The organism is Dyella choica (assembly GCF_003977665.1).
GTDB lineage: Bacteria > Pseudomonadota > Gammaproteobacteria > Xanthomonadales > Rhodanobacteraceae > Dyella_B > Dyella_B choica.
In genome coordinates this window covers 1-57,671 of sequence record NZ_RYYV01000021.1, presented here as the reverse complement: position 1 = coordinate 57,671, position 57,671 = coordinate 1, and the positions used below count along the sequence as shown (strand labels likewise).

Here is a 57,671-nt window from a genome sequence, read left to right as displayed (position 1 = left end):
ATGGTGGAACGCACGCACGCTCGTGCTGCCGCGGCAGGTGTAGAGGCGCAGGTTGCGGCGGTGCACGTCGGCGTGCACCAGCTTGACCGGCTGGAAGGTGGGTTTGACGGGATCTATTCCAATTTCGGTCCCTTGAATTGCGCGCCGGATCTGGGCGATGTTGCAACCCAATGCGCGCGCCTGCTACGGCCCGGCGGCAAGCTGGTCTTTTCGGTGATCGGGCGGATCTGCCCTTGGGAAGTGGGTTATTACCTGTTCAAGGGGCGCATCAAGCGCGCCGGCATACGCGCTACGCGCGGCGTGACCGCAGTGGGCATGAATCACCACACGATCTGGACGCAGTATTACCTGCCGCGCGAGTTCTATCGTGCATTCGTGCGCCATTTCACGCTGAACGGCTATCGCGCCCTGAGTCTGTTCATGCCGCCGCCCTACCTGGTGGAGTTCTATCGCCGCCATCAGCGAGCGTGCGAGCGACTCGGCCGGCTTGACGATCGCTTCGGTGCGCTGCCCTGGCTGCGGGACATGGGCGATCACTTCCTGATCGTGATGCAGCGGCGCTGAAAGCCATGGATGCGCTACCGGCCCGGGCCCATACCAACTTGCGCCACGCTGCCACGGTGACGCCGGTGGGTGCGACGCGAACTTCAGTGTCGATCGGGGCAGGGCGCATCGAATCCACGCCGACGCCCGGAGCGTATCGCGTGGACCTGCGCGATCACTTGATCTTCCCTGGCTTGATCAACGCGCACGACCATTTGCACGTCAACGCCGTTCCTGCGTTGCACGCCGAAGCGCCGTTTCCCAACAGCTATGCGTGGATCAGTGCGTTCCAGGCGCACTTCCAGGACGCGCAGGTGATGGCCGCGCTGCAGCTGCCGAAAGCCTTGCGCCTGCGGCACGGCGCGCTGAAAAACCTGCTAGCCGGTATCACCTGCGTGGCGCATCACGATCCCTGGCATCCGGTGCTGGACGCGGAAGATTTTCCCGTCGCACTGTTGCGCGACTACGGCTGGAGCTATGCGCTTGGCTGGCCCGGGTATGGTCCGCCGCCGCTGGAAAGCTTTGCCGCTACCCCGGCGGATCAACCGTGGCTGATCCATCTTGCCGAAGGCACCGATGCGGTGGCGTGCGCTGAATTGGCACAGCTGGACCAGCTCGGCTGCCTGGCGAGCAACAGCGTGCTGATCCACGGTGTGGGCCTGAGCAGCCGGGACATCGAGCGTGTAATTGCGCAAGCCGCCGCAGTGGTGTGGTGCCCAAGCAGCAATCTGAATTTGCTGGGACGTACGCTGGATCCGCGGCGCCTGTGCGCCGCAGGCCGGCTCGCGCTGGGCAGCGATTCGCGGCTCAGCGGAGCGCGGGACCTGCTGGAGGAATTGGCCGGCACCCTCGACCGCTACGAACTGGATCCATCGCAATTGCTCGCGCTGGTGACGACGCAGGCGGCGCACATCCTGCGCATGCCATCGCGCGGCCATCTGCAGCCTGGTGCGGCGGCGGACCTGGTGGTCGTCGAAGACCTGGGCGGCGATCCCGTACGCAGCCTGGTCGGTATCGAGCGCAGCCGGATTCGCGCCGTGGTGCGCGATGGCATGCCGCGTATCGCCGACCCGGATTTTGCCGAATGGTTTGCAGCGGCCGGAGTGGATACGGTGTTGGTACGGCTGGATGGCAGTCCGAAGCTGCTCGCCAGGGCGCTGGCAGAGCCGGCCCTGCTGGCGTTGGAGCCGGGGCTTGAATGCGCTGCAGCGGCAGGCAGCGTCGAGCACGAGCTTGCGGCAGCAAGCGGGAGTTACCGATGATGACCCGTTTGCCCGAACTGTCGCCGGTGGAAGCGTATACCTTGTGGGCACCGAACTATCCGGCGCATGCGCACAACCCGGTGATGCAGGCGGAAGAGCGCGCCATGCTCGCGCTGATGCCGGCAGACCTGCATGGCTTGAACGTGCTCGACGTCGGTTGCGGCAGCGGCCGTTACATGCTGCATGCGTTGCGGCGTGGCGCGTCGCGCTCGATTGGCGTGGATCTTTCTTCGGCGATGCTGCGGCGTGCGTATTCCGAACTAACCGCTCGCCGATTCGACGCTGGCATCGGTCTCGCGCTAGGCGGCATCACGTCGTTGCCGGTGCTGGATGCCTGGGCGGACTTCACCGTTTGCGGGTTGGTCGTCGGGCATTTGGAGCAATTGCACGACGCCTTGCGCGAATTGCATCGCGTCACCAAGCCCGGCGGCATCGTGCTTTGCAGTGACGTGCATCCAATTGGGCCGGCGTTGGGCTGGCAGCGTGATTTCAAGCATGGCGGGCAGCGTTATGCGGTGCGGCATACGCAGCATCTATACAGCCACTGGCATGCGGCGTGTGCGGCGCAGGGATTGGTGATCGAGGATGTGCTGGAACCGATGCTGGATCCGGCGGACATTCCGCCCAAAGCCCATTTCGATCGCACGGCGCTTGAGGTGCCGGTGGCGTTGGTGTTCAGGTTGCGGCGGGGCGATGCGCCTTGCCGATGAACTCCATTTTTCCCGGTCACGCCGTTTTCGCGGACGTGACCGTCATGCGGGATGACTTAGCGAGCGATTGACTTTCGGCATGTCCAAATCTCCCCATACACTACTGATCAACCCCACCATCACAACGCGCTCCGCCAGTGCGCGCTTTCCACTTTCCCTGCTGCACCTGTCCGCCGCGCTGGACAAGCAGGGCAGCAGCGAAATCCTCGACGGCAACGTCGATCGCGACCTGATTGCCGCGACGCTGCGCAAGATGGAGGACGGCCAATTCGATGCCGTGGGCGTCAGCGTCATGGGCGGCCCGCAAATCGCGCCGGCGATCGATGTGTCCAAAGCGATCCGCGAGCGCTTTCCGCGGGTGCCGATCATCTGGGGCGGCTACTTCCCCACCTTGCACACCAACACCGCGCTGGCGGCGCCTTACGTCGACTACGCGATTCGCGGTCAGGGCGAAGAGAGTCTGCCTGAGTTGCTGAACGCTTTGCGCCAGCCTGTACCTGCACTGGCCCATATCGGCGGCCTGTCATGGCGGAATGGCGACAGCATCGTGCACAACCCGAGCCGCCGTTTTTCGATGCACGAGCATGGCGCGGTGTTGCCGTACCACAAGCTGGGCGACCCTCGCCGCTATCTGGCCCGCACGTTTCTTGGCCGGCGTACCGCTGCGCATCAGGCGGCGATCGGCTGCCGGTTCCACTGCACGTTCTGCGGCGTGGCGGCGATGTTCGGCGGCATCACCATGCTGCCGGCCGCGGAGCGGCTGGAACGCGACCTGCGCTATCTCAAATACGAACTGGGCGCCGATTCGGTCCTGTACTTCGACAACAACTTTTTTGATCGCGAAGAGGACATGATCCCGCTGCTTGAAGTGATGGCCAGGCTGGAAATGCCGTGGTGGTGTTTCGCCCGGTCGGATTCGCTGCTGCGGCTCTCGGAAAGCACCTGGAAGCTGGTACGAAAAAGCCGCTTGAAGATGGCTTACATCGGCGCGGAATCGCCCAACAGCCAGATGCTGAAGGAGATCCGCAAGGGCACGCGGCCGGACCAGACCTTGCAGGTGACCGAACTATGCCGGCGCCATGGCGTCATTCCCGAGCTGTCCTTCATGGTCGCTCCGCCTGAGGACACCGAAGCGGAAACCGAACACAGCTTCGAGTTCATTCGCGAATTGAAGCGAGTCAATCCGGAAACGGAAATCGTCATCTATATCTACACACCCTTGCCTGAGAGCGCCCGACACGAGAAGGATCGCGCCAAGCGGCCAGGCAGACCGTTGCTCGACCTGCATGGCGAACCGATCCAGTTTCCGCAAACGCCGGAGGAATGGACCCAGAAGCATTGGGTGGACTACTACTGCCATGCCGATGCGCCCTGGCTCACGGACAAGTTGCGTCAGCGTATCCATGACTTCGTCACCGTGCTGCGTTGTCGCTTTCCTACCGTGCAGGACTTGCGCTCGCCGCCATGGGCCAAGCTCAGCTTGAGCGCGATGGCGACCTGGCGCTATCGCTTCCGTCGCTATGACCGGCCGTGGGAGTTGAACCTGGCCAATCGGCTGGTGCAGCTGCGCATGCCGCAGGTGACGGGGCTGTAGACCCGTGCACGTGGCCCAGATCAATTTCTTTCCGGCACCCAAGGGGCTCACCCCAACGCAGGTCTTCGAGCTCTGGCCTTCGGTGGTCGACATTCCCGAAGCGGCCGCCAGCTCCGGCATCAAGGTCTCGGTGATCCAGGCCGCAGCGCACAAGGAGCGGCTGGCGCGCAACGGTATCGAGTATCACTTCATGCCGGTCGGCCGCGCCAGGACTTTGCTCGATCGGGGTTATCACTTCGCGGATTTGCTCGACCAAATCAAGGCAAACGTCCTGCACGTGCATGGCCTGGGCTTCGGCGAACAGGCCATTGCCATTTCGCATTACCTGCCGCGCTTGCCGGTGCTGTTCCAGGACCATGCCGACCGGCCGCCACGCTGGTGGCGCCGATCACAGTGGCGAGCCTGGTACGCCGGCGCGGCGGGCGTAGCCTTTACGTCGCTCGAATTGGCGAAACCCTTCACGGCAGCCGGCGTGTTCGGATCCGAGACGCAGCTGTTCGCGATACCCGAGTCGAGCTGCCGCTTCGTGCCGGGCGATCGTGCGCAGGCGCGGTCAGAGAGCGGCCTTTACGGTGATCCGTGCGTCGTGTGGGTAGGGCATCTGAGTGCCGGCAAGGATCCCTTGACCGTACTGGGCGGCGTTGCCCAGGCCGCATCGCAACTGCCAGATCTGCAGTTGTGGTGCGCCTTCGGCAGCGCGCCGTTGCTCGCTCAGGTGCAACAGCGCATCGCGCGAGATGCAAGACTGGCCGGGCGCGTCCATCTGCTCGGCAAGGTTCCCCATGCGAACATCGAGCGGCTGATGCAATCGGCTGATCTGTTCGTTTCCGGCAGCCGTGCCGAAAGCTGTGGCTACGCCTTGCTGGAAGCCATGGCTTGCGGAGCGTGCCCGGTGGTTACCGATATCCCGTCGTTCCGTGCCTTGACGGATGGCGGGCGCATCGGCGAATTGTGGCCTTGCGGCGATGCCGCGAGCCTGGCCGACGCGCTGCTGCGTGCAGCCTGCAACAGACCCACGCCGGCGCAGGTGCGCGCGCATTTCGAGCAAAAGCTTTCGTTTACGGCGCTGGGCCGCCAATGGGCCGCAGCTTATGCGCAAGTGCTGGCCAGGAATACGCGATGAAGCTCGCCCTGGTCCTTCCCGGTGGTGTGGACCGAAGCGGCGAACGCCGCGTGATCCCCGCCTTTCTGGCCTTGATCGAGCGTATGGCGCGCCGGCACGAAGTGCACGTCTTCGTGTTGCATCAGGAGGTGACGGCGGCACACTGGGAGCTACTCGGTGCGCATGTCCACAATATCGGCGAAGGCTGGACACGCCTGCGTGCCATCGCGGCGATCAATGCCGAGCACCGGCGTGCCCCGTTCGATCTCATTCACGCGATTTTTTCCGGCTCTTGCAGCCTGGTCGCGGTCGCTGCGGCCAAAGGTTTGCGTCTTCCAAGTCTGGTGCATATCGCCGGCGGCGAACTCGTTGCCATGCATGAGATCGGCTATGGGGGGCGGCGCAAATGGCAAGGGCGCTTGCGCGAAGCGCTGGTATTGCGCAGCACCGACATGGTTACCGCTGCCAGCATGCCCATCATCGATTCACTTCGTGCCCTGGGCCTGGATCCGGTACGCGTACCGCTGGGTGTCGACCTGCAGAAGTGGCCTCCACTCACGCCTCGCAGGCGCAGCGCCGAGCGCGCGCACCTGGTTCATGTGGCCAGCCTCAACCGGGTGAAGGATCAGTCGACCTTGCTGCGTGCGCTGGCTGTGCTGGCCAAAGAGGGGTTGGAATTCCAACTGAACATCGTTGGTGTCGACACCCTGCGCGGCGAGCTGGAGGCACAGGCACGTGAGCTGGGCCTGCAGCGCCAGGTGCGTTTTCTCGGCTTCAAAACCCAGCGTGAACTGCGTCCGATCATGGAAGCGGCGGACCTGCTGGTGATGTCGTCCCTGCATGAAGCCGGGCCGCTGGTCCTGCTGGAAGCGGCCGTCGCAGGAGTGCCGACGGTAGGGACGGCAGTGGGGCATATCGCAGAGTGGTCGCCCTTGGCGGCCCTGGCGGTGCCGGTGGGCGATTGGGAAGAACTGGCCGAAACGATACGCCGTGTGCTGGATGACGAAGCACTGCGACTGCAACTGGCGGCAAGGGCGCAGCGCAAAGCCTTGCTGGAGGATGCCGATTGCACGGCGCGAATGTTTGAGGCCTTGTATCAGCGCTTGCATTGCGCCCGCGCATCTGTTCTGGCCGGTCCCTCATTGTAGGCTGAGATGAAATCCCAGCTTCGTGCCCATAGCAATGCCGGGATTTCATCCCAGCCTACGCAGGCGAACGCTCAAGCCGCCGAAATAAATTCATCCAACGCTGCCCGCACCACGTACAACATATCCATTCGCGGTACCGGCCGGGTCAGCCAGGTCAGTATCCGTCGCCCTAGTTTCAGGCGGCCCCACGGTTGTCCTTGCAGCCAAAGTTGCGTACGCAGCATGTCGACGCGTTCCTGGCGGGCTTCTTCGCTAGGCCTGATTCGATTCAATACAACGCGACCGGCTTCGCCCAGCGAACGCGACCATTCGATGCCGGGCAGCGGGCTAAGCCATAGGGCCGAGCAGGAAACCTGCGTCAGCGTCTGCTGCCGTGACATCTTGCGCAGCAAGGGTGGACACTCCGGTTCCAGGCGGTCAAGCACAACGCGCGGAACCGCGTCGGCGTAATAGCGCGCCACCATGCGCAGAGGCGGCAAGGCCCACCACGCCGGCACTGGTTCATTCCACAACGCATCCCAATCGCTGAGGCTCATGCGCCGGGCCAAAAGCGGGATGTCGTTCAGATGCATCATGCGCAGGCTGCGCCCGCAGATATTGCCGGCGGCATGCAGCAGCAAATGGCTCATCAAGGCGCCGATGGAAGGATAGGGATTCAAGCCCGGCTGCGGATGGCGCGGGTAGACGCGATGGGTGATGTCGATCGTGGAAATCGGCAGCCGCTCCTGAATGCGCGTATGCAGTTCGATATTGATCGGCGTATCGCGGTGCTCACCCAATCCCAGCACCGGTTCGCCGGTAGCAGGCTTGAACGCCCGATGTTTCCACTGTCTGAACGATTCCACGTAATCCAGCGATTGCAGCAGCTCGCCGGTTCGCTCCAGGTCTTCATCGCGCACCAGCAAATCGATGTCTGCCATGGGGCGTTCGCCCGGCGCGTACAGGCCGATGGCATGCAAGGCGGAGCCCTTCAGGGCGACCATGGCAATGCCGGCCGAGCGGGCCTCCGCATCAATACGCCCAAGCAAGGCCGTGATGCGCTGATGACGTTGCTCGACATGCCGGTACTGGTCTTCCAGAAAGCGCCGCCAGGCCAGGTTTTGCCAGGGCGACGAGCGCCACAGCATTGGCGAAATGCCGTGCGCGGCGGCAGCAGCGCAAGCCAGGCGCCATTCCAGTTCGTTCCACTCGGGCGCATCGCCACCGGGGCGCGCCAATTCCGCAGCGAGCGTTTCGGTGGTGCGGCACAGGCCGTCCTTAACAATTTTGAGCGGCGGCAGCATGGCGGATCGTGGCTAGGGGGGAGATTGCGTGCTCGGTGCGATGGGCCGATTCGCTGGCGATCAGCGCACTCCATCGAGCATCCAGCGCCGTGCAGGCCTGGCTGTAATGCTCAGCGGTTTCGTCGGGTTGCGCTTGCTGCAGCGTGACCTGCTCATGCAGCAGGTCGCGGAAGCGGCGATAGAAATCCGAGTCGTAGGCGCCGCGAAACATCATCGCCAGGTCGCCACTGTCATCCCAGTGGGTTTTCTTGCCGAGCTGCTCCTTCACCTGTTCGTAGAACTTGGTGCCGGGCAAAGGATAGGAAACGCTCACGCCGATATCGTCCGGCGCGGCTTGCGTCACCAGTTCGCGGGTAGCGAGCAGATCGTTCAATTGCTCGCCCTGGTAGCCCAGCTGGATGAAAAAGCCGACGCGAATGCCGCGGCTTCCCAATCGTTCGCGTGCTGCGATCAGTTCCGGCACCCGTGTGCCCTTGTTCATCGCGTCCAGCACGCGTTGGCTGCCGCTTTCGGCGCCGATCCAGGTTTCCGAGCAGCCGGCCTGCCTGAGCGCATCGGCCATGCGTTCGCTGATCAGGTCGGCGCGGGTCTGAATGGTGAACGGCACCGAGCCGCGGGAACGGCTCAAGTGCTCGGCGAACTCGGTGACCCAGTCGACGTGAAAGCCGAAGATGTCGTCGGCCATCCAGATATGGTCGGGCTGGAAGGTTTGCTTCAGGTACGTCATCTCCGCCGCCATGTCCTGCGCGCTGCGCTGGTTGTAGTGGTTGCCCCAGATCGGCTTGGCACACCAGTTGCAGCGGAACGGGCAGCCGCGCGAAGCGGCCATGTTCAGGCTGAAGTAGCCATGCCGTTCTTGCCACATGGCGCGATAGCGCTCGATGTCGAGCAGATCCCAGGCCGGGCGCAGCGTCAGTCGCGGATCCGGCGGCACCACGCCGATGCGCGTCACCTGCGTCTTTTCGCTGACCTGGGTGGCCAGGCCGGGGATTCCGGCTATCCAGCTTGCATGGTCGATACCGCGATCGCGCTCCAGGCGGTTGATCAATTCGGCCAGGGCGGCGATGCCTTCGCCGATCAGTACAGCATGCGCGCCGGCGGCCAGAAACGCTTCTGGCTGATCGGAGGCGTCAGAGCCGGCGACGATGATGCGCACGCCGCGCGCCCGCGCTTCACCGATCATGCTGCAGGCCGCTTCGCGCATTACGCCAAGGCACATCTTGGTGAGGTAATTGAAGTTGTCTTCGTAGAACACCACCACGTCGGGGGCCGCGGCTTGCAACGATGCGGCGTAATCTTCCACGCCTTCGGCCAGCATGGCGTCGAACAGGCTGATCGCATGCCCCATCTGCCGCAGCAAGGCGGCAACCTGGATCGTCGCAAGCGGAGGATAGGGCTTGCCACGTTCCCATTGTTTCCGGTCGTACCGCAGGAAATACGAGTGGCCGACCTGAATCTTTAGCATCGCTTTGGCGCCTTATCTGGCCATGGGGAACGCCGCAGCCTGCTTGTGCTGCGTGACCGTGAGTGCGCCATGCCAGGCATTCGGTTGCGCCGGCCCGAATGCAACCATTTGCCGTTCAAGCCGCACCCACTGCGGACCCCATTGGCTGCAATGGCTTCGTCCGATACCGCATGGCCTCCCATCCCCAGCCCGTCGCACGCGACCTTTGCGCAGATCCCTTCAGCGAGCGTTACCCGCGCCATCTGTCCGTACACCAGCAACTGCTGGGTGGGAGCTTCCTGTTCGAGAGCGATAGCCAGGCCTTGCTGGACCTGGTCGTCGCCGCGTTTGGCGAACTGCCCCCACACTGCTTTCCCGGCATCGCGCCGGAACTGCGGGTTGAACTGCGGCTGGTGCCGGAGCGGAACTTGCCGAACGCGGGCGAACCGCCGCCGGTGCAGCTGCAATCGGGGCTGGGATTGCTGCTAGGCGTGATCAACTCAGCCAACTACGTGGTGATATCGCCAGCACAGCGGCAGGCGCTGATCGTGGTTTCTGAAGACATGCTCGAGTTCTCCTACCACCTGCGCTACGAGCTGATCGAGTTTGCCGTATACGTGCTGGCAACACGCTGCCAGGGCCTGGTGCCCTTGCATGGTGCCTGTGTGGGCAGGGAAGGGCGCGGCATTCTATTGCTGGGCGACAGCGGCGCGGGTAAATCGACCCTGACCTTGCATGGCTTGTTGCAAGGACTGGACTTTCTTGCCGAGGACGCCGTGTTCGTGCAGCCGGAAAGCATGCTGGCGACCGGCATCGCCAATTACCTGCATGTGAAAGCCGATGGCTTGCCTCTGCTCGACAGCGAGGCGGCGCGAAGTTGGATCGGCGGCTCTGCTGTCATTCGACGACGCAGTGGGGTGGAGAAGTTCGAAGCGGATCTGCGCTTGGGCGATGGACGCCTCGCTGCGGAGCCGCTGAAGTTGGTGGGGGCGGTGTTTGCATCGGCCGAGGTGGCGGAGAACTCCGGCGCGTTGTTGCGGCCCATCCCGAAGGACGAGATCGCTGCGCGCTTGCGTGCAGATCAGCCGTATGCGTCAGGGCAAGCTGGCTGGTTGCACTTTCAGCAAAAGCTGGTGCGGATGGGAGTGCATGAATTGCGGCGCGGAGCGCATCCGCGGGCGGCCGTTGAGGCCCTGCATGCACTGCTCGATCGGCCGTCAGGATAATGATGATGCTCGAAGTCCTGTCGCGACCAGGTCCGTTTCCCTGCAGGCAGCAGGGATGGAAGCGGGTGAGGCCGTGACTCGGTCCGCACAGCGTGCGCGCATACCAGCGAGCGCTTTTTTCGCTACGCTCAAGGGTATCGACCTGGCCGAAATGATCGCCTATGTGCTGCTGTCCTTGGCCAGTGCGCTAGCCGGCAGCGCCGCCGCCGTCCTGCTCATACCCCTGGTCCAGCCCGACCACCCGCTGATACTGGGCGGTAAGGCGATCGACATGCAGGGTGGCGTAGAAACCCATGCCATCCTGTTCGCGGCCGTCACCGCAGTCTTCGCTCTGTTGCGCTGGCAAGCCGCGCGCCTGGCTGCCCACCTGGCCAGCCGCTACGGCACGAATTTACGCAAGGCCGTGCATGCGCGCCTGATCGACGCGTCGTTGTCGTCACTGGCCGACGCCAGCTCTGCGGAAATCGCGCAGGTGCTCACCTACAACGTCGAAATAGTCACCCAGGGGTTCAGCGCATGGCTGCAACTGCTGGTAGCCGGCATGACCGCGGCCGTCAGCCTTGGCCTGGCGCTGTGGATATCGCCGCCCCTGGCACTGGGCGCACCGTTGCTCGGTGTGCTGGCCTTGACGGCATCGCGTATCAATGGCCGCAAGCAGGCCAGGATCAGTCGCCAGTATGTGGCCGATCTGACGCGGTTGTTCTGGCACACGGAAGATTTTCCCCGACGATTGCGCCACGTCCGTTCGTTCGAGCGAGAGGATGCGGAAAAGGCGAGCTATGGCGAAATTTCGGCGAAATTGGGTGAAGGCTATCGCCATCAGCTGGACGTGATTGCCTCCGGAAGGTTGACGCTGGAACTGCTGGCGGCCGCCGGTATCGCCGCCATGTTCGTGCTTGCCTATCGTTTGCCGGGCGTCGACCAGGCATCGCTCATCGCGATAGGCCTGCTGCTGGGGCGTTTGCTGCCTTATCTGTTATCGACGCGGCAAAGCCTGCAGCAGTTGCATTCGGCGGCGCCGGCCTTCGAATTGTGGCAACGCTATATGCAGCTGCATCCGGCGTGGCCGGCAAAGCCACCGCTGCACGGCGCACAGCTCACCGGCACATTGCATATCGAACACATGCAGTTGGCAGCGCCGTTGGCCGCCGTCGGCATTCGGAACCTGTCCCTGGCAGCAGGCACGCTGACGCTGTTTTGCGGGAATTCCGGTATCGGCAAGACCAGCCTGGTCGATGTGCTGGCGGGCATGATGCAGCCAGGCGCATTCAGCGCGCGGCTAGGTCAACGCGCCATCGGTTTCGACGACTATTGCGAACTCGTGCGCAATGGCGCCTACATCAGTCAAAGCGTGCGGCCTTGGCAGCATTCGGTACGTGAATGCCTGCTATGGGCCGCGCCGGATGCTGACGACGAAAGACTGCAGCGCGCGCTGGCGGATGTCGGCCTCGACCAGCGTCTGGCCGATTCGCAACACGGGCTGGATACGGCCTTGAGCAGCTCATCCAGCCGGCTTTCCGGTGGTGAGCTGCAGCGGCTGTTGCTGGCGCAGGTCATTCTTCGGCAACCCCTGCTTGCTCTGTTGGACGAGGCTACCGGGGCGTTGGACGTGGCTGGCGAAATCGCCGTGCTGTCCGCGTTGAAGCGCCGCTTGCCGCGCACGATCTTGCTGGTGGTTTCGCATCGCAGCAGCGTGGCGGCGATCGCCGACCAGTGCGTGACCATCGGCGCGGATTCCACGGCCACCGTCCATGCGGGCGAACACGTTGAGGCGTGACGGTGGGCGTTTACATCCCAGCTGGCACGACGGGCAACTTCCCGGTGGAGTAGGATGCCTGCGCGCCATACAACCCATCCCCGGGTTTCCCTAAGAGAGGAAGGCAGAAATGAAAAAGCTCCTTGCCGCATCCATCGCAGCCAGCGCGATGGCCAGCTTGATGATTGCCATGCCCGTTTCTGCCGCGCTCGCCCCAGGCGCCGTCGCACCCGATTTCACCGCACAGGCCAGCCTGGCCGGCAAGGACTTCAGCTTCTCCCTGAAGGACGCGCTCAAGAAAGGACCGGTGGTGGTGTACTTCTACCCCTCGGCCTATACCGGCGGTTGCGATATCGAAGCGCACACCTTTGCCACCGACAAATCCAAGTTCGATGAAGCCGGCGCCACCATCATCGGCGTATCGGCCGATAGCATCGATCGCCTCAACAGCTTTTCCTCCGATCCGAAATACTGCGCCGGCAAGTTCCCGGTCGCCTCCGACGCCGGCGGCAAGATCGCGGCCTCCTACGAGCTCAAGACCGAAGCCGCACAGCCCGGCCTGACCGACGTACGCGGCGCCGCGATCAACCACGCCTTTATCGAGCGCACCACCTTCGTCATCGGCCGCGACGGCAAGATCATCGCCACGCTTTCCTCCGAAGCGGATCACCTGCATCCGCAGGACCACGTAAAGAAATCACTGGCGATCGTGCAGAAACTTGAGGCTGGCAAGGCACCGTAAGTGGGTGCCGGCCGCCGTGTGCGAAAGTGTGCAGAACCTGCCCCGGACTTGATCCGGGGCGGGTGGGCAGGTGGGGCGAAGCCAAGTTTCTCCGTGGCCCGGAAATCTTCGCTTAGCGATTGCCGTAGTTCTGGCTTGCCGTGGTGAGCTCGGAGATGGCCACGCGCCGGAGCTGGGCCAGGCGTTCCGTGGCCTGCTGTTCCTGCGCGGCCTGGCTGCGTAGCGAGGCAATATCACGCTGGTATTGAAGCAATGCGGGTTTGGGCAGGTAGATCACGTTGCCTTGCATATGCGAAACGCCGACATTTGCCTGGGCCAGGTCCAAGACGTCGTTGATGGTGGCTATCAGCTGGCGCTCAATGCTTATGAAGCCGGATACCGCTTCCCGGGCTTGAGCGAGACGTTGCTGGGCGCCCGCGATCATGCGTTCGCGTGATGCCGGCGGTGCCGTCGCAATGATCTGCAGCACTTTGTTTTCATAGTCATTGAAGCTGGATTCGTAATCGTCCAGCAGCCTGCCGTAGGTGGCGATCGTGTCCCGCCCGTTCTGTATGCCTGCCGTGCTCACAAGGTTGCCGGGCGCAAGTACGCTTCCCAGATCGAGCGCCTGTTTCTGGTTCCTGAGCGCGGTGATGTGCTGGTTATACTGGTTCAGGTTGGCGCTCAGCTGATTGACGGTGTTGGTGAGGGCGTCACCATTGGGATCGACGTTGGTCCGGCCGGCGGGTGCGGTTGACGGTGCGTTGGAAGTAGAGGCAGTGCCGCTGGCGACGTCCGCCAGATGCTGAAAAGCTTGCTTGCGCGATTCGGCCACTTCCACGTTTTGCATCAATGCGCCGCTCAAGTCGAGGACGGTCATCGCGGCCAAGCTGATCAGATACGCCTTGCCAAAGGCGTTGGGCGTGAAAATGCGCCGCACGCCGGCAATGATGAGCGCCAATATCGCTACGCCGAGGGCGTACCCGATACCCATGGAAATATCGAACTTGCCGAAGCTGAATTTGGACAGTGCCAGGTTGATCAGGAACATCGCACTGAACCAGGCGAGGAACCGTGCCGTTCCACCGTTGTCGACACCGGATTTGCGTTGGGAGTAACGATTCGGCGCGTAATGGAGCGGGCCCAAATCCTGGGGCGATGGCCCGGATGCCGTCGACTTGCCCGGTGCCGGTGCGGGGCTGGCCGACTCGGCCAACTGCTTCACTTCGCACCGAGGGCAATAAGCCGCATTGCCCTGGAAATCCTGCCCGCATCCCCTGCAATTCATGGTCATCCTCCCCTCAGGATGGTCATTGTTTACGCAGTCTATCGGTAGGAACGGCTTCGTGCCATGATCGATCAGGTGTCCAGGCAGGGATGAAAATCGTTGCCATGCTAAGTTGGCCAGGATGGACATTCCGGCCAGCGAGGCTGTTTTTCTGAACCCACGGATGGCTTTGCTTATGCTCCTTCTTACGCCGATCGCCGAACATCACTTGGCCGACGTCCAGGTCTACGCGTCAGACCCAGCTATCGGAGCGACGAGCACGGTGCCAACTCCCTATCCGGAGGATGGCGCAATCAGCTGGTACAGCAGGATGACAAACCGTATTTCAGCTGGGCATGCCGCGGTCTTCGCTATGGTCGAGGACAGTGCGTTTCGCGGTGTCATTGGCATCAATGACATCGACCATGAGACACGGCGGGCCCATCTCGATTATTGGGTGGCTGTTGCGCATCAAGGCCGAGGTATCGCATCCCGGGCCGTGGCGCTGGCGCTGGATTACGCCGCGACCGAGCTGAAGCTCAAGGCGATGCTGAGTGCCTGTCTTGCAACCAATGCCGCTTCCATTCGGGTTCTGCAGCGAAATGGCTTTATCGAACGCAGCCGGACGCTGATCCCGGAAGGTAAGTTTCAGGGACAGGAATTATTGCGGCAGCATCGTGCTCTTTCCACGCCGCCAAGTCATGCATGAGGTCATCCTTGCTTCGTCACGTCCTTTTTGTCTGCTCACAAAACCGCCTTCGCAGCCCGACGGCCGAGCAGGTCTTTGCGGATTGGCCGGGTATGGAGTCGCAATCGGCTGGCTTGGGCAACGACGCCAACACGCCGGTTTCCCCTGAACTGCTCGCCTGGTCGGACATGATCTTCGTGATGGAAAAGGCCCATCGCAACAAGCTCGCCAAGAAATTCAAGCGCTATTTGAATGGCAAGCGCGTCATTTGCCTGGATATTCCCGATGAATATGATTTCATGGATCCAATACTCGTCCAGTTGCTCCGGCAGAAAGTGACTGGATTTTTGCCGCGTACGCTGGAATCACAATCGTAGGCTGGGTTGTGAAACCCAGCATTGCCATGCTGCAGCACACGCCATGCTGGGATTGCCATCCCAGCCTACGCGATCTTCGGCGCCACTGTCCGCAGGCCAACGCGAATGCGCTCCATCACGCCTTTGTCGGCCTTGGCAGAGTGCACCGCATGGGCTGAATAGGAAAATTCAGGAGTGCCAGGCACGAGTGCCAGACGTCCGTCGTCGAGATACGGGCGTACGAAGCCTTTGCGGAAATAACCGCTGCCGCCCCGAGTGAGAATATATTCGAGCGCCAGCGGTCCATGACTGACCGACACGACCGGGTTCGGCTGCTCCGGGAAGGCGGCCTGGTAACTGGCGGCGAACGCATCGCCCCAGTCGATGTGCACGTGATCTTCCGCGCGCAACGGGTGCTTGCGATCCGCCGGCATGGCGCTGACCATGACCAGCTTTTCTTCGAACAGCAGTTCCGCGATCACGCCCGGTCGTTGTGGAGCGGCGTACACGATGGCGACATCCAGCAGGCCTTCCTGTACGCGCTCCACCAGGCGTTCGGCATCGTCGATCAGCGCGTTTACGGCAAACTCGGGACAGGCATTGCGTACCCATAGCAGCCAGTCACGCAGCAAGGGATCCCACAGGCTGAGTTCGGCTCCCACCGTCACCACCATCTCGCGTCCCGGCGGCAGGGCCACCGATTGACGCGCGTGTTCCCAGGCCTGGACCATGGTGGCGGCGAAGCGCTGAAATTGCTCACCGGCGGGGGTCAGGCGGGCGCCGGCCTTGTTGCGGACGAACAGGGGACGGTCGAGCTGTTCTTCCAGTACGCGGATGCGTGCGCTCACGGCGGTCTGGGTAAGATTGAGGTTGGACGCAGCGCTGACAAAACTGCCGGTCTTGACGATTTCCAGGAAGGTACGGGCGGCGCTGATGTCCATCTAGCAAATTTTTCTATTTCAACGACTGATCAATTCTAATATTTTTCTGGCATTTGCTGAATGCCCCGGATCGCGCACGGCTTGCCGGCCGGCGTTTTCATGCATTTTTATTGCTGGCAGCCAGCAATATTTTGAGCTGAGCGGCGCGGGACTTCTCAGGCACAATACCGCCGCCCGCCGGCCGGGCGGCTCCAGCCGCTGCGCTCGCCTTCGGCCTTACCCCGCGAACCAACCCCTGAATTGTGCATGTCCGCCATCACCCGGGCGGCGTCTTTGCCGCGCTCGCTGTTACTGCTCGATCCCAAGAAACTGCTGTTTTCGTTGAGCAGTTTCATCGCTGCGGCCATTACGCTCGGCATCGCGTTCGAGGCCAGCTTGCCGCGCCCCTGGTGGGCGCTGCTGACGGTTTACGTGACGGCCCAGCCGATGGCAGGGGCGTTCCGGCCGAAGATCCTCTACCGGCTGGGAGGCATCCTGACGGGGGCGACCGTCTCCATTCTGGTGGTGCCCAATCTGCAGCATGCGCCGGAGCTGCTGGTGATTTGCATGGCGGCCTGGACGGGGTTGTGCATCTATCTGGCCGTGCTTGACCGCACGCCGCGCGCCTTCCTGTTCCAGATGGCGGCATTCAGTTCCGCCGTCATCAGCTTTCCGTATCTCGACGATCCGGCTGACGTCTTCACCACCACGATCTCCCGCGTCGAGGAAATGACCGTAGCGATCGTCAGCGTCAGCCTGGTGCACGGCTTGCTGCAGCCTTGGAGCGTGACGCCGATGATCCATGGCCGTGCGTTGGGATTTCTGGCCGATGCCGCTCGTTGGACGCGCGATGCGCTAGGGCGACGTCACACCCCGTTGGAAAACGAGCATCGGCGCAAGCTAGCGGCGGACATTGCCGAGCTCGGCATGATGGCTATCCATCTGCCCTTCGACCAGCGTCCGCCGGGTGCCAGCCGCAAGCTGGTGCTGGACCTGCAGAAGCAATTGGCCACCATTCTGCCGTTGGCTTCGGCTGCGGCGAACAGGCTGGACACGCTCAGCGGACTGGCGCCGTTGGAGCCCTCGTTGGCGCGACTGGTCGACGACATTCGTGCGTGGTTGGCGAATCCTGCGCAGATGCAGCATGCAAACGGCCGCGAACTGGCTGCCCGTTGCCGCGAACTGGCTGGGCAGCGTTGCGAGCCGCCGGCGTGGCGCGACTTGCTGATTGCCAGTCTGTGCGTTCGCTCGGCCGAATTCATTGAAGCCCATGTCGAGAGTGGCCGGCTTGCGCAACAGATGGGCAGCGAACCCGTGCGAGCCGATTCGAAGCGTGATAAGCCCCAGCGCGAAAAATCCTTTCCGCTGGCGCGCGATCACGGCCTGGCCGTGCTGGCGGGTTTGGCGACGGCGACGGCGATCATATTGTACTGCGCGGTGTGGATCCTGCTTGCTTGGCCAAGCGGTTCGGCCACCGCAGCGTTCGCAGCCTTGATCACCTGCTCGTTCGCCACGCAGGACGATCCGGCTCCCGTGCTTGGCCGCTACCTTGGGGCAACGCTGCTGACCTTTCCGCTCGCGGCGTTCTATCTCTTTGCCGTGTTGCCACGCGTCGATGGCTACCTGATGCTGATCGTTACCCTGGCGCCGGCCCTGCTGGCGATTGGTTACATCCAGGCCAGCCCCTCGCTTTCGGCGCGCGCCTTGCCGATGTTTTCGTGCCTGATCGTCGCGCTGGGTTTTCTGGATCGCTTTGCGGCCGACTTTGCCACCTTCATCAATGTGGGCATGGCGCAAGTGGGCGGCATCATCGCCACCATCGCGGTAGCCAAGCTGTTCCGCTCGGTCAATGTACGCTGGACGGCGCGGCGCATGCTACGCGACAACTGGATCGAGATCAGCCAGATGGCTGCCCCGGCAAGCCGCTTCCGTGCCGCGCACTGGACGGGCAGGGCGGTCGACCGTCTTGGCCAGGTCGCCGCGCGCATGGCGGTGGCCGAAGGCGATGACGCGCTGCATGCGGCTGATGGCCTGGCGGATCTGCGCCTCGGCCGCAACGTGATTGCCATTCGCAGTGCGCTGCCGACACTTTCAGCGCCGGTGCAAGCCACGCTGCGCAAGGTACTGGAAGGCATTTCTTGCTTGTTCCAACTGCGTGGCCGCAAAGGCGTGATGCTGCCGGCGCCGGTTTCCCTGCTGATGCATATCGACGCGGCGATGGCAGCCATCTGCATGGAAGGGCAATCGCCGCCGACACATCCAGCTTTGCTCGCCCTGGTCGGCATGCGCTGCAACTTGTTTCCCGCCGCCTTGCCTGGGAGATTCGGCCACGATGCTTGAGGAATTGCATCTGTTCGGCGTGTACCTGCCCGCGGCCCTGGTATGGGCGGTGATTGCCGGCGTCAGCGCGCATGTTTTGCGCGGGCTGTTCCAGCGTTGGACGTGGTTCAAGCTGTTCGGACCTGCCGGTGTGCTGGAACTGGCGCTGTTTGCGTTGTTGTGGCTGGGCCTGACGGTGGTCGCCGATGCATTCTTCAATCAAGGAGCCTGACGTGATCAAGCAATGGACGATGGCGATGGTGCGTACCCTTGCCACGGCATTGGCGATCGCCGCATTGCTGTTCGCCGTCCACGCCTTGTGGTTGCGCTACCAGGTCGAGCCGGTGACGCGCGATGGCAAGGTGGTGGCGGACATCGTGCCGGTTGCCACGGATGTGGCCGGTTTGGTCACACAGGTCTGCGTGCACGACAACCAAACCGTACAGCAAGGCCAGGTACTGCTGGTGATCGACCCCTCGCGCTACTCGCTGGCGCTGCAACAGGCGCAAGCGAATGTCGGCAACTTGCGCGCCTCGCTCGCCCAGGCGGTGCGTGAAGACCGGCGCAATCGCTCGATGACGAACGTGGTGGCGAGCGAAGTGATCGAGCAGGGGCAAACCAAGGTGGAGCAGCTGCGCATGGCCCTGGCCCAGGCGGTCGCCGCGCGCGATCTGGCGCAGCTCAATCTCGACCGCACCGTCATCCGGGCGCCGGTGAGCGGGCAGGTCGCCAATATGACTTTGCAGCCAGGCATCTATATGACGGTGGGCAAGGCCGCGCTGGCGCTGGTCGACACGCCTTCGCTGCGTGTGGAGGGTTATTTCGAAGAAACCAAGCTGCAGCGCATTCACGTCGGTGATGCGGTCAGCGTGCATTTGATGGGGGTATCCGGCACCCTCCGCGGGCACGTACAGAGCATTGCATCGGCGATCGAGGATCGCGAGCGCACGGGAGACGTTGCCAGGCTCGCCAACGTCAATCCGGCCTTTACCTGGGTGCGCCTGGCACAACGCATTCCGGTGCGCGTCGTCATCGATTATGTGCCGGCGGGTATCCGCCTGGTGCCCGGCCAGACGGCCACTGTGGTGGTGCATTCGCCCGATGCCAAGCAGGATTTGTGGTCGTGGTAATGCATCGGATCGTGCTGGTGTTGTGCGCAAGTGCCGCCGTTGCCGCTTGCGCGGCGGTCGGCCCCGACTACCGCGTTCCCGCACAGGCCATGGCGAATGCGCCTGTAGCACAAGGCGGCTTCGTTTCCGCTGCAGCGAGAACGAGTGCCTCGATGTTGCCGGAAAGTTGGTGGAAGCTGTACAACGATCCGGTGCTTGATCGCTTGATCGCGCAAACGCTTGCCGCGAGCACCCAGCTACGTGTGGCCGAGGCCCGTCTGAAATACAGCGGCGCCCTGCGCGCCGAAGCCAGCTCGCAGCGTTTCTCGGGCGGCGTGGATGTGTCTACCGCATGGAATCATCCCTCCGAAGAAGCGGTATTGAAGCACGTAGGTGTGGAGCCTTATCAGAACTACAACAGCGGTATTGCGGTCAGCTATGACCTCGATTTATTTGGCGCGATACGCCGTGGCGAAGAAGCTGCCCGCGCGGACGACGAGGCTGTCGCCGCGGCGCGCGATCTGGTGAGCGTGCATGTGGTTGCCGAAACGGCGTATGCCTATGCCGATGTCTGCAACGCCGGCCACGAAATCGCGTTGATGCAGCAACGCATTGCTGTCGAGCAGGAAGACGTTCGGTTTACCCAGCTATTGGTTTCGCATGGGCGTGCATCGCCTGTCGAAAACGCGCGGCAACAGGACACCATGGCGACTGTGCGGGCACAGCTGCCGGTACTGGAAGCGGCGCAGCGCAATGCTGTCTTCCGCCTGGCAACCCTGGCAGGGCAGCCGCCGGCGAATTTCGATCGCTCGCTTCTGGCATGCAGCACGGCATTGCGCCTGGACCAGTTGCTTCCCGTCGGCGACGGCCGGGCCATGCTCAAGCGGCGGCCGGACGTACGCGCCGCGGAGCAGCACCTTGCGGCAGCTACCGCGCGCATCGGTGTGGCGACGGCCGCGCTGTATCCGGATATCAAATTCGGCGTTTCAATGGGTTCCACCGGCAAGGTCATCGATGCGTTGAGCGGATACACCAATCGCTTTGCGGTCGGCCCACTCGTCACCTGGAACCTCAACCGTAACGTTGTGCGTGCCCATATCGAGCAAGCCAATGCGCAAGCCCGTGCCAGCCTCGCGGCCTTCGACGGGACGGTGCTGGATTCGTTGCGCGAAGTCGAAACGGCGCTGAACAACTACGCTGCCGATCTCGACCGGCAGGGCCAGTTGCAGCTCGCGCGTGACAGTGCCGTGCAGCACGCCGCGCAGATGGAAGAGTTGCAGCAGCGCGGCCGTATCGACAGCCTGGCCGTGCTGGCGGCGGAGCGTGACCGCTGGGTCGCCGAGCAGGCTCTTGCGGCTGGCCAGGCAACGATCAATCGTGACCAGATCCAGGTTTTCCTTGCCCTGGGTGGCGGTTGGCGATAGCGCCGGCCTGGGCGCACCTGGTGGGCTGGAGCGTGTGCGGAAAAGACTCATGGGCCGGGAAAGCGATTTATAAAGGGACTGAAGTGAACCGTGGACACCGGCCGGATCAGCATGACATGCTCCGGCCAAGGCAGGACTGATGCCGCTCAGGCAGATCAGTCAGGCCTTCGGGAACCACTACAAGGCAAGGGAAGATGATGCGCACAGCAATGCGTTGGATGCTGGTAGTAACGCTGGCCCTGTTGGCGACAGCTTGTTCGAAGAAGCAGGAGGCCAAGCCTTTGCCGGTTGCCGGTGAATCGGCGAAGGCAGGAGCCAAGCTGGCTTATGAGCATCACCTGCGCATCGAATTGCAGGAAGGGCAGCTTGCGCCGCGCATGGCCGCCTTGCGCGAAGCTTGCGAGTCGGCACGCTTCGGTGCCTGCAATGTATTGAACATCGAGCAAAGCGAGCACAACGGTTCGCTGACGGTGCGTGTGGTGCCTGCGGGCGTCGAGCCACTCACAGGCATGGCCAGCCAGGATGGCAAGCTGGCGTCGCGGCAGACGCGGGCAGAAGATCTGGCCGACGCGGTCAACGACAACGAACGGAAACTGAAGCAGTTGGAAATCTACTCCGCGCAAGTGGAGCAGCTTGCACAGCGCAAGGATATTTCCACGAGCGATCTCATCGCGCTCAGTCATGAGCGCGCGCAGATACAAGTGGACCGTGAAAATTTTCAAAACGTCGCGGCGCAGCAGCAAAGACGTATCGACACGAATCTGCTGCAGATGGATTTCACCGACGAGACACGCGGCCATCATCTAGGTGTTTCTCTGAGCGATTCCATCGACCAGTTGTATGAGGGCATCCGTGACGCCTTGGAGATGTTGGCTTATGGCCTTCCTTTCCTGCTGCTGGCTTTCCCGTTGGCCTTGGTTTGGTGGTGGTTCTGGCGCCGGGTAACGCGAAAATCCCGCCAGCGCAACGCCGTGTAGGCTGGGATGCCATCCCAGCTGCTCTTTGCAAGCGACCTGGATGTCCCCTGATGAACTCGTTAGCCGTGATGCGTGCCGAAAATACTGGACGCAATATCTTTATCGACATCTTGCGCGGTGTCTCCATTGTGCTGGTGATGCTGCTGCATTACAGCCTCGCCTATCATCTTCAGACCAGCCCCCTGCAAGCCTGGGTTTCGATACCGACATTGCGGACCATCTTCTACAACGGCAACTACGGCGTGGACATGTTTTTCGTGATTTCCGGGTTCCTGATCACGTCAAACATCCTCACTCGGTACGGTTCGCTTGCCGATGTCGATGTCTCGCACTTTTACAAGCTGCGCTTTTTCAGGCTGTACCCGCTGGTCGTTCTCGCCTTGGTGGTGATTACCGCGTTGGGCCTGGCCGGGCTTTCCCATTTCTCCAACGTCCATCGTGATGCGAACCTGGGCAACGGCTTCTTCCTGGTCGCAAATCTGTCGGTGCTTACCTTCTGGCACAACATCCTTATGGAAGGGGTGGGCTACTTCAACTACGCGATGAACATCTACTGGTCGCTGTCCGTGGAAGAAGTGTTCTATTTGCTGTTCCCGTTGGTGCTGGTGGTTGCGCGCCGACGCTGGCAATTGCTTGCGCTGGCAGGTCTTTGCATGCTTGTCGCGCCGATCTATCGCCACCTGCACCAGGACGACGAGCTGTTTTTCATGTACGGCAACGTCGCCTGTGTCGATATGCTGGTCTACGGATGCCTGGCGGCGGTCATCGCAAGGAAACTGCAGTGGCTCAACCCGCTACGGCGGATTGTTGCCGTGCTGGCCTGCATTGCGATGGCTTGGATCTACATGCAAGGCATCCAGGGCCATGAGTCGCTTGGAGCCACCTTCCTGGGTATCGCAACGGCGCTGTTTCTCATGGCCGTATCCCGGCTGCCGACCGGCCACTCTTCCCGTTTGCTGGGAGGCCCCTTGGCATGGCTGGGTGCGCACAGCTACGAACTGTATCTGTTTCACATCGTGGTGCTGGGTATCATGGCGGAGCTGGTGCCGAGGGCGGCCATGACGGTAGAGCGCAAACTGCCGCTGCTTGCCGTATTTTTCGTGTTGTCGGCCATGCTGGCGTGGGTCACTGCCCGGTTCTGTGGTGATCCATTGAATCGATGGTTGCGTCGACGTTTCGCGCAAAGCCACTTCATGGCGGAGGGCGTCGCTCAAGACTTCGCCACGGATACGATGCAAGCCGCCGATTGAACTGGGGAGGCTTTGAACTATGCCGCATAACCGGCGTGACCTCCCGGAGGTTCGCAAGGTGTGTCGTGCGCAATAACGGAGGGATTATGCCGGCTTCCTGTTGTGGCGCAGTTGCGTGAACCAGGTCAGGGCTTGGGTCCATAAAGGTTCTGCGTTTGCCCGAAAATAGCCCATATGACCGAGCTTTCCTCCCAGTGGTACAGGATCAAGGTCCTGTGTATCGACAGGGGCGTTCGTGTAATGGCGAACAAAGGCATCGCGTGAAGCGGGGAGCGCCCATCCGTCATCGAGTGCATTGGCTGCCATGATCGGGGCATGGACGGTGGCGTAGGTTGTGGCCATGTCCGGCATGGCAGGGTCGTCAAAGAAATAGTGCGGATAACGACACCAGCGGCGCCATTGCCGGTAAACATCCAGGGGGATGTCCTCGCCCATACCCAGTATCTGCCAGGGACAGTAGCCTTTCCACCACACCAGCGGTGGAAACACCAGGTTCCACATCAGAAGTACCAGTAAACGCTCGCCTACAGGCATCCAGCCATGCCAGCCGGCGCTGATGCCAAACACGTAAAGACCTGCGACCTGGTGGTGATTGGGCAGCAGCCCGAACGCATGGCCACCGAAAGAATGGCCGACCAGGTAGAGCGGAACGTCATGCGCGGCCATGGCGTATACGGCGCCCGCCAGATCAAGCCTGGCCCAATCCAAAAACGACGCCTGAAAGCCTTTCAAGGTCGACGGCTTGGATTGGCCGATGCCGCGGTAGTCGAATGTCAGGGTTTCGAACCCGCATGCGCTGGCGAATTGAGCGAAGCGACGATAGAAGCCCTGTGGAACGGCGGTTGCCCCTGCAACAACCAGGCGGCCACGCAGAGGCTGCGCGGCCGGGAAACGAGTCGCACCCAAAACGTAGCCGTCGGCAGCGACGAGTCGAAAAGGGATGAGGTCACCGGTCATGCCCACATTCATCGAAAGCCTTTCCATAGCAGTCGTCATATCGAATTAAGCTTGAGGGGCGGCTAGAGCAGCTTGATGCCGAACGGTTTGATCGCCCAGGCAAACAGCACGAATGAAACCATGGTGATCAACGCACTCAGCCCTAGCGCGGGCCAGAAGCCGAAACGGGTGAACAGGTACGGAAACGCCAGGAACATCGGCAGCGTGGGGACCACATACCAGAACGTATACCAGGCATGGTTGGTGATCTTCGACGCGGGTTGCTTCTCGACATGCAGCCAGGTCAAGGCCAACAGTGTGACCAGCGGCAGCGACGCCAGCAGCGCGCCCAGGCGATCGCTGCGCTTGGCTACTTCCGACACGGCGACCACGATCGCGGCGGTGATCACGTACTTGGTAATGATCCAGGGCATGGATGGACCTAATCAGGGTGCAGTTTTGCTGGGTTCGGTGATTCGCAGCAGAGGTTTGCCAGCTACGGACTTGAGCGGAAAATAGCCCCGATGGGTGGCCTCGTCCACGGCGACGACGTGGGCATCGGGGCCTAGCATTGCGGTACCTAATGGACTGATCGAGTGGCCTTGGACATGGAACACGGAAACCTCGCCGGATTCACCCGCGACGTAGAGCCAGCCAAGGGTACGGTCGAAGGCCAGCACATCGGGGTCCTTGGCCACATCGAAGGTCGACAAGACGCGCCGCGTGGCAAGATCCAGCACGATCAGCTTGTTATTGTCCTCGCAGGCAATGAAGGCAAGCCGCGTGGACGGATCAATATAGAGTCCATGGTTGCCCTCCGCATCCGGCAGGTCGATCCGGCCGATCACCTTGTCGGTGGCCGGATCAATCTCCACCAGCTGCTTACGGGTCTGTACGTTCGCAAAAATGTGCCTGGACACCGGGTCATATTGAGTATTGCCTACTTCGCCACCCAGCGCGATCGTGGCCACGCGCGTATTCGTGCGCACATCGATCACTGTATCGGTACCACCGTGCTCATCGGACACATAGAGCTTGTGTACCTCGGGAGCGTAGGCCATGCCATCGGGATAATCGCCCGCCGGCACGCGTGCCGTGATCTTCAAGCTGGCTGGATCCATCGCCACCACTTCATCGGTGCCGGTGGCCGAAGCGTAGACGCGGCGTAGCTCCGGTACGAACAGCACGCCATGCACGTGGCTGGCGTTGGTCACGTCTGCGATGACTTTGCGCTCCTGCGTGTCGAAAACAGTAACCACGCTGTCCCCCAGATGCGCCAGGTACAAGCGGTGGGCGACCGGATCAAGGCTGGCGTAGTCCCAGCGTGTAGTTCGGCCGGTCAGGGGTGCATCGGCCACCGTAGTCAACGGCAAATGGCCCTTGGCGGTTTCGCTGCAGGCCACTTGTGACATGAATAGCAGAAGTGCGGCCATTGCCGGTAACGCCGGCTTGCAATGAACGTGGCGCTGAGTCATGGCTACTTTCCTAGGCAGTTTCATGGGGTGGACCAAGCAGAAAGTCTGTCACCTCATCGGAAAACCAGTAAGACCGGCCCGCGACCATCACTCCATCCCGGCCTGAGGGATCTGCGGCGGCTGCCGGCATGCCATGGGCGCGCAAGGCCGCAACGCAGCCCAGCCAGTCGCCGACGCCTTCGGGCAGGTTGGTCGAGGCCCAGGCCAGGGTTCCGCAAACATTGTCGCCGAACCCATGTTGCTCCTGCCAACTGGCGCCGTGTTCGAGCAGAAAGCGGGCGAGTTCGGCGTCGCCGCGGAACACGGCGTGATTCAACGCCGAGGCATTCCAGTCCCCGCCACGCACAGCAATAGGCCAGCCCAGTTTTACCATGAGTTCCACGGCTTCGTTACAGCCCTGTGCCGCCAGCTCTGGCAGCAAACGCAGTTGCATGTCGGACAGGGTCCGTAACAGGTGTGGCTGTTCGGATAGCAACCGACGTACCGTAGCGACATCGTTGGCGGAGCAGGCTGCGACGAAGCGTTCGCACGTCGAAAGCGACGCGCTGTTTTCGGTTTGACGCAGCAGTGCGGCGACCTCCGCGAGGCCAAAACGCAACGCCAATACGTAAGCGCTGATGCCTTCGGGTGTGCGAGCTGCCGGATCGGCGCCGGCGGCGAGCAATGCCTGGACATGGGCGGTGGACCGACGTCGGCGAATCGCCCATAACAACGGCGTGCCCCAGTCGGAGGTGGGCCTGCTGGCGGCCGGCTCGTTCGGATCGCCGCCAGCCACCAGCAGCAGTTGCAGCGTTTCGAGATTGTCCATGTCCAGCACGCGATAGATTGCGTTCGAGCCGGCAATGCGCGCACCCGCGGCAAGCAGCAGGCGTGTGCAGGCTGGATTTTCCAGCGAGTGATAGAGCGATTCGCCATCGTTGGGATCGGCGCCGGCATCGAGCAGCAGACGGGTCAGTGCCGGGTCGTGATTTTGACCGGCTGCGCCATACAAGGCCGAAAGCGGCTCCGCCGTGGACACCTGATCCAGCGCGTCATGTCCCCAGCGATTGGCGACGGTCTGGTTGGGATCGGCGCCGGCGGCTAGCAGAAAGCTGACGCATGCTCGCAGGCGTTCGGCGAACTCGGGCAGCCGCAGCAGGCTCGAATGGCTTACTGCCACCAGCGGCGGCAATTGCAGGGGGCCGCCCGGTCGATGAATCCAGGCCGGATCCTGGCTATGCATCTTTTGCAGTGTCGCCAGTTCACCGGCCGCACAAGCCAGATAAGGGTCGTGGGCGGTTAGCGTCGAGCTTTCCGCCAGCATGCGCGCCGCGGCCGCAGGGCTGGCCCGGTGCATGCCGCCGCTGATGTCACCGGCATAGACCAGGCGCAACCAGTTACGAATCGATTCGGTACGATCCATCGATCGCGCGTTTTGTGCCAGGACGAAATGCTTCAGTTCGGTCCACGACGGGAACGCGTATTCGCGTGCGAGGCACGACTGCGCATCGTGCAGGCGCAAGCCGAGCTCGGTCATGGCTTGATCGTCCTTGCCGGCGGCTGTCGGCACGCATGCGCGAAATCGTGCGAACGCAACCGGATCGCCTTGCTGGTACTGCGCAAGCAGATCCTTGGCCTGTTTCTTCAGATGGTCCAGCTGCGGGCGCTCGGGAAGCCGCTTCATACGAAAACCTCCGTGCAGAAAGCGCCGATGACCCGCAAACTCGGCTGCACAAAGGTTGTGCCGGATTGGCTAGCGAACAAGTGGGTTCAACCCTTTCCGCGGGTCCGGTAGCGGCTTGTACCGCGGGCGAACGATAGCGGCTGATTTTGAACCATGTCAAACCGCCGGGCGCATCCTTGCGCAGGCGAGATCAGGCGAAAGGCTGATCGATGGCGGGCGAGGGCGGGGTAAACCAGGCGGCGCCCTCTTCCGTGACGTAGAAATGATCTTCCAGGCGCACGCCGAAACGGTCCGGTACCACGATCATCGGCTCATTGCTGCAACACATGCCGGGCTGCAGGGCGGTGCCGTCGCCGCGCACCAGATAAGGCGATTCGTGGATGCTCATGCCGCAGCCGTGTCCGGTGCGATGAGGGATGCCGGGCAGGCGGTAGTCCGGCCCCAACCCTGCGCGTTCAACTACTGCACGGGCAGCGTGGTCGGCCTCTTCGCAGCGCACGCCGGGGCGTATCGCATCGAAAGCGGCCTGTTGCGCGGCTTGTTCCAGATCCCAGATTCGACGCTGTTCGTCGTTGGCCTGGCCAAACACGTAAGTGCGAGTGATATCCGAGTGATAGCCCTGCACCGTGCAGCCGGTATCGATCAGCACGATGTCGTTCTGCGCCAGCGCCTGATCGCCGGGGATGCCGTGCGGATAGGCCGTGGCCTGGCCAAACTGCACGATGCAGAAGGTGGAACCGTTGTCCGCGCCCATGGCGCGATGGGCCTCGTCGATAAATCGAATGATCTCGCTGCGGCGAATGCCCTCGTGCAGGATGCCGGCGGCCAGGCGATGCACTTGCAGGGTCATGGCGGTGACCTGTTTCATCAGCGCAAGTTCGGCCGGCGATTTGCCCATGCGGCAGCCGTCGACGAGAGCGCTGGCGTCGACCAGCGGCTTGCCATCAAGTACGGCGCGTAGGCGTTCGCTCACGACATAGGGTGCGGCCGGATCCAGCGCCAGATTGCCTGCGCCGCGCTCACGCAAGGCCATAAGCACGAGCTGTTGCGGGTTTTCGTGCTCGTCCCACAGGCGGACATCAGCCTGGATGCGCAATTCATGCGAAAGCGAGCCGACCTCGAAGGTCGGACAGATGATGATGGGGTCGCCGCGGCGCGTCAGCAGCATGGCCACCAGGCGTTCGGAGGCACCCCAGCCGATGCCGGTGAAATAACGCAGGGAGGTGCCAGCGGTGATCAGTACTGCATCCATTTCCAGCGCATGCAGCAAAGCGCGTGCGCGCTCAATACGTTGTACATATTCGGCTGTGCTGATCCTGGGCGCGGGCGTGGCCCAGGGCGCCAGCGAAGCCCGTGCCTGGGCGATGTTCAAACCACCGATCTGTTTCATCTGTTGGTCACTCCTGCAAATCGTAGCAGCTGCATGGCGGAATCGTGCATAGTGGCTATCTACGGGCCAGGGCGTCTAGAAAAATTTGACGCGGGCCAGTATGGAATTCGGCACAAACAGTTCCTTCCATTCCGCGTAGGCTGGGGTGCCAATCCCAGCATTGCCATGCACATCACACGCGGTACACGCGGTGCTGGGATTGCCATCCCAGCCTACGCCGTTCCGAAGGTGTCAAACCGGAGATGGTTCCCTTTAAAGGGCAATCCTTCGGGCCGTTTGTCTAAGTCTTCATGCCACAGAGCGCCGATCGATAGACTTGCAAAAAGCGGGTATCAAGCATCAGCATGCGTGCCGACCAGGACAGGGAGTAGGTGTGGATGTCGGAAGGGGACTTCTTCGAAATTGCGGCCTATATCGCCAGCGGGCAGGTGCAGACCATAGCGGCCGCCATGGGAGAGCTTTGCGAGCGGGAAGGCATGCGATTGATCGAGCGTCGGCCCGGCAGGGTTCGTTCCCCGGGGGAGCAGCATCTTGGCTATGGCGCTTTTGCGGTACTACCAGGACGGGAAGGGTGGAGCCTAGTCGTCGCCTGGCCTTGGAATTTCCTTTGCAGGCGTCCGGCACCCGATCAACCGATTCGATTCGTCAGCTTGTGCCAGTCGCTAGGGGCGCCGGGTTTTCTCTATCACACTTCCAACCATGGCGATTACGGTACCGTCCATCTCGAAACCGATGGCAAGGGCCATCACGCTCTTTCCGGCTTCATGTACGAACACGAACGTAGCCTGCATGGTGAATCCAGCGGCACGGACTCTGTACTGGAGTGGTTTGGAGAGGCGCTGCAACTGGAGCGTGTCGATAGCGGGCTTGCGTGGATGCGGCCGTTGCTGCCCCCTGGCATGCTGCCGGAGGCGCATGAAGCCGAGGTGGCGGTTCCTTCCGAACCCAGCTTCAGCATGCTCGACGAAGAAGGGACGCGAAGCTATGCCGATTATCTTGCTGGGGAGTGCGCCAAATACTGGCACGACAAATCTGGCTGGAGTGTCATCAGCAATGCGCTGGAAGCAGGTGGTCCGCTGCCCATTCCGGGCAGTGTGCTGCTTCCTTTCCATTGGTCTGCCAAGGATGAGCCGGCGGCGGATCCTGCTTCCCAGCGCTGCGAACCTGAGCGCACTACAGAAGAGAAAGCGTATTACGAGGAAGGTGAAGAGATCCTTGAGGGCGATTGCGTGCGCCTCGAAGACGGTCGCCTCGCTGTCGTCAACAATTTTATGCTGGTTTCTGATGGAAAGGGCCGCTGGACACCGGATGGAGTGTCCTATAAGGACGCCTCCTGTTCTTGGGTCACTCCATTGGCGGCAGCCAGCAAGTTCAAGTTAGTCTCGCGCTCCAAGGTGTTGCCGGTGCAGCAGCCGATCCGGAGTCTGGACGAGTTGGAACGTGCGGCGGATGCCGGGAATAGTGATGCGCAATATCTTCTTGGGCGTGTGTATATGCGCGCCGAAGGCGTTGTCCGAAACCGCAATCTATCGGTTTGGTGGATGCGCAAGGCGGCCGAGCAAGGACATGCGCATGCGCAATATGAACTGGGGGAATGCCTGTACGGCGGAAGAGGTGCATTGATGGATACACAAGAGGCGGCGCATTGGTATCGCCAGGCGGCCGAGCAGGGGCATACGTCCGCGCAATTGACCATGTCCAAGCTGTGCCGCCTGGGGTTTGGTGTGTCTAAGGATGCCGATCAAGCCAAGTATTGGGCCGATCGAGCCAGCGATGGGAAGTGAGGCGATAAGCCATAAACCGGATATATTCCTCGTTCAGGAGCAAGCCTCCTGTGCTCTTATCGAAGTCGCAAGGCCAAGCTAAGGAAACCGAAATGAGCAAGATCGAATCACAGCAAGGCCCATCTCCTTCGCAACTGATCGATGCACGGGTCAAGGAGCTGGGCGACTGGCGCGGCAAGCTGCTCGCTCAGCTGCGCGCCCTGGTCAAGGAAGCGGATCCGGAAGTGGTCGAGGAGTGGAAGTGGCGTGGAGTGCCAACGTGGTCGCACGACGGCATAATTTGCACTGGCGAGACTTACAAGAGCCACGTGAAGATGACCTTCGCCAAAGGTGCGTCGCTGGAGGATCCTGCGAGTCTTTTCAACTCCAGCCTTGACGGGAACATGCGACGTGCCATCGACTTCCACGAGGGCGGGAAGATCAATGAGAAGGCGTTGAAAACGCTCATTCGCGCTGCCGTGACGCTGAACAAGTCCAAAGCCAAAGCTAAAACTCGCTAACAAGAACCGGCAAAGCCTAGTGAGGCGGCCAACGAACCCGCCCGAACCCAGCGGATCGTAGCAGCCGCGATCAATATCCTCTGATTAGCTGACTATTGCAGGGCAGAACGGATAGGCTGTTCGCGTTCCGTAGAGTCGCTTTCGCGGCGGGCCGATTGACGAGTGGCCCGCCGCCATGGCGAAACCTTGCAGTTACTTGCATTTCGTCGACGGGCGTGGCCGGCCTTTCGTAGACAGGTCAATGCAGCTCGCTGGAGCGCTGACACTCGTGAACCGTGAGGGCTTCGTTTGCCATTGCTGGCTTACTGAACTGGCGGGAGAATCCCCATACACTGCTGACCTCCCACCCAGGATTCCCCTATGTCCATCGCCAGGCCGTCCGTGTCCGACAAGCGCAAGGCGTTTCGTGACCTCCACGCTTCCGGCTGCTTCGTGATCCCGAATCCCTGGAATGTGGGTACCGCGCGTTATCTGCAGGGGCTTGGATTCGGGGCGCTTGCCACCACCAGTGCCGGCCACGCACATTCGCTTGGTTATGCCGACGGCGCGCAAAGCCTGGACGAGGCGCTGGCGCATTTCCGTGAGCTGGCGGCGGCCACCGATATTCCGCTCAATGCCGATTTCGAGAACGGCTACGCCGACAATCCCAAGGCTGTGGCGGAAAACGTGAGCCGATGCATCGAGACCGGTGTCGCAGGGCTGTCGATTGAGGATTCGCCCAATGATGGCATCAGGCCGCTGTACGAATTTGATTTTTCCGTGGCACGTGTCCGTGCTGCTCGTGCGGCGATTGATCGTGCCGGCGGCGAAATGGTGCTTACCGCCCGCGCGGAAGGATTCCTTCGCGGCAAGCCTGACCTGGACGAAGTGATACGGCGCTTGCAGGCCTATGCCGAAGCCGGTGCGGATTGCTTGTACGCGCCGGGCCTCGCTACGCGAGAGCAGATCGAAGCAGTAGTCAAAGCGGTCGCACCGCTGCCGGTGAATGTCCTCAACACCGGTACCATTCATTTCACCGTCGATGATCTGGCGGCAATGGGAGTGCGTCGCATCAGCGTGGGCGGCGCCCTGGCGCGGGCAGCGATGGATGCCTTTATCCGCGTTGCCACCGAAATTGCCACGCAAGGCCAGTTCGACGGCTTGAAAGGGTCTATTTCCAACGCGGAGCTGGACCGGTTTTTCGGCGCGGATCATGAGCGGCGGATGGCGTGATGCCCGGTGTGGAAATCCAGGGGGAATCCGGTTCCTTTGCGGCGAAGACGTGTATGAGCAGGCGCAGCAGTACGCACGCGATGTAGTATCCTCCAAGCCAACCAGCATGCAGGGGAACTCTGTCGATGAGGCGCTGGGTTTCGCGACTGCCGTGCCTATTGCTATGCGGGGCTGCAATGGCTGTCCACGCGGGAACGCTGACGGTAACCGCGATCGATAGCCACGGCCTTCCCGTCGGCGATGCAGTCGTTACCATCGACCGTGCCAATCCGCTTGCTGCGGCAAACACGCATTACATCGACCAGAAGGGCGAAACCTTCATCCCCTATGTGGAAGTGATGCACCCCGGAGACAGCGTGGTGTTCCGCAATAGCGACCACACGCGCCATCACGTCTATTCGTTCTCGCCGATCGGGGCGTTTCAGTTCATCCTGAGCCCGGGTGAAAGCTCGGCGCCGGTGGTCTTGGACCGCTCCGGCATCATTGCGGTGGGCTGCAATATCCACGATCACATGATCGCGTACCTGGTGGTGACCGCCGACCAGGCACAGCTTACGACTGGGCAGGGCCAGGCTCGTTTCGATGGGCTGCCAGCCGGCCGCTACACCGTCAAGCTCTGGCATCCGCAGCTGGCACCGGGCCGTCCGCCGATGAGCGCGACCGTCGACGTGCCGGCTGAAGGAGCCGCACCCGCGCTGCCGATTGCGCTGCGGCTGCTGCCCGATCCACGCAGCGTCGTCGATCGCGAACACCTGGATTATTAGCGCCATGCGCACGGTTATCGGCTTCCGGCTTCGCCTTGCGCTGTTCTTCGTGGGCATGCTGGTAGTGGTGCAATTGATAACGGGTGCGCTCGTCTATGGTGTGACGCATCGCGCGTTGGTGATGGACGGCGAGCGGCAGCTTGCCGCCAATGCCAAGGCATTCGACGCGCAAATGGAGGATGTTTCCGCGCGCATTGCCGGTAATGTCCGTGTCATGGCGCTCGACTTCGCGCTGCGCCAGGCGATTGCCCAAGGGGACCGCGCTACCGTGCTCTCGGTACTGCACAACCATGGACGCCGGGTAGGGGCTTCGCGCATGCAGCTCGTCAACCTTGACGGCACGATCGCCGCCGATACGGCCGATGAGCATGCCAGCGGCCAGACCTTTTCGTTCGTTGAACTGATGCAGCGCGCCTTTTATCAGCAGGCTGCTGAAATGGCTGCCGTGCAAGGGCACGTGTACTGGATCATCGTGGTACCCATCTATGCGCCGCAACCCGTGGGACTGGTAGTGGTTTACGTGCAGGTGGATGATCAGTTGCTGGCCCATATGCAGGAACTGAGCACCCTGCGACGCGACGTCGTGCTGGAGGTGCAGAGAGCGCCATCGCAATGGGAGGCGGTGGCGCAAGGCGACCGCTCCACACCCTTTGCGCTTGGCCTCGAACGTGTCACAGGCGATTTTCCCGCGCAGCCAAGCCTGCGCCGTATTGGCCAGAGCGATTACATCGTGTTGGCGCAACCGTTGCAGCACCCGTTCAACAGCGCTCCAGTGGTCGTGTTGTTTGGTTATTCGCTCGATGATGCGTTGCGGCCATATCACAAGCTGGCGTTGGCATGGTCGGCGCTGCTTGCACTCGGACTTGCGGCCGGCCTGCTCGGTGTGTGGGTGATCGCACGCAATGTGTCGCGCCCGGTGGAATGGCTGGCCACCGTGGCAAAGCGTATCGAACAGGGTGATTACCGCATACCGCCCCGTTTGCCCCGCCGCGACGAGATAGGGGCGCTGGCCAATGCCATCGGCACCATGACCGCCGCCGTGCAGCAGCGCGAAGAACGCATTTTCCATCAGGCCACGCATGATGCCGTGACCGGCCTGCCGAATCGGCTGGCGATCGAAGCGGAGATCACGCTCAGCATCGACCGTGGCGTGGCACGCGGAAGCTTATTGATGATCGGCCTTACGCGGGTGCCGGACATCATCAAAACCGTGGGCCACGGCCTGTGCGATCGGCTGGTACGCGATGCGGGCGAGCGCATCCGGCGCGTGGCCGGCGCCGCAGAGGTTGCGCGTGCCACCGACAGCAATTTCGTCGTGTGGCTTGCAGACACCGGCAGCGATGACGCGGTGCAAGCGGCGACACGCATGCTTGATGCGCTTGCCGCGCCCTATACGGAACCTGATGTGAGCATCGACATGGTTCCCGCCATCGGCATTGCGATCTATCCGGAACACGCCACCATGGCTGTTGCGTTGCTGCGCTACGCCGAGACTGCGCAATTCGCCGCAGCCGGCTCATCCAAAGCCTGGGCGTTTTACCAGGCCGCCATCGATCCGCATCGTCCCGAACGCCTCTCGCTGATGGGCGAGCTGCGTGAAGCGCTCACGCGCGGCCAATTGGAGTTGCGTTACCAAGCCAGGCTGGCGCTGTCGAGCCGTCGCCTGGACAGCGCAGAAGCGCTGATGCGTTGGCAGCATCCGTTGCGGGGAACGATACTGCCGGATGTGTTCATTGGCATGGCCGAGGATACCGGCAATATCCAGCGCCTGACTCGCTGGGCGCTTGAGACGGCGGTCACGCAGGCCCGTCAATGGTGTTCACAAGGCTTGATGTTGCGCGTCGCGGTGAATCTTTCGGCCCACGACCTGGGCGACGCCGACTTGCCCCGGTACATCGCGGACCTGGCCGATTCGCACAGGCTGCCACACGGGCAGTTGACACTGGAAATCACCGAGCGCGCGATGATCGGCGAATTCGATTCGGCTTTGCGCGTGCTGCACCAGCTGCGGGAGCAGGGTTTTCACATCGCCATCGACGATTTCGGCGTGGGGCAGTCTTCGTTGTCCTACCTGCACAAGCTCCCGGTCGATGAGCTGAAGATCGACCAGAGTTTCGTCAAGCATCTGACCCATGATCCCAATGACCGCGTCATCGTACGTTCAATCGTGGAGCTCGGTCACGGTCTGGGATACGAGGTCACCGCCGAAGGGGTTGAAGACGAAGGAGCGCTCGATTACCTGGCTTCCATCCATTGTGACCATGCCCAAGGTTTTTTCGTTGCGCGGCCGTTGAGTCCCGGCGCATTGGCCGATCTGATCATCACCCAATCGAAGCCAGACCACGCATGAAATATCGACTGTGTTCGATCGTTGCGGTGTGGGGTGTCGCCATGTCGCTGCATGCGCAGGACACCGATCTGCATGCCTATGCCGACGAGCGGCTGGTGGCGGCGCCGGATGACGCGAGCTGGACGCGTGGCGGTTTTGGCAAAGCTCGCTACGGCGACGGCAAGACGCATTTTCACTTCGGAGGCGGCGCCGTGCTGGCCGCGGCGCAGATCACCCCCGAACTGCTCGCGCTGGGACAGGTGCAATATCAAACCAGCGGCCATAGCGGATTCAGCGTATTGGAGGCCTGGCTGCGCTATCGCCCGGTCTCCACTACCCCCTGGCGTTGGTCGCTGCGTGCCGGCGTGCTGTTTGCGCCGGTCTCGATGGAGAACGACGGTATTGGCTGGACCAGCCCATGGACGCTCAGCTCCTCGGCCATCAACAGTTGGACCGGCGAGGAGTTGCGCGCCCTCGGCAGCGAATTTCTGCTGGAACGTCGCGGCGAGGTCAATACCTGGGAGTTGCGCGCGTCGTTGTTCCGCCGCGATGACCTCGCCGGCACCCTGCTCGCGACACGAGGCTGGGCGATCGGAGACCTGATTGCAGGCATCGGCAGCCGTCTGCGCGAGCCCGATGCCGAGGTCAGCGCCGACGGCGACAGGCTGCCGGGCTATTACGACCTCTTTCGCAGTATCGGGAGGGCTCACTGGGGCGATTACGTGGCGATTGGCTGGCGTGCCCCCGGCGATACCCGCGTGAGTCTCATGCACTACGACAATCGTGCCGATCCGAGCGCATCCGCTTTCTATGCCGGCGGCGATCGAGAGTATGCCTGGCGCACGCGCTTCTGGAGCGCCGGGGCGCGCACCGATATCGCTGCAGTAACCTGGATTGCACAGGTCATGGATGGCGACACCCGCAGCGGGCTGACGGTGGACCAATTCCTGCGTACTCGTTACCGTGCGGCATTCGTGCTGGCAGGATGGAACCTGGGCGCATGGCGCCCCGCCTTGCGCATCGAGCATTTCAGCACGCGGACCTCGTCCGATGATCCCGATTGGCGCCAGGCCGAACACGGCAATGCGGTGACGGCGGCGCTCAACTGGCGGCCTCGAGACTATTTGCGCCTTACGGCAGAAGTGCTGCACATCGACAGCACGGCGACGCTACGTGCCGAGTACGGACTGCCTGCTCATCAGGTCGACACGCAGGTGCAGCTGAGCATGCGGGTTTTGTATTAACCCATGGAACGCCTGGCATGTAGGCTGGGATGACAATCCCAGCATGCAGGTTGGAGTGCAAACCCTGACATGTCCCCACGTTTTTTTGACTTGCATCCCGCAAAAATCAACGGTACGGGCAATGCCACTTCAGAGCGAATCGTCATTCCGGCGAAGGCCGAGCAAAAACGTGAGGCATCGTCGTGATAAGCTATTTTCCTGATGTAGCGAAGGTTCTTGATTGAAAAACGTGGGGATACCTCAGGGTGTTAACCCCCACAGCGCTTTGGTCACGCACAGTTGCTGCTTGTCGTATCTGGCGGCATTGCCTGCGGCGCTTTCGGTCCCTAAAGGGACCGAGTCACTTTTCTTTGCTGGCCCAAAGAAAAGTAACCCAAAGAAACGGCCTCAAGAGCGCGCGGCACTATGCAGGTTACAAGCCTGAACCATATCGCCATGCTTTGATCGATAGCGGGCCAAGCTTCTGCAGCGCCGCTATACCGCGAGGCGTCGAGGCACTGAGGGCTTAATGCCGACGGGTTGAGTCTTGCTGAGACTTACCTGCTCTTAAGTCCTCAACGCTTCGACGCCTCGCGGTATAGCGGGGGCGTAGAACCTCGGGCGGGCATCTTTCGATCTGGCCCTAGACGTTCAGGCTTTTACTTTACCCATGCCAAGAGCCTTTGAGGCCATTTCTTTGGGTTACCTTTCTTTGGGCCAGCAAAGAAAAGTGACTCGGGCGCCTACGGCGTCCGAAAGCGCCGCAGGCAATGCAACGGCCTACGACATACAGCGCCAGTGCGACAACGAAAACGCCGCTGTTGGGGGTATACACCCTGACATATCCCCACGTTTTTTTGGCTTACGCCCGGCAAAAATCAACGCTACAGCCAGCGCCATGTCAGCGCGAATCATCATTCCGGTGAAAGCCGAACAAAACCATGAGGCATCGCCGCGATGAGCTGTATTCTTGATGTAGCGAAGATTCTTGATTGAAAAACGTGGAGATACCTCAGGGGGCAAACCCCAACATCGCGATGTGTGTACATGGCAATGCTGGGGTTTGCACCCCGGCCTACGATTGTCATCCCAGCGGACGTTGCAAGCGATGTCGAACCAACAAGCGGTACGCGGCGGGCAGGACGAGCATGGACAGCAGTGGCGCGGTGAGCATGCCGCCCACCATCGGTGCGGCGATGCGTTGCATGACCTCGGAACCGGCGCCATGGCCCAACAGAATCGGCAACAGGCCCGCAAGAATCACCGCCACGGTCATCGCCTTGGGACGCACGCGTTGCACTGCCCCTTCGCGGATTGCTTCGTCCAGTGCATCCGCGTCGGCGTGGGGATCGCGGGCCAGACGGTGTTCCCAGGCATGGCGCAGGTAGAGCAGCATCACCACGCCGAACTCGGCAGCGACGCCCGCAAGGGCGATGAAACCGATCATCGTCGCCACCGAGACGGAGTGGCCGAGCAGCCAGATCAGCCACAGTCCGCCTACCAGCGCGAGCGGCACACTGGCCATGATCAGGGCTGCCTCGCTGGCTTTGCGAAACAGCGTGAAGATCAGGGCGAACACGATCGCCAAGGCCGCCGGCACCACGTATTCCAGCCGTTGCATGGCACTGACCAGGTACTCGAACTGCCCCGACCAGGCGAGGGTGACGCCGGGTGGTAGCTGCACCTGGCGAGCGACCGCTCCCTGCAAGTCGGAGACAATGCGGCCCAGGTCGCCGCTGGCCGTGTCGATGTAGACATAAGTCGCGAGCTGGCCGTTTTCGCTTTTCAGCATGGGCGGGCCCGGACTCAGGCTGAGGTCGGCAACCTGGCTCAACACCAGCTGTGCTCCGTTGGCTGCGACGATGGGCAAATCGCGCAGACTTGCCATCGAATCACGTTGCTCGCGCGGATAGCGCAGCACGATCGGATAGCGTTCGCGTCCCTGGATCACCTCGCCGATCGGATCACCACCGACCACCGTGGCAATCAGTTCCTGCAATTGCTGCTGGCTGAGGCCGTAACGTGCTGCATCGTCGCGGCGGATGCGCACATCCAGATAGCGGCCGCTGGCAACCCGCTCGGCAATCGCCGAACCCACGCCCGGAACCTTGCGCGCGACGGCCTCGATACGGTCGGCCACGCCTTGCAGCACCACCGGATCGGCGCCCAGCACCTTGATGCCGATCGGACTCTTGATGCCGGTCGCCAGCATGTCAATGCGGTTGCGGATCGGCGGTACGAACAGATTGGTCAGGCCCGGCACCCTCACCGCCCGGTCAAGTTCCTGCTTGAGCTTGTCCATGGTCATGCCCGGCCGCCACTGCGACTTGGGCTTGAACGTGACGGTGGTTTCGAACATTTCGGTGGGCGCCGGATCGGTGGCGGTTTCGGCGCGCCCGGCCTTGCCGAACACATGCTCGACTTCGGGCACGGTTTTGATCATGCGATCCGTGAGCTGCAGCAGTTGCGAGGCCTTGCCCACCGACAGGCCCGGCAGTGCGGTCGGCATGTAGAGCAGGGTGCCTTCGTCCATCGGCGGCATGAACTCGCTGCCCAATTGGTGCAACGGAACCAGTGCACTGAGCAGAGCCAGGCCGGCCAGCGCCAAGGTCAGCTTGGGAAAGCGCAGCACTGCATCGAGCAGGGGGCGATAGAGGGCGATCAGCATCCGGTTCAGCGGGTTCTCGTGCTCGGCGCGGATGCGGCCGCGGATCAGCCAGCCCATCAATACCGGCACGAGGGTCACCGCAAGCCCGGCGGCGGCGGCCATCGCATAGGTCTTGGTGAAGGCCAGCGGCTTGAACAGCTTGCCTTCCTGGCCTTGCAGCGCGAATACCGGCACAAAGGAAAGCGCGATGATCAGCAGGCTGACGAACAGAGCAGGTCCCACTTCGGCGGCGGCTGCCGCCATCAGCGTCCAGCGTTCGGCGCCCTGCGGTTCGCGCCCGTGTGCCGCGCGCCAGTGTTCAAGATGCTTGTGGGCGTTCTCGATCATCACCACCGCGGCATCGACCATCGCGCCGATGGCGATGGCGATGCCGCCCAGCGACATCAGGTTGGCCGACACACCCTGCAATCGCATCACGATGAAGGCGGCCAGCACGCCCAGTGGCAAAGTCACCACGGCGACCAGCGCCGAGCGCAGGTGACCGAGGAACAGTGCACACACCAGGGCGACGACGATGAACTCCTCCAGCAGCTTGCCGCGCAAGTTTTCCACGGCGGCATCGATCAGTTCGGAGCGGTCGTAAGTCGGCACGATCTCGACGCCGGCCGGCAGGCTGAGCTGGAGTTCCTGCAGGCGCGACTTCACCGCGGCGATGGCTGCCTTCGCGTTCTTGCCCGAACGCAGCACGATCACGCCACCGGCCACTTCGCCCTGGCCGTCGAGCTCGGCGACGCCGCGGCGGAAGCCGGGGCCACGGCGCACCGTGGCCACATCACGCAGCAGAACCGGCACACCATTGGCGTTCGCCATGATCGGCACCTGTTCAAAATCCTGCTGGCTGCGCAGATAGCCTTCGCTGCGCACCATCAGTTCGGCTTCGCCTTGCTCCAGCACGGAACCACCGTTGGCACCGTTGGCTGTGCGCACGGCATCGATCAATTGCTGCACGGTGAGGCCGCGTGCAGCCAGGGCCTGCGGATCAGGCACGACCTGCCAGGTGCGTTCCATGCCGCCCAGGCTGGCCACTTCGGCAACGTCGGGCACGGTCTTGAGCTGATAGCGCAGGAACCAGTCCTGCAGCGCACGTAGCTGGCCCAGGTCGTGGCGGCCGCTGCGGTCGACCAGCGCGTATTCGTAGATCCAGCCCAGGCCGGTGGCGTCCGGCCCCAACGCCGGGTTGACACCACGCGGCAGGCGGTCGCGCACCTGGCTCAGGTACTCCAGCACGCGCGAACGCGCCCAGTACAAGTCGGTGCTGTCGTCGAACAGGACGTAGACGTAGGAATCGCCAAAGAAGGAATAACCACGTACCACTTTGGCGCCGGGCACCGAGAGCATGGTGGTGGCGAGCGGATAGGTCACCTGGTCTTCGACGACCTGGGCCGCTTGCCCCGGCCAGGGCGTGCGGATGATCACCTGGGTGTCGGAAAGATCGGGCAACGCATCGATCGGTGTATGCAGGGTTGCGAAGACACCAGCCAGTGCCAGCACGATGGCAGCCAGCAGCACCAGCAGCCGGTGTGCAATCGCAGTTCGGATCAGGGCGGCGATCATCGTTGCGCTCCCTTTGACATCGCCGGGCTGCTGCCTGGATGGGCTGGCATGTCGTCCATCGGCATGCTCATACGATCGTTGTTGTCCGTGGACGAACCATCGGGATCGCTCAGCCGTTCCAGGGCGCCGGACAGGCTTGCTTCGGAATCGATCAGGAACTGGCCTGACAGCACGATGCGCTGGCCCGCCCTGAGTCCGGCGAGGATTTGCGTGTAGCCGCCGGCAGAGCGACCGGTACGTACCGCCACCGGATGAAAGCGGTTGCCGTCATCGGCCACGATCACGCGTGCCTGCTCGCCGGTGGCGATCAGGGCTTCATCCGGAATGATCGGTGTTGCCTCGCCCGGCGTTGGCTGGAGGCCAACCTGGACGAACATGCCAGGGCTCAGGGCGCCATCGGGATTGGCCAGCACGATGCGCGCGCGCTGAGTGCGCGTGCTGCCATCCAGATCGGGCAGCATGGCCTGCACGGTGCCGGCGAGGCGGCGGCCGGGCAGGGCGTCGGCGCTCACCGACACCGGTGTGCCGGGATGTACGGCACCTGCCAGCGCTTGCGGCAATGCCGCGTCGATCCATACCTTGGCCAGGCCGTTGAGCATCATCAAGGTTTGGCCCGCGTTGACGCGCTGGCCTTCACGCACTTCGATCCGGGTGACCACACCGCTCTGCGTAGCGTGCAAGGTCACTGCGCCGTTGCGGTCGATCGAGTGCAGATCACCGGCTTCCAGGCCCAGTACGGCGAGGCGCTCGCGCGCCGCACTGCGCAGAGCCTGCGCATCCGGTGAACGGGTCTGTCCCAGCGCCGTGTATTCGGCCACGGCGCTGCTCCAGGCCGGTGCAGTCAGCTCTGCCAAAGGCGCGCCTTTCGACACCGAGGAATAGGGCTCGCGCACCGCGAGTCGAGTGATGATGCCGTCGGCACGTGCGCTCACTATGCTGGCCTCATCGAGATCCCAGGTGATCGTGCCAGGCACCTTGATGGCTTCCTCAAGCACACGTTGCTCGACGAGAGCAGTGCGCAAGCCGAGGTTCTGCGCGGTTTCGGGGGCGATGGTCACGCCGCCTTCGCGGTCTTCCTGGCCGGCATATTTGGGAATCATCTGCATGCCCATCGACGACAGGCCCGGCTGGTCGTGATGCTCGGTGGGAATCATCGGGTCGTACCAGTAGAGCACCCGCTTGTCCGCAGGCGTGGCAGTGGAGGCTTGCGGTGACGAATGCCGCACGCCGGCGATATAGCCGGCCAGGATCAACGCCGGTGCAACGATCAGCGCGCACAGCAACAGGACAGGGTGCTTCATGGTTTGCTCCCGTCGGGCAGCAGATAGGCAAGGGTGGCCCAGGCGCGGCCGTAGTCGGCCAGCATGCGGGCGTAATCGAGGTGGTGGTTCAGCTCGTCGCGGCGTGCTTCCAATAGCCGCTGTAAATCACCACCGCGACGATAGGCTGCAAGCGCGAGCTTGGCGCGGTCGTCCGCCAGCGGCAGCAATTGCTGCAGATGGCGCTGTACTTGCCGGCCGGTGGCCTCCCATTGCGCCCAGGCCGAGCGCACCGCTTCGGTTTGTTGACGGCGAGCATCGTCGTGCTCGGCGCGCACCGCATCCAGATCCGCTGCGCGTGCGGAGATGCCTCGATCCTGCCGATTGGTGGTGAACAGCGGCAGGCTCACGCCAACCTGCAAGGTAAGCATGTCGGAGAGACCGCGCGTGCGTGAGCCATAGCTGGCGCTCACGTTCCACTCCGGATGCTTGGCAGCCTGCGCCTCGGCCAGCGCGGCTTCGGCGGCGCGTTCGCGCGCCGGCCAATCCAGCAGTTCGCCCTGCTCGTCGAGATGGGCGAGCAGGGTCTGTTCGTCCTTGCGTGGCTGCGAAAAATCGGGCGGCGCCGCGAGCGGCTGGCTCACCGGCGAGCCCAGCCAACGGGCCAGGCTCGCTCTGGCCGCGGCCTCGCGGGCACGCGCATCGTCGAGGCGGTTTTCCAGATCCAGGGCCTGCGTGCGCACCGCCAGCACGTCGGCTGCCGTGCCTGTGCCGCCGCGTAAATGAGCTTCGGCCGCGGCGAGGTCGATGGTCCATTCGTCGCGCAGCATGCCGAGCATGTGCTGTTCTTCGATGGCGGCCCAGGCGGCGATCCATGCTTGCGCCGTCTGCTGGCGGATCGCGAGGTCGGTCATCTGCACCGATGCCGCTGCGACGTCCGCATCGGCATTGGCCCGAGTGCGCTGTGCCTGGCGCAAACTGCGTGAAGGCAGCACCTGGCTGAAACCGACGCTGCGCATGGTCATGGTGTCGCCGCCAGCGGTGAAGGCGCCGGGGCCCTGCACGGCAAGATTGTCGATGCCGACGCTGAGTTGCGGATCCGGCAGCGCACCGGCGCGGCCGGCTTCTTCGCGCGCCGAGGTCCATCGCTCGCTGCGGGCCTGCAGCAGGGGGGCTTGGGCGACTGCCAGACCGGTCGCGGCATCGAGTGTCAGATCCGCGACTTTCGGTTCGGCGGCAAGCGCCGGTAGCGGGTGAAACAGGGCCAGGGCCGTGAGCAGGCCCAGCCAACACGCAGGCAATGCGCGCAATGCAAAATTAGGGGAAACCATGATGAGCTCCGAACGTAAAACTTAGGGCCGGCCGTGCGCAGCAGCGCGGCCACCGAGGGTTCGGCGTTCGAGGGCTAGATCAGCAGGGTACAGAAACGCAGCATGGGCGGTGGTTCCAGCCGGTGCTGCAAAGGATCGTCCAAGCATGCCTGTTTGGGCGCGATGGCCATCGCGCCCGATGAGGGCAGGGACAGCGCTGAAAGAATCAGCGGCGGCACCGTCGGTGCATGGTCAGCGGACTGCGCGGCTTGGCTGGGCGCACAGTGTTCGGTGCAGCGCGGATCCGCATGGGCGTGTGCGTAGCCATGCTGATTCGCCGCCATCTCCGCGCAAGTACCGGTCAGCGCAGCCGAGCGCTGCGTTTCCAGATTGCAAACGTATCCTGCCATCGCCACCTGCTGGAACAGCAGGCAAAACAGCGCCATCCCGATCCACAGGACACGACGATGACGGCGGCGGAGACGCATGCGCATGGCGTTGATCATTTTGATCCAGGACGTAAGCAAGTCAAGCGAGGCGACGCAGACACCTTCGGATGGCTTGCTTTCTCCTCCTTCGCTGGTACGTGATCGAAGGTTACCTGCCAGGTGCGAAAGGGCTTATGGCCCGGCATCCTGTTCGTCGTGATCACGGCATGTCATACGGAGCTTGGTGTAGGTGTTGTCTGGGCATCGGAGTAAGCGGAATGCTCAATTGGAATTAAGACAAATCCCAGCGATCACGCAGGCACGGCCCACTACGCTTGCACGGTAGCCTCGAGCCGTAGCTGTGCATCACTCGCAGGGCGTTCTCTACGATGCATCCGAGCGAGGCCAACCCTAGTTCACTTCGTTCGAGGAAATCATGCGCCGTATCCATTTGGTCTATATCGCCGCTGCCCTGGCTCTCTCTGCGGTGGTTGTCAGTGCTCAACAAGCCGCTCCCGCTGCGCGGGGACACACATTCGCGATGCACAACGCGGCAACCCAGGACGTGCCCGGCACCATCGCCATGCTTTTCGTAGGGGCGCTTGCTCACGCTCAACCAGCCGCTCCCGCTGTGCAGGGACAGGCATCGGCGACGCACATGGCGGCGATCGAGGATGCGCCCGGCAAGGGGCTGATCGCGGGAATCAGCGATCACATGGTCACCTTGCCCGAGTTCTATCAACTTGACAGCGTGCCCAGCGAGAAAATGTCCCCGCTCCTTGAGCGGCAATACCTGTATGGAAAGGAATCCACGTTCGTCAAATGGACCGCCAAGAAAGGCGCCGTCGTACCGCTTCATCACCATGCCAACGAACAGGTGACCTGGATCGTCAGCGGCAAGGCGACGGTGTACTCGCAAGGTAAGGCCTATACGATGAGTGCCGGCGATATCATGATCTTTCCGCCCAACGTGCCGCACGAGTTCGCGTTCAGCGAGGACACGGTCGACATCGATTTCTTCGCCCCCGGCCGACAAGACTGGATGGACGGCACGGCGAGCTATTACGCGAAGTAAATCAGGGCGGCCCCGATCGTGGACAGCGCATAGGCTGGGCTGATAATCCCGGCCTTGCACGCGCCCCGGTGTTGGGATTGCCATGCCAGCCTATGCCCTGACGTAGGGCAGCCCAAGAGGATGGCAGGGTAGGGTTTTTTGTCTTCATTTCGTCATTCAACCGGGGAGTGCGAATTTCGTTACTCGGTGGAGACAAATGAAAGAAAAGAACTACAGGCCGCGCTGCTGCGCTTCGGCCTTTGTGGTGGTGCAGCATGTCGGCGTTCACGGGGGCACGCCGCACGAATTTCCTTTCGACACCCGTTCCGATTCGTTCGATATCGACGTCGATGGCGGCAGTACGCGCGCATCACTTCGTCGTGTCAGCGGGTGATCTTGCAAACATCCTAAGGTTCTGCGCGGCCCGCCGGGGAGGGCAGGTCATGGCGCGTGTCTTATGCGCCACAAGGTGGTCCGCGTACGCATCAACAAGTCCATCAAGCGGTAAACCCAACAGGGGGGAATCATGAAAGCACGTAGTACCCGGCGTTCGGCCGGCCATTCGAATACGCCCAGGCTGCTGACGGCGATGATCGCCGTCGCGCTTGCCGCATCCTGGTCCGCGCACGCGCAGACATTCGTGCCCGCGGGGCCGGGAGTGGAGTCCGGGCCGTCCTTTCTCATGAATGGCGGCGACAATCCGCAGCCGGGCCAGCCCACCAACACGGTGCCGTACTACGCCACGCAGTCGGGTGCGATCCAGTCGATCGCCGTGAATCCGTTCAATGCACAGCTGATGCTGGTCAGCTCGCCCAGCGGCGGCATCTTCCGCAGCGCGGACGGCGGCAAGAGCTGGGCCGCGATGACCGACAGTCTGGGTTCGCTGGCCGTCTCCAATATCAGTTTCGATACCACCGATGCCAGCGGCAACACGCTCGTGGCCAGCATAGGCAGCACGACCAACGGCGCCACCGGCACGCACTTCGATCGTGGCGGCCTGACCAACCAGGGCCTGCTGTACTCCAGTGACGGCGGCAAGAGCTGGAACGCTATCGGCCAGGGTTCGCTGCCTGACGTGAGCATGCTCAATGTGGTCGCTCGCGGCCAGGTGATCATGGCGGCCGGCTTCGAGGAGGAAGGCGAAAAGCCCAACGGGCCGAACACCGGCCTGTACCGCAGCGCGGATGGCGGCAAGACTTTCACCCGCGTGGACCAGATCGCCGGCTCGGGACTGCCGCCGGGCCCCACCTCGGCGCTGGTGGGCGATCCCACCGATCCGAACCGCTTTTATGTAGGCGTCTCCGGCACCAGCAATACCGCGGTGTATACCAGCGGCGACGGTGGCAAAACATGGAGCCCGATTTTCAGCGCGGCCAACGCCAACGGCTCCATCAACGCCAATACGCCCACCATGCTGCGTGTGGCAGCCGGCCCGAACGGCTCGGTAGTGGTCGGTGTGGTCAACATGGCGCTGGGCCAGCTCAACAACGCTTTCCTGTCGTCGAATGGCGGCAAGAGCTGGGTGGATCTGAGCCCTTCGCTGGCCGCTGGCACAGTGTCCAACGAAAGTGGGGGTGTTTCGCGCGCTGGCGCCTACCAGCTCAAGCGCTACGGTGAAGTGCTTCCCGGCGTGGCGATCAACCAGGGCGGCCAGGCGATGACCAACTCGCTGGTGGCGATCGATCCCCAGCATCCGAATGTGGTCTACGTCGCCGGCGATGGCCGCTATGACAACGTCACCGGCAGTACTTTTGAAGGCGTTTCGGCCATTCGTGTTGTGGTGAACGCCGACGGCACGATCACTTACGCGCCGCTCACCGACAACTACACCAGCGACCATTCCACCGTGCATCCGGATGCGCGCGCGTTCGCCTTCGACGGCCACGGCAACCTGTTGATGAGCACGGACGGCGGCCTTTACTCGCGCACCAATCCTTCCAGTGACAACGGCGTCTGGCGCGGACTGAACAACGGCCGCCAGGCACTGGAGATCTACAGCCTTGCGCTGGATCCCAACACCGGGCAGATCGCGCTGGCTGCGCAGGACAATGGTGCCGCGCGGCAGTTGCCCGGCCATTCTTCGATCTACCAGCAGATCGGCGGCGGTGACGGTTCGCTGGCGGTGATCAACGGCCAGAGCACGCCCGGCTATAGCTACACCTATGTGGCCAGCCAATACCTCGGCGGCCTGACCCGCTACGAGACCGACGCCAAGGGTAACTACGTCAACACCGTGCCCTGGACCGACGCCAAGGGCAACGTGATCGCCAGCTTGCCCAACTTGCCGGTGAGTACGGACTTGTACTTCGCGCCGGACAGCACTGGCCAGTTCGCCACCGTGGCGAACCAGTACGTGGGCACCAACGTCGTCGAGCTGGACAAGAACACGATCAACTTCGTCAATCCGTTCGTGCTCAACCACATCGACCACAGCCTGATGGCTACGGGTGTAACGCCGGGCGTGATGGTGTCGCAGGACAACTTCAATGTGGCGCCGACGCCCTACGTTGCCGGCGACACCGCCTGCTCGCAGGGCTGCTATCAGATCTTGCCCTCGTACTTCGCGGGCAATAGCGGTTTCGTTTCGGCCCTGGACTTCGGTACCAACGACAACACCTACGCCTTGCTGGCAGGTACTTACCTGTACCAGGATCCGGTAAGCGGCAATTACGCACGCTTGTTCGCCAGCACCGGAACCTCGTTGAGCAGCATCAATCTGCAGCCGGTGTTTGCTTATCCGGTGGCGATGCACGCCCCCAACGCGGTGTTGTTCGATCCGCGCAGTCAGAGCCGATTCTTCGCTGCGGCGCCGGGCAAGGATGGCAATGGCTTTCTGTGGGGCACGGTCGATGGCGGCACCACCGGCAAGGATCTCACCGCGAACCTGCCGGCGAACTTCATTCGTCCGGATGCACTGGCCTTCATCAACAGCAACGGCGTCAATGCGCTGCTGGTCGGCGGCATGAATTCGGCGGCCAATGCCGGCAATCCGCTGGTTTCGGCCGACAGCGATGCGAATGGCAATCTCAGCAACTGGCGCAGGCTGGGCAATGGACTGCCGAATGTGCAGATCACCCAGATCGACTATCAACCCGGGCTCGACGCGATGGCCATCGGCACTTACGGCCGCGGTGCCTGGATGTTGTACGACGTCACCAGCAACTACGCCAGCGCCACGGTGTTGCAGTTTGGCCTGGCCAACAACGACTCCAACCCGGATTCGTCCTTGCTTACGGGTAACCGCCCGCTGATCAAGTACGGCACAGGTACGCTCACTATTACCGGCAACGCCAGCTACACCGGCGGCACCACCATCAATGCCGGTGCTGTAGTCCTGAACGGCTCGGTGCTCAACAATGTCGCACTGAACTCCGGCGCGACGCTGACCGGCGCGGGTTCGGCCTCCGGCCAGCTCAACGTGCTGGGTGGCCTGGTGGCGCCGGGAAGTGCCAACGGCACTACGCTGACGGTGGGCAGCCTGGCCAACCAAGGCGGCACACTGCTGTTCTCGTATGGGGCCAGCGGGCAGAACACGCATCTGACGGTAACTGGCCAGGCCAACATCGGCGGTCTGAAACTGCTGTTGGCCCCGACTTCCACGCCGGCGCCGTTCTACAGCAGCTACAACTTGCTGAGCGCCGGCAGCTTGATTGGCCAATTCGCCAATGCCAGCAGCGCATCAGGCCCCACTGCCTGGGTGAACCTTGCTTCGATGCAGCCGACTCCCAACCAATCCCAGCCGGTGCCGGCCTCGGTGCAACCCGCGCTGATGGCGCGAGTGGAGTACCTGGGCAACGTGTCGCTGGAAATCCTCAACCCGCAAAACTGGACGGCAGCAACCGGCAACCGCAACCAGTATGCGGTGGGCCAGGCGCTCAACGGCCTGCAGTACACAGCGTCCGCAAGCATGCTCTCAGCACTGGGCAGCGCCGCCAGCGGCAATGTGCCGGTAAACCTGGAGGCCATCTCCGGTGAAAGCAGCGTGGCTTCGGCGCGCGCGATCAACCTGGCCGGCGACCGCTTCCAGGCTGCGGTCGGCGAGCAGATGCTCGACGCACCTGGCTGCCTGGACGGGCAGGCCGACCCGGCCGGCTGCCGCCATCTCGGCAAGGACGTGGGCGATCATCGTGTATGGGTGCAGGCCACCGATATCGGCACGCGAGTTAATGGCGAGTTCCAGAGCAACCGCTTTGACGGCAACGGCATTGCCTTGGGCGGTGAAGTCGCGTTGGGCGAACAGTCCAAGCTGGGCTTCGCGTTGGGCCACAGCAACGTCGACACTCGCACCCCGGCGCTGTCCTCCAGCGTGCACTCGGACTACAACCTGTTAGCCGCCTACGGGGCCTACCAGCGCGGATCCTGGTTCATCGGCGGTGTGCTGAGCTACGTCAACGGCTGGAGCCGTGCCGACCGTACCATGGTCCTCGGCACCGGCGGCATGCAGACAGTGAGCGGCAAGCCCAATGCCAACGCCTTGGCCCTGCAGGTCGCCTCGGGCTTCGACATCCGGCTCGCCCATGGCTGGTTCGTGCAGCCGTATGCCGAATTCGCGGCGGCGAGGTCCTGGCAGCAGTCCTACGCCGAGTCCTCCAGCAACGCACTGGCGCTTAGTTACGGCCACATAGACCAGACTCGCTACGATGGCGACCTGGGTGTGAAGCTGGGCACGACGTTCCAGACCGGCACGACCACCATCAAGCCGTACCTGGGTTTGGCCGAAGCAGGTGCCTGGGGCGATCGCCGGCCGCAAACACAGGTGGCCTTCGTCGATGCGCCTGGCGCCAGTTTCCTGGTAAGTGGCAACAGCGTGCCAAGCGCCTGGTTGAAAGCGCAGGCCGGGGTGCAGATGAATTTCGGCAAATCGGTACTGTTCGACGTCAGCTACCAGGGCTCGCTGACCGGCCACGTGCACGACGATTTCCTCAACGCCGGCCTGTCGTGGCGGTTCTGAGCGGGCTTGTCCTGAGTGGTCAAAAGCAGGGAGGGGCCGGTGCTGAGCCGGCCCTTCGCTTTAGAGCAGGGATTGCGATCCATGCGATTACGAAGGTCATCCTGGCATGAATGCCGCGGCAGGGCGTCGCAGCGCAAGAGGGTACGTCTTATAAGATGTATTGTATATGCATCTTTAAGAACGACAGGTGCTCCATGCTTACCCAGATTCAACGCGACATCGTCAAAAGCTGCGTGCCGGCGCTGAAAGCGCACGGCCTGGCTTTGACCAAGAACTTCTATGCGCGCATGTTTCAGGCCCATCCCGAACTCAAGCACCTGTTCAACATGAGCCATCAGGCCAGCGGCGAACAGCAGCAGGCACTCGCGCTGGCGGTGCTGGGCTATGCGGAAAACATCGACGATACGTCAGTGCTGGCGCCCGTGATCAAGGTGATTACCGCCAAGCATGTCAGCATGGGCATTCGCGCCGAGCACTACCCCATCGTCGGCCGCCACCTGCTCGCGGCGATCGCCGAGGTGATGGGAGAGGCTGCAAACGCCGAAGTGCTGGAAGCCTGGGGCGCCGCGTATGGTCAGCTGGCCGATGCCCTGATCGAGGCCGAGCAAGCCTTGTACACGCATGCTGCCTTGGCGGAGGGTGGCTGGTCCGGCTGGCGTCCGTTCCGGGTGACCGGCACGGTACGTGAAAGCAGCGAAATCACCTCGTTTTACCTGAAGCCGACCGATGACGCTGGGTTGCCGCCGTTTCAGCCCGGACAATTCGTGTCGGTGCGCACGGTGGACGAAACTGGCATGACGCGGATACGCCAGTACAGTCTGTCGGATGCGCCGCACCAGGATTATCTGCGCCTCACCGTCAAGCGCCAGGATGCCAGCGGCGACGTACCAGCAGGCATTGTCTCCACTGCGCTTCATCTGAACGTCAGCGCAGGCGACGTCATCGAACTTTCTTTTCCCCAAGGCCATTTCGTCGTGGACCAGGCCAAGGACACGCCGCTGGTGCTGCTGAGTGGTGGCGTAGGTATCACGCCCATGCTGGGCATTCTGAGTCATATCGCCAGGCAGCAGCCGCAGCGCTCGATCCATTTTGCCCACGCGGCGCGCAATCGCGAAGTGCACGCCATGAACGACTGGCTCAGGGCCATGGCTGCCCGGCACGCAAAACTGGACGTGGAAATCTATTATGAGCATGTCGATGCAGCCGACGTGCCAGGCCGGCACTACGACAGGCAAGGTCGCATCGATGCCGGGCAGATCGCCATGCAGGATCACCTGAGCGATGCGGACTATTACATCTGCGGCCCGCGCGGATTCATGCGCGCGCAGATCGACTCGTTGAAGCAGGCGGGCATCCCCGAGGCGCGCATCCATGCCGAATTTTTCGGCGCGTCGTTGGGCTGAGCACCAAGGCTCAGCTCACGATGTTCAGCGCGATCCGCAATTTTCCGGGTCGCGCCACCAACTGCTTCAGCGTGCAGCTGTCCAGTACACCGAGAAAACTTTCGCGCGCTTCGTCCAGCACATGGCGCAGCGCACAGGCGGGCGTAATGCTGCAGGAGTTTTCGGCGCCGAAGCATTCCACGATCGCGAAATCCGGTTCCATCGCGCGGACGACCTCGCCAATGCGAATCTGCTCCGGCTTGCCGGCCAGCTTCAGTCCGCCGCTGCGTCCGCGTAGAGCGTCGACATAACCAAGTGCCGCCAGCCGCTGGGTGACCTTCATCAGGTGATTTTCGGAAATCCGGTATTGCGTGGCGATTTCATGGATGGAGGAGCGGCGATCGCCTTGCACGGCCAGGTACATCAACAGACGCAGGGCGTAGTCGGTCTGATAGGTCAATCGCATCGCAGGCTCCGGTAGTAGCCCCATGCTACACGTGCCTGGATGCGGCTGGAGCGGTGGCGGGGCGGACCGCCGGGTGGGTGGGCTTTAGGCCTTGCCCGGTCCGCCGATATCCGGGCATATGAACTCGCTTGCCCGCACTTTACCCTCCCATTTCGTCGGCGCCCTGGTCGCCGCGATGAGCCATGCGCACACGCTCGAGGCTTTGGTCCGGCCTCTGCTCGAACTGCTGCAGGCGGCCACCGGCCTGGAATCGACTTACCTGACCCGGCTGGACGAGCCGGAGGGCGTACTGCAGGTCCTGTACGCCCGTAATACTCAACGCCTGACCATTCCGGAAGGATTACGAGTGCCCTGGGAAGGCAGTCTCGGCAAGCGCGCGTTGGATGAAGGCCGCTTCCATGTGGATGACGTCGGGAGTTGTTGGGAAGAGGGCGAAATGGCCCGAACGCTCGGCGTGGTCACCTATTTGAGCACTCCCGTGCGCGGCAGGGGCGGTGAGTTTTTTGGCGGCTTGTGCGCCGCCAGCGGTGAGCGCAAGCCGCTGCCTGAGGCGGCCACCCATGTGCTGGCCCTGTTCGCCCAATTGATCGGCCAGCAGGTCGAGCGGGAGCGCTTGCTGGCCGCTTTGCATCAGGCCAATAGCGCCCTGGCGGCGATGGCCTTGACCGATGCCGTGACCCAGCTGCCCAATCGGCAAGCCGTGCTGGAGGAGATGCAGCGGCGCCTTGCCTCCCCGCAGGAAGGCAAAGCCTTGATCGTGGCGTTGATCGACCTGGATGGATTCAAACCGATCAACGAGCGATTTGGCTACGAGATCGGCGATCAGTTGCTGCAGACCGTGGCGAAACGGCTGCGACGCATGCTGCGCGATAGCGACATGGCGGCACGCATGGGTAGCGATGAATTCGTAGTGCTGGCGCTGGAGCAGCGCGCGAAGGCCAATGAAGCCGCTGTCGCGCTGTCCCGGCGGTTGGAGGGCGCCACCCAGGGGCGCTTCAAGCTGGATTCCGTGTTGCTGGACTATGCCGGAGCGAGCGTCGCCGCAGTCGTGGCCGAAGCCGATTGCTACAGCGCTCAAGCCCTGGTGAACCAGGCCGAGACGGCGATGGCTGCCATCAAGCGGGCGCGCAAGCAGAACTCTTCGTTGCCGGCACCGGCCAGCAAGACCGTTGCCCGCTACCAATGGCCCATCATCGAGTGATGCGGGGGCGCTAACGAGCATGGGGAAAACCCTAGCTAGGGAATGGCCTAGTTGGATGGATTGGGTCGGATTTTCATACTTCGCGCAGGTCTTGCAGCCAAAGCACCGCTGCATTGCCGATCTACGCCGGCGCTGGGCAGTTGGCGTAGCGAAGCAAACCCGATTGATTTGCGACCCCCCAATCCTTGAAGAGGGCAAAACCATGACCACGCATCACATCTCTTCCGCTTACGCCTCCTCGGCCGCCGCAATCTCCCATGGCGGCATCAGCCGTGCGGAAGCCAACGAGATCGTTCGCAACGCACTGAACGAATTCCAGAACCGGGCTACCGAACCGCTCGTCTCGATGCTGTGCAACGGCGGTGGTTCGGACGGCTGGCTCGTGGCGCTAGCCAAGGCGCTGGGCGACAAACTGAACGCAGCGGCCGACAAGCTCAAGCACGACGCCGCCGCCGTCAATTCGGACAACCCGGGCCAAACCACCCAGCTGAGCGCGGAAGCGCAGCAATTCAGCCAGATGATGGACGCGTTCAACAACGTCATCAAGACGCTGGGCGAAGCGCTCGACGGTATGGTGCGTAAGTAATCGTTGACCACGCGCAAACAGTAGCCGGGATACCTTCGGTGTCCCGGCTTTCTTTTATGCGCTTATGGGGCTATCCATCATGCTTACTCCTCGTCCGCATGGTCTTGCGCTCTTGCTGGCCGTTGCGCTCGTGTGGCCTTGCTTGCCGGTACAGGCCGCAGGTCTTGGCGCCGGCGACATGGAGAGCGTCTGCCTGGTGAAAACCTTCAAAACCGGTGTAGGCGGGATGCGCCTTCCGGTTTGGCGGCCTTATCTATTGTTGAAGGACGGCACCGCGTATGCGAATCCGAAGCTTGCGCCTGACGTCTTCGATGCGCAGTTGTCGCGTCAAAACGAAGTCGATAACTGGGGGACGTGGACGCAGCAGGGCAGTGACAGGGCTTTGAGCATGCCTGGCCATGCTCCGATGTCGAGCGCGCAATGTCTGCCCCCGGCGGCTGCGGGGATGCCGATACGCGGCAGCTACAAGCATGTGGGTGGCGGCGGCAACACCGTCAACGGCGGACATGCTTCTTTCATGCGCACGGACGGCTATCGCTTTTATGCCGATGGTCGCTTCGGCAACGCCAGCAACAGCGGGCTGATTTCACCAGGTGCGTCAACCATTGCTGCGGATGCCGTCCGGATGGGGCACTACCGGATTCACGATTACTCGATCGACCTGCGCTACGACGATGGCAGCGAGGCGCATCTGTTTTTCTATGCCGATGGCGACCAGCTCCTGCACATTGGCGACGAGGACTATGTGCCGGCGCAGTAGGCTGGAATGACAATCCCAGCATCGGGTTGCCGTGTGCAAAGCTGGGATTGTCATCCCAGCCTACGCTTTGCCAGACGTGCATGCAGTGCGGATTCCAAGCGTGCGGTGAGGAGGGCGTGGAATAGATCCGAGCATGCCTAGGGAAACTCCCAGCTTGGCAAATGTCCCCGGCTGGTGTGGTAATGAGTGACATGGGGCAGGGGAGCAGGCTTTTTCCGCGCTGAGATAGCGGCAGCCGTTGTCTGAACGCGCTTATCCGTCTTGGCTCATTCATCTGCCGTCCGCTACGCCGAGGGAGTACGGGCCATCATGTCGGATCCATCCCAAACCGAACCCCTTTTAGGTGTTCTTGAGTCTCCTCGATCAACCGCGGGTGGCGAATCACGCGGCCACGTTGCTACAGGCGCTTCAATGGCTAATGCCACGCGCCCCGTGTTGCCGCAGTCGCGAAGGATGCGGCTGTGCGAGGTCGGTTATGAAGACATTCCAAAGCTGAGCAGTCTGTTCGCTCAGACCAGGATGTATCCGCTGCTGCTGGACAGTCCTACGCGTTTCATCGACGTGGCTGCGATCGTGGCCTGCGTCCAACGGCTGTATGCCAGCTCGCATGGTCTCGGAGCGTGGCAGGCGGAGGCGCCGGATGGCGCATTCATCGGCCTTTTCTCATTGCTGCCGATCGAAGGGACGGCCGATGTGGAGATTCACGTGCGGCTGAAGCCGGAAGCATGGGGGCGCTGGTACGCGATCGAGGGAACGCGGCTGTTGTGCCAGCGGGCGTTCGAGGTCGTGGGCTTGCCGCGCTTGTTCGGCTATTGCCATCCGGATCATCAACGCGTGCGCCGGATCATGTCGTACTTCGGATTTCGCGACCTGGGATTGTGCGAGCATCGCCGACAAATGGCCCATTGCTATGAGCTGGATGCGGAAACGTGGCGTGAGCGCGGCGCCACCCTTGCGCATTGATGAACTCGCTCAGAGTTGATGCACGATCCAGCCCGGCGGCATCGGTACGACCGGTGCCGTGCTGCGAATGGCGGCCTGCACGACTTCCTCCGGCGTGCTGTCGGCCTGCTGCCAGCGTTGCGCAAGCCGGACGAGAATATCGCGCGTGTCCCTGGTATAGGTGCCTTCGAGTTCGGTTCCGGCATCTGCGCCAAGCTTGCTGGCGTAGAACATGCGCAATTGCGGATTGAGTTCGAACAGCGTCAGCAGTTTGCGCATCGCGTCGGTATATAGGGCCAGCTCCAGCATTTGGCGCTGGGTCTGTTGGCAATACCACACGGTGAGGTACTCAATCGGACCAAGCAGACGGCGGCGATTCATCGAACCCTGGGTGCAGCAGGGCGTATCCTCGGCAGTGCTGCGGCAGGAACTGCCCCATGCGCTCAGCTGCCCGGACGGGAGATCCATGCGCTGCGCGGCGGCAGCCAGCAGATCGGCCACGCACTGTTTCGCGGCTGCGTCTTCGCTCTCGGCAATGATCAGCAGCATCTTCAAGAAGATCGGATACGCCTCGTCGCCCAACTGGCGCACGAGGCGTTTGGCCAGCGCAAGGCGCAGCTCCATCGATGACTCTTGCTGCAGGGCGCCCACCAGGCGCCGGGTCGTTTCCAGCAGTGGCTCGGCCAACGTTTGCAGATCGGCGCTCATGCACGCAGTCTACGGCCAATCTCAGTCGAGTGGCGCCAGGATATGACTCACCAGCTGATCGAGACGCGTAGCGGAGGGAGGGTTCAGATCGGTGCGCGTGCCCAGCAAACGCTCGGCGGCGCTGGTGCCGGCCCATACATCGAGCTCCAGCAGCTGATTGCCGGTGGCTGCATGAAGCTGCGCGGAAACGCTCAGGCTGGCCGGCGCCTGGACCGCGTCCGCGCCGGCCAGCGGCGGCAGACGTGATGAGAGCTCGGAAACGTTCATGGTGCCTGGGTACGATTCTGTGTATGGGGCAAGTCTAGGTCGCTTGCTGCGCCGCGGCAGCTGGGGGATTCCCTAGGTGGTGGTGGGTCGCGGACCGGTGCACACTGCGCTCGGTTGGGCTGGAACAGCGCGCACCGCGTAATGGCATCGATCAGGTGAAGCATGGCGGGGCAGAACAAGGATAGCGGCGATCGCACCGAAAAGCCGACTGCCAAGCGGCTGCGCGACGCGCGCAAGGACGGCGACGTTCCCAAGAGCCGCGAGCTGACCAGCACGGTGCTGGTATTGGCTTGGTTGTTGCTGCTGATGATGGGCATGCCCTTGATCCGCGCGCGTTTGAACGGCTTGTTCGATACGGTCATGCAAGGAGTGCATCAGCCATTCGAGCAGGCCTTGCATGACGTCGGCCTGGCGGCATGCATCGCCTTCCTGTGGCTGACCGTGCCGCTATTGCTGAGCGCAGCGGCGCTCGGCGCAATGGTCGAATTCCTGCAGGTGGGTCCGGTCTTCGCGCCCAAAAAAATCAAGCCGGACGCCAGCCGGATGAATCCCGCCGAAGGCATCAAGCGGCTGTTCTCGCAGGAGAACCTGGTGGAAGTAATCAAGGCGCTCGTCAAGAGCAGCTTGCTGATCGGCCTGTTCATCTGGGTGTTGTTCGCCCTGATCGGCCAATTCGTGAATTTGCCCTACGTTGCGCCGCAGGCGACGGGCGAAGCGCTTTGGATCGCCGTGAAGCGCTTCGCGACCGGTGTGATCTTTGTGTTCTTTTTTGTCTCGGCGCTGGACGTGTTCTACCAGCGCTATGCCTTCATCAAGAAGATGAAGATGAGCCGGCGCGAGATCAAGCAGGAGCTGAAGGACAACGAAGGCGATCCGATGATCAAAACCCGCCGCCGTCAGCTGCACCAGGAATGGTCACAGCAAAACACCCTGGCAGCGGTACGCAAGGCCAGCGTGGTGGTCACCAATCCCACCCATCTGGCCATTGCGATCCGCTACGAACAGGGCGAGGACGATCTGCCGGTGATCGTCGCGAAGGGGGCGGACCACGAAGCGGCCCTGATCCGCCAGGCGGCGGAAGAGGCCGGCGTGCCGATCATGCGCAACGTGAACCTGGCGCGCGGTTTATACGAAAAGGTGGAAGTGGACGATTATCTGCCTGGCGATTTCTTCGAGGCGGTGGCGGAACTGCTGCGCTGGGCGGAGTCGATGCGTGAATCGCGTGACGGGAAGTAGGTTGGGGTGCAACCCCAACGGCCCCGTTTTTCGTCTTCGCACGATTGTTGTGATTCGTATTTGGCCACATTGCCTGCGGCGCTTTCGGTCGCAAGCGACCGAGTCACTTTTCTTTGCTGGCCCAAAGAAAAGTAACCCAAAGAAATGGCCTAAAAGGCTCTTGGCATGGGTAAGGTAAAAGCCTGAACGTCCATGGCCAGATCGAAAGTTGCTCGCCCATGGTTCCACGCCCCCGCTATACCGCGAGGCGTCGAAGCGCTGAGGATTTAAGATCTGGCAGATCTCAGCACAGCTCAACCTATAGGCAGGCGCGCTTTAAGCCCTCAGTGCTTCGACGCCTCGCGGTATAGCGGCGCAGTGGAAGCTTGGCCCGCCATCGATCAAAGCATGGCGATATGGTTCAGGCTTGTAACCTGGGCAGTGCCGCACGCTCTTGAGGCCATTTCTTTGGGTTGGCGGAGTCAATCTAGAAGTGCATCATCGATCTTTTGTGCCAGATCGTCTCGCCCAAGCGCTCGCATAAA

The 57,671-nt window shown here is 62.4% G+C and carries 48 protein-coding genes (1 of these 48 running past the window's edge); 32 read left to right on the top strand and 16 right to left on the bottom strand.

Going from position 1 to position 57,671, the window contains the following annotated elements:
- From EKH80_RS20005 to EKH80_RS19980, 6 genes are all read left to right on the top strand, one after another.
- Window positions 1–564, top strand: partial view of a class I SAM-dependent methyltransferase gene (locus EKH80_RS20005; protein WP_230473846.1) — the 3' portion only. 267 nt of this gene lie to the left of the window's left edge; only the last 564 of its 831 coding nucleotides appear in the window; its start codon lies off the left edge, out of view; the stop codon is at window positions 562–564.
- Window positions 565–569: 5 nt separating this feature from the next.
- Window positions 570–1,805 (top strand): amidohydrolase family protein, encoded by a 1,236-nt coding sequence (locus EKH80_RS20000; RefSeq protein WP_126686564.1) that lies wholly within the window; start codon window positions 570–572, stop codon window positions 1,803–1,805.
- Window positions 1,805–2,515 (top strand): class I SAM-dependent methyltransferase, encoded by a 711-nt coding sequence (locus EKH80_RS19995; RefSeq protein ID WP_126686584.1) that lies wholly within the window; start codon window positions 1,805–1,807, stop codon window positions 2,513–2,515. The genes EKH80_RS20000 and EKH80_RS19995 overlap by 1 nt, the downstream gene beginning before the upstream one ends.
- A 79-nt stretch (window positions 2,516–2,594) precedes the next feature.
- Window positions 2,595–4,109: a B12-binding domain-containing radical SAM protein gene (locus tag EKH80_RS19990; RefSeq protein WP_126686563.1), complete on the top strand. Its 1,515-nt coding sequence runs from the start codon at window positions 2,595–2,597 to the stop codon at window positions 4,107–4,109.
- Window positions 4,110–4,113: 4 nt separating this feature from the next.
- On the top strand, window positions 4,114–5,232 hold the full coding sequence (locus tag EKH80_RS19985; RefSeq protein ID WP_126686562.1) for a glycosyltransferase family 4 protein: 1,119 nt from the start codon (window positions 4,114–4,116) through the stop codon (window positions 5,230–5,232).
- On the top strand, window positions 5,229–6,359 hold the full coding sequence (locus EKH80_RS19980; protein WP_126686561.1) for a glycosyltransferase family 4 protein: 1,131 nt from the start codon (window positions 5,229–5,231) through the stop codon (window positions 6,357–6,359). The genes EKH80_RS19985 and EKH80_RS19980 overlap by 4 nt, the downstream gene beginning before the upstream one ends.
- Before the next feature lie 71 nt (window positions 6,360–6,430).
- Here EKH80_RS19980 and EKH80_RS19975 read toward each other — a convergent pair whose 3' ends face one another.
- Together EKH80_RS19975 and EKH80_RS19970 are read right to left on the bottom strand one after the other, a co-directional pair.
- The gene (locus tag EKH80_RS19975) at window positions 6,431–7,642 is read right to left on the bottom strand and encodes a nucleotidyltransferase family protein (protein ID WP_126686560.1); all 1,212 of its coding nucleotides are present in this window, start codon (window positions 7,640–7,642) and stop codon (window positions 6,431–6,433) included.
- Window positions 7,617–9,107, bottom strand: coding sequence for a B12-binding domain-containing radical SAM protein (locus EKH80_RS19970; protein ID WP_126686559.1), 1,491 nt, complete (start codon window positions 9,105–9,107; stop codon window positions 7,617–7,619). Before EKH80_RS19970 ends, EKH80_RS19975 begins: the two co-directional genes overlap by 26 nt.
- A 170-nt stretch (window positions 9,108–9,277) precedes the next feature.
- On the opposite strand from EKH80_RS19970, the gene EKH80_RS23885 reads away from it, so the two are divergent.
- The 3 genes from EKH80_RS23885 to EKH80_RS19955 all read left to right on the top strand — a co-directional run bounded on the left by EKH80_RS23885 (window position 9,278) and on the right by EKH80_RS19955 (window position 12,810).
- Window positions 9,278–10,312: a serine kinase gene (locus tag EKH80_RS23885; RefSeq protein WP_158628901.1), complete on the top strand. Its 1,035-nt coding sequence runs from the start codon at window positions 9,278–9,280 to the stop codon at window positions 10,310–10,312.
- Between the two features lie 55 nt (window positions 10,313–10,367).
- Complete coding sequence (locus tag EKH80_RS19960) at window positions 10,368–12,089, top strand: ATP-binding cassette domain-containing protein (RefSeq protein WP_126686558.1); 1,722 nt, start codon at window positions 10,368–10,370, stop codon at window positions 12,087–12,089.
- 109 nt (window positions 12,090–12,198) lie between these two features.
- A complete protein-coding gene (locus EKH80_RS19955; protein ID WP_126686557.1) occupies window positions 12,199–12,810 on the top strand; it encodes a peroxiredoxin in 612 nt (203 codons plus the stop codon).
- 112 nt (window positions 12,811–12,922) lie between these two features.
- On the opposite strand, the gene EKH80_RS19950 is transcribed toward EKH80_RS19955, so the two are convergent.
- Window positions 12,923–14,077 carry a hypothetical protein gene (locus EKH80_RS19950; RefSeq protein WP_126686556.1) on the bottom strand — a complete coding sequence of 385 codons (1,155 nt, stop codon included), beginning with the start codon at window positions 14,075–14,077 and terminating at the stop codon, window positions 12,923–12,925.
- A gap of 121 nt (window positions 14,078–14,198) precedes the next feature.
- Between EKH80_RS19950 and EKH80_RS19945 the strand changes: the two genes are divergently transcribed.
- Window positions 14,199–14,765 carry a GNAT family N-acetyltransferase gene (locus EKH80_RS19945; RefSeq protein WP_126686555.1) on the top strand — a complete coding sequence of 189 codons (567 nt, stop codon included), beginning with the start codon at window positions 14,199–14,201 and terminating at the stop codon, window positions 14,763–14,765.
- A gap of 8 nt (window positions 14,766–14,773) precedes the next feature.
- Window positions 14,774–15,121, top strand: a complete 348-nt coding sequence (locus EKH80_RS19940) for a low molecular weight protein tyrosine phosphatase family protein (RefSeq protein ID WP_126686554.1) — start codon at window positions 14,774–14,776, stop codon at window positions 15,119–15,121.
- A 65-nt stretch (window positions 15,122–15,186) separates the two neighbouring features.
- On the opposite strand, the gene EKH80_RS19935 is transcribed toward EKH80_RS19940, so the two are convergent.
- The gene (locus EKH80_RS19935) at window positions 15,187–16,041 is read right to left on the bottom strand and encodes a LysR family transcriptional regulator (RefSeq protein ID WP_126686553.1); all 855 of its coding nucleotides are present in this window, start codon (window positions 16,039–16,041) and stop codon (window positions 15,187–15,189) included.
- Window positions 16,042–16,287: 246 nt separating this feature from the next.
- On the opposite strand from EKH80_RS19935, the gene EKH80_RS19930 reads away from it, so the two are divergent.
- From EKH80_RS19930 to EKH80_RS19905, 6 genes are all read left to right on the top strand, one after another.
- A complete protein-coding gene (locus tag EKH80_RS19930; RefSeq protein ID WP_126686552.1) occupies window positions 16,288–18,360 on the top strand; it encodes an FUSC family protein in 2,073 nt (690 codons plus the stop codon).
- Window positions 18,353–18,571, top strand: coding sequence for a DUF1656 domain-containing protein (locus tag EKH80_RS19925; protein WP_126686551.1), 219 nt, complete (start codon window positions 18,353–18,355; stop codon window positions 18,569–18,571). Before EKH80_RS19930 ends, EKH80_RS19925 begins: the two co-directional genes overlap by 8 nt.
- A 1-nt stretch (window position 18,572) precedes the next feature.
- Window positions 18,573–19,469 carry an efflux RND transporter periplasmic adaptor subunit gene (locus tag EKH80_RS19920; RefSeq protein WP_230473842.1) on the top strand — a complete coding sequence of 299 codons (897 nt, stop codon included), beginning with the start codon at window positions 18,573–18,575 and terminating at the stop codon, window positions 19,467–19,469.
- Window positions 19,469–20,872: an efflux transporter outer membrane subunit gene (locus EKH80_RS19915; RefSeq protein ID WP_126686583.1), complete on the top strand. Its 1,404-nt coding sequence runs from the start codon at window positions 19,469–19,471 to the stop codon at window positions 20,870–20,872. Before EKH80_RS19920 ends, EKH80_RS19915 begins: the two co-directional genes overlap by 1 nt.
- 194 nt (window positions 20,873–21,066) lie before the next feature.
- Window positions 21,067–21,849 carry a DUF4349 domain-containing protein gene (locus EKH80_RS19910; RefSeq protein ID WP_230473841.1) on the top strand — a complete coding sequence of 261 codons (783 nt, stop codon included), beginning with the start codon at window positions 21,067–21,069 and terminating at the stop codon, window positions 21,847–21,849.
- Between the two features lie 50 nt (window positions 21,850–21,899).
- A complete protein-coding gene (locus tag EKH80_RS19905; protein ID WP_126686550.1) occupies window positions 21,900–23,099 on the top strand; it encodes an acyltransferase family protein in 1,200 nt (399 codons plus the stop codon).
- Window positions 23,100–23,183: 84 nt separating this feature from the next.
- On the opposite strand, the gene EKH80_RS19900 is transcribed toward EKH80_RS19905, so the two are convergent.
- From EKH80_RS19900 to EKH80_RS19880, 5 genes are all read right to left on the bottom strand, one after another.
- Window positions 23,184–24,068 carry an alpha/beta hydrolase family protein gene (locus tag EKH80_RS19900; protein WP_230473840.1) on the bottom strand — a complete coding sequence of 295 codons (885 nt, stop codon included), beginning with the start codon at window positions 24,066–24,068 and terminating at the stop codon, window positions 23,184–23,186.
- Between the two features lie 50 nt (window positions 24,069–24,118).
- Complete coding sequence (locus EKH80_RS19895) at window positions 24,119–24,469, bottom strand: DUF3147 family protein (RefSeq protein WP_126686549.1); 351 nt, start codon at window positions 24,467–24,469, stop codon at window positions 24,119–24,121.
- Window positions 24,470–24,481: 12 nt separating this feature from the next.
- Complete coding sequence (locus EKH80_RS19890) at window positions 24,482–25,510, bottom strand: YncE family protein (RefSeq protein WP_230473839.1); 1,029 nt, start codon at window positions 25,508–25,510, stop codon at window positions 24,482–24,484.
- Between the two features lie 10 nt (window positions 25,511–25,520).
- A complete protein-coding gene (locus EKH80_RS19885) occupies window positions 25,521–27,173 on the bottom strand; it encodes an ankyrin repeat domain-containing protein (protein ID WP_126686548.1) in 1,653 nt (550 codons plus the stop codon).
- A gap of 190 nt (window positions 27,174–27,363) precedes the next feature.
- Window positions 27,364–28,563 (bottom strand): M24 family metallopeptidase, encoded by a 1,200-nt coding sequence (locus EKH80_RS19880; RefSeq protein WP_126686547.1) that lies wholly within the window; start codon window positions 28,561–28,563, stop codon window positions 27,364–27,366.
- Window positions 28,564–28,940: 377 nt separating this feature from the next.
- Here EKH80_RS19880 and EKH80_RS19875 point away from each other — a divergent pair, with 377 nt between their 5' ends.
- The 6 genes from EKH80_RS19875 to EKH80_RS19850 all read left to right on the top strand — a co-directional run bounded on the left by EKH80_RS19875 (window position 28,941) and on the right by EKH80_RS19850 (window position 36,396).
- Entirely contained in the window at window positions 28,941–30,347 is a 1,407-nt protein-coding gene (locus tag EKH80_RS19875) for a tetratricopeptide repeat protein (protein WP_126686546.1), read from the top strand.
- 92 nt (window positions 30,348–30,439) lie between these two features.
- A complete protein-coding gene (locus EKH80_RS19870; protein WP_126686545.1) occupies window positions 30,440–30,847 on the top strand; it encodes a DUF1801 domain-containing protein in 408 nt (135 codons plus the stop codon).
- A gap of 360 nt (window positions 30,848–31,207) precedes the next feature.
- Window positions 31,208–32,059 carry an isocitrate lyase/PEP mutase family protein gene (locus EKH80_RS19865; protein ID WP_126686544.1) on the top strand — a complete coding sequence of 284 codons (852 nt, stop codon included), beginning with the start codon at window positions 31,208–31,210 and terminating at the stop codon, window positions 32,057–32,059.
- Between the two features lie 176 nt (window positions 32,060–32,235).
- Window positions 32,236–32,823 carry a cupredoxin domain-containing protein gene (locus EKH80_RS19860; protein WP_126686543.1) on the top strand — a complete coding sequence of 196 codons (588 nt, stop codon included), beginning with the start codon at window positions 32,236–32,238 and terminating at the stop codon, window positions 32,821–32,823.
- Window positions 32,824–32,827: 4 nt separating this feature from the next.
- Window positions 32,828–35,173: a putative bifunctional diguanylate cyclase/phosphodiesterase gene (locus tag EKH80_RS19855; RefSeq protein ID WP_126686542.1), complete on the top strand. Its 2,346-nt coding sequence runs from the start codon at window positions 32,828–32,830 to the stop codon at window positions 35,171–35,173.
- Window positions 35,170–36,396, top strand: coding sequence for a porin family protein (locus EKH80_RS19850; protein ID WP_126686541.1), 1,227 nt, complete (start codon window positions 35,170–35,172; stop codon window positions 36,394–36,396). Before EKH80_RS19855 ends, EKH80_RS19850 begins: the two co-directional genes overlap by 4 nt.
- A 1,063-nt stretch (window positions 36,397–37,459) precedes the next feature.
- Here the strand turns inward: EKH80_RS19850 and EKH80_RS19845 are convergent.
- The 4 genes from EKH80_RS19845 to EKH80_RS19830 form a co-directional block, all read right to left on the bottom strand.
- Window positions 37,460–40,597 (bottom strand): efflux RND transporter permease subunit, encoded by a 3,138-nt coding sequence (locus tag EKH80_RS19845; protein WP_126686540.1) that lies wholly within the window; start codon window positions 40,595–40,597, stop codon window positions 37,460–37,462.
- Window positions 40,594–41,898, bottom strand: a complete 1,305-nt coding sequence (locus tag EKH80_RS19840; protein ID WP_126686539.1) for an efflux RND transporter periplasmic adaptor subunit — start codon at window positions 41,896–41,898, stop codon at window positions 40,594–40,596. The genes EKH80_RS19845 and EKH80_RS19840 overlap by 4 nt, the downstream gene beginning before the upstream one ends.
- The gene (locus EKH80_RS19835) at window positions 41,895–43,187 is read right to left on the bottom strand and encodes a TolC family protein (RefSeq protein WP_126686538.1); all 1,293 of its coding nucleotides are present in this window, start codon (window positions 43,185–43,187) and stop codon (window positions 41,895–41,897) included. Before EKH80_RS19835 ends, EKH80_RS19840 begins: the two co-directional genes overlap by 4 nt.
- Before the next feature lie 74 nt (window positions 43,188–43,261).
- Window positions 43,262–43,660 carry a hypothetical protein gene (locus EKH80_RS19830; RefSeq protein ID WP_126686537.1) on the bottom strand — a complete coding sequence of 133 codons (399 nt, stop codon included), beginning with the start codon at window positions 43,658–43,660 and terminating at the stop codon, window positions 43,262–43,264.
- Window positions 43,661–44,045: 385 nt separating this feature from the next.
- On the opposite strand from EKH80_RS19830, the gene EKH80_RS19825 reads away from it, so the two are divergent.
- The 4 genes from EKH80_RS19825 (at window position 44,046) to hmpA (ending at window position 51,002) form a co-directional block, all read left to right on the top strand.
- Window positions 44,046–44,669 carry a cupin domain-containing protein gene (locus tag EKH80_RS19825; RefSeq protein WP_230473838.1) on the top strand — a complete coding sequence of 208 codons (624 nt, stop codon included), beginning with the start codon at window positions 44,046–44,048 and terminating at the stop codon, window positions 44,667–44,669.
- A 196-nt stretch (window positions 44,670–44,865) separates the two neighbouring features.
- Window positions 44,866–45,042 carry a hypothetical protein gene (locus EKH80_RS23880; RefSeq protein WP_158628900.1) on the top strand — a complete coding sequence of 59 codons (177 nt, stop codon included), beginning with the start codon at window positions 44,866–44,868 and terminating at the stop codon, window positions 45,040–45,042.
- A 132-nt stretch (window positions 45,043–45,174) separates the two neighbouring features.
- The gene (locus EKH80_RS19820) at window positions 45,175–49,599 is read left to right on the top strand and encodes an autotransporter domain-containing protein (protein WP_126686536.1); all 4,425 of its coding nucleotides are present in this window, start codon (window positions 45,175–45,177) and stop codon (window positions 49,597–49,599) included.
- Window positions 49,600–49,793: 194 nt separating this feature from the next.
- Window positions 49,794–51,002: an NO-inducible flavohemoprotein gene (hmpA, locus tag EKH80_RS19815; RefSeq protein WP_126686535.1), complete on the top strand. Its 1,209-nt coding sequence runs from the start codon at window positions 49,794–49,796 to the stop codon at window positions 51,000–51,002.
- A gap of 10 nt (window positions 51,003–51,012) precedes the next feature.
- On the opposite strand, the gene EKH80_RS19810 is transcribed toward hmpA, so the two are convergent.
- The gene (locus tag EKH80_RS19810; protein ID WP_126686534.1) at window positions 51,013–51,447 is read right to left on the bottom strand and encodes an RrF2 family transcriptional regulator; all 435 of its coding nucleotides are present in this window, start codon (window positions 51,445–51,447) and stop codon (window positions 51,013–51,015) included.
- A 118-nt stretch (window positions 51,448–51,565) separates the two neighbouring features.
- On the opposite strand from EKH80_RS19810, the gene EKH80_RS24405 reads away from it, so the two are divergent.
- The 4 genes from EKH80_RS24405 to EKH80_RS19790 all read left to right on the top strand — a co-directional run bounded on the left by EKH80_RS24405 (window position 51,566) and on the right by EKH80_RS19790 (window position 54,957).
- Complete coding sequence (locus tag EKH80_RS24405; protein ID WP_196240411.1) at window positions 51,566–52,648, top strand: GGDEF domain-containing protein; 1,083 nt, start codon at window positions 51,566–51,568, stop codon at window positions 52,646–52,648.
- A gap of 202 nt (window positions 52,649–52,850) precedes the next feature.
- Window positions 52,851–53,234 carry a hypothetical protein gene (locus tag EKH80_RS19800; protein ID WP_126686533.1) on the top strand — a complete coding sequence of 128 codons (384 nt, stop codon included), beginning with the start codon at window positions 52,851–52,853 and terminating at the stop codon, window positions 53,232–53,234.
- Window positions 53,235–53,313: 79 nt separating this feature from the next.
- Window positions 53,314–53,994, top strand: coding sequence for a hypothetical protein (locus tag EKH80_RS19795; protein WP_126686532.1), 681 nt, complete (start codon window positions 53,314–53,316; stop codon window positions 53,992–53,994).
- Between the two features lie 411 nt (window positions 53,995–54,405).
- Window positions 54,406–54,957 carry a GNAT family N-acetyltransferase gene (locus EKH80_RS19790; protein WP_158628899.1) on the top strand — a complete coding sequence of 184 codons (552 nt, stop codon included), beginning with the start codon at window positions 54,406–54,408 and terminating at the stop codon, window positions 54,955–54,957.
- Between the two features lie 9 nt (window positions 54,958–54,966).
- Here EKH80_RS19790 and EKH80_RS19785 read toward each other — a convergent pair whose 3' ends face one another.
- Both EKH80_RS19785 and EKH80_RS19780 read right to left on the bottom strand, forming a co-directional pair.
- A complete protein-coding gene (locus tag EKH80_RS19785; RefSeq protein ID WP_126686530.1) occupies window positions 54,967–55,644 on the bottom strand; it encodes a hypothetical protein in 678 nt (225 codons plus the stop codon).
- A gap of 21 nt (window positions 55,645–55,665) precedes the next feature.
- Window positions 55,666–55,911 (bottom strand): hypothetical protein, encoded by a 246-nt coding sequence (locus EKH80_RS19780; protein WP_126686529.1) that lies wholly within the window; start codon window positions 55,909–55,911, stop codon window positions 55,666–55,668.
- Between the two features lie 162 nt (window positions 55,912–56,073).
- Between EKH80_RS19780 and sctU the strand changes: the two genes are divergently transcribed.
- Complete coding sequence (sctU, locus tag EKH80_RS19775) at window positions 56,074–57,147, top strand: type III secretion system export apparatus subunit SctU (protein ID WP_126686528.1); 1,074 nt, start codon at window positions 56,074–56,076, stop codon at window positions 57,145–57,147.
- The last annotated feature ends 524 nt before the right edge of the window (window positions 57,148–57,671 follow it).

Bases quoted from the DNA above. Each gene is read 5' to 3' on its own strand.
- EKH80_RS19795 (WP_126686532.1), top strand. From the start codon at position 53,314: ATGCTTACTCCTCGTCCGCATGGTCTTGCGCTCTTGCTGGCCGTTGCG.
- EKH80_RS20000 (WP_126686564.1), top strand. From the start codon at position 570: ATGGATGCGCTACCGGCCCGGGCCCATACCAACTTGCGCCACGCTGCC.
- EKH80_RS19950 (WP_126686556.1), bottom strand. From the start codon at position 14,077: ATGAATTGCAGGGGATGCGGGCAGGATTTCCAGGGCAATGCGGCTTAT.
- EKH80_RS19930 (WP_126686552.1), top strand. From the start codon at position 16,288: ATGTCCGCCATCACCCGGGCGGCGTCTTTGCCGCGCTCGCTGTTACTG.
- EKH80_RS19845 (WP_126686540.1), bottom strand. From the start codon at position 40,597: ATGATCGCCGCCCTGATCCGAACTGCGATTGCACACCGGCTGCTGGTG.
- EKH80_RS19890 (WP_230473839.1), bottom strand. From the start codon at position 25,510: ATGACTCAGCGCCACGTTCATTGCAAGCCGGCGTTACCGGCAATGGCC.
- EKH80_RS19970 (WP_126686559.1), bottom strand. From the start codon at position 9,107: ATGCTAAAGATTCAGGTCGGCCACTCGTATTTCCTGCGGTACGACCGG.
- EKH80_RS19835 (WP_126686538.1), bottom strand. From the start codon at position 43,187: ATGGTTTCCCCTAATTTTGCATTGCGCGCATTGCCTGCGTGTTGGCTG.
- hmpA (WP_126686535.1), top strand. From the start codon at position 49,794: ATGCTTACCCAGATTCAACGCGACATCGTCAAAAGCTGCGTGCCGGCG.
- EKH80_RS19910 (WP_230473841.1), top strand. From the start codon at position 21,067: ATGATGCGCACAGCAATGCGTTGGATGCTGGTAGTAACGCTGGCCCTG.
- EKH80_RS19945 (WP_126686555.1), top strand. From the start codon at position 14,199: ATGGACATTCCGGCCAGCGAGGCTGTTTTTCTGAACCCACGGATGGCT.
- EKH80_RS19915 (WP_126686583.1), top strand. From the start codon at position 19,469: ATGCATCGGATCGTGCTGGTGTTGTGCGCAAGTGCCGCCGTTGCCGCT.
- EKH80_RS19935 (WP_126686553.1), bottom strand. From the start codon at position 16,041: ATGGACATCAGCGCCGCCCGTACCTTCCTGGAAATCGTCAAGACCGGC.
- EKH80_RS19840 (WP_126686539.1), bottom strand. From the start codon at position 41,898: ATGAAGCACCCTGTCCTGTTGCTGTGCGCGCTGATCGTTGCACCGGCG.
- EKH80_RS19810 (WP_126686534.1), bottom strand. From the start codon at position 51,447: ATGCGATTGACCTATCAGACCGACTACGCCCTGCGTCTGTTGATGTAC.
- EKH80_RS19875 (WP_126686546.1), top strand. From the start codon at position 28,941: ATGTCGGAAGGGGACTTCTTCGAAATTGCGGCCTATATCGCCAGCGGG.
- EKH80_RS19860 (WP_126686543.1), top strand. From the start codon at position 32,236: ATGGCTGTCCACGCGGGAACGCTGACGGTAACCGCGATCGATAGCCAC.
- EKH80_RS19870 (WP_126686545.1), top strand. From the start codon at position 30,440: ATGAGCAAGATCGAATCACAGCAAGGCCCATCTCCTTCGCAACTGATC.
- EKH80_RS19865 (WP_126686544.1), top strand. From the start codon at position 31,208: ATGTCCATCGCCAGGCCGTCCGTGTCCGACAAGCGCAAGGCGTTTCGT.
- EKH80_RS19995 (WP_126686584.1), top strand. From the start codon at position 1,805: ATGACCCGTTTGCCCGAACTGTCGCCGGTGGAAGCGTATACCTTGTGG.
- EKH80_RS19880 (WP_126686547.1), bottom strand. From the start codon at position 28,563: ATGAAACAGATCGGTGGTTTGAACATCGCCCAGGCACGGGCTTCGCTG.
- EKH80_RS19885 (WP_126686548.1), bottom strand. From the start codon at position 27,173: ATGAAGCGGCTTCCCGAGCGCCCGCAGCTGGACCATCTGAAGAAACAG.
- EKH80_RS19960 (WP_126686558.1), top strand. From the start codon at position 10,368: ATGGAAGCGGGTGAGGCCGTGACTCGGTCCGCACAGCGTGCGCGCATA.
- EKH80_RS19790 (WP_158628899.1), top strand. From the start codon at position 54,406: ATGGCTAATGCCACGCGCCCCGTGTTGCCGCAGTCGCGAAGGATGCGG.
- EKH80_RS19905 (WP_126686550.1), top strand. From the start codon at position 21,900: ATGAACTCGTTAGCCGTGATGCGTGCCGAAAATACTGGACGCAATATC.
- EKH80_RS19925 (WP_126686551.1), top strand. From the start codon at position 18,353: ATGCTTGAGGAATTGCATCTGTTCGGCGTGTACCTGCCCGCGGCCCTG.
- EKH80_RS19850 (WP_126686541.1), top strand. From the start codon at position 35,170: ATGAAATATCGACTGTGTTCGATCGTTGCGGTGTGGGGTGTCGCCATG.
- EKH80_RS19855 (WP_126686542.1), top strand. From the start codon at position 32,828: ATGCGCACGGTTATCGGCTTCCGGCTTCGCCTTGCGCTGTTCTTCGTG.
- EKH80_RS23885 (WP_158628901.1), top strand. From the start codon at position 9,278: ATGGCCTCCCATCCCCAGCCCGTCGCACGCGACCTTTGCGCAGATCCC.
- EKH80_RS19975 (WP_126686560.1), bottom strand. From the start codon at position 7,642: ATGCTGCCGCCGCTCAAAATTGTTAAGGACGGCCTGTGCCGCACCACC.
- EKH80_RS19980 (WP_126686561.1), top strand. From the start codon at position 5,229: ATGAAGCTCGCCCTGGTCCTTCCCGGTGGTGTGGACCGAAGCGGCGAA.
- EKH80_RS24405 (WP_196240411.1), top strand. From the start codon at position 51,566: ATGAACTCGCTTGCCCGCACTTTACCCTCCCATTTCGTCGGCGCCCTG.
- EKH80_RS19990 (WP_126686563.1), top strand. From the start codon at position 2,595: ATGTCCAAATCTCCCCATACACTACTGATCAACCCCACCATCACAACG.
- EKH80_RS19820 (WP_126686536.1), top strand. From the start codon at position 45,175: ATGAAAGCACGTAGTACCCGGCGTTCGGCCGGCCATTCGAATACGCCC.
- EKH80_RS19830 (WP_126686537.1), bottom strand. From the start codon at position 43,660: ATGCGCATGCGTCTCCGCCGCCGTCATCGTCGTGTCCTGTGGATCGGG.
- EKH80_RS19800 (WP_126686533.1), top strand. From the start codon at position 52,851: ATGACCACGCATCACATCTCTTCCGCTTACGCCTCCTCGGCCGCCGCA.
- EKH80_RS19785 (WP_126686530.1), bottom strand. From the start codon at position 55,644: ATGAGCGCCGATCTGCAAACGTTGGCCGAGCCACTGCTGGAAACGACC.
- EKH80_RS23880 (WP_158628900.1), top strand. From the start codon at position 44,866: ATGAAAGAAAAGAACTACAGGCCGCGCTGCTGCGCTTCGGCCTTTGTG.
- EKH80_RS19895 (WP_126686549.1), bottom strand. From the start codon at position 24,469: ATGCCCTGGATCATTACCAAGTACGTGATCACCGCCGCGATCGTGGTC.
- sctU (WP_126686528.1), top strand. From the start codon at position 56,074: ATGGCGGGGCAGAACAAGGATAGCGGCGATCGCACCGAAAAGCCGACT.
- EKH80_RS19955 (WP_126686557.1), top strand. From the start codon at position 12,199: ATGAAAAAGCTCCTTGCCGCATCCATCGCAGCCAGCGCGATGGCCAGC.
- EKH80_RS19900 (WP_230473840.1), bottom strand. From the start codon at position 24,068: ATGAATGTGGGCATGACCGGTGACCTCATCCCTTTTCGACTCGTCGCT.
- EKH80_RS19780 (WP_126686529.1), bottom strand. From the start codon at position 55,911: ATGAACGTTTCCGAGCTCTCATCACGTCTGCCGCCGCTGGCCGGCGCG.